Source organism: Streptomyces sp. NPDC050704, assembly GCF_040654355.1.
GTDB lineage: Bacteria > Actinomycetota > Actinomycetes > Streptomycetales > Streptomycetaceae > Streptomyces.
On sequence record NZ_JBFAHW010000025.1, the window covers coordinates 57672 to 115342 of the forward strand.

Sequence of the window (57671 nt, forward strand, 5' to 3'; positions counted from 1 at the left end):
CGTACGAACAGCATGGCGGTCGGGACCGTGCCGGAGAGGATTCCGGCGTCGTGTCCGGCACCCGTACCCAGAACGGGGACGTTGAGCCCGGCGTCCTTGCCGAGGATGCGGGCGAGTTCGTCGCGCAGGGCGTGCTCGAACTCGATGACCGGGGTGAAGGACTCGCGGACGACATCGAGTTGGATGCCGTGCGCGTCGGCGTACTCGCGGGCCGCCTTCTCGATGCCGGTGACGACCGTGTCGAGGCTCGCCTGGTCGGCGGCACGCGAATCGAGCCAGCCGCGGACGAGGGAGGGGATGGCGTTGACGCCGTTCGGCTCGACGGAGATCTTGCCGAAGGTGGCGACGGCACCCGCGAGCTGGGCCTCCCGCCGGGCCGCCAGGACCGTCTCCGCGTACGACAGCATGGGATCCCGGCGGTCCACGAGCCGAGTGGTTCCCGCGTGGTTGGCCTCGCCCCGGAAGTCGAACCGCCAGCGGCCGTGCGGCCAGATGGCACTGGCGAGGCCGACCTGGTCGCCGGAGAGGTCGAGGGCACGGCCCTGCTCCACATGCAGTTCGACGAAGGCGCCGATCCGGGCGAGGCGTTCCGGGTCGGGACCGATGGCCGCCGGGTCGTACCCGGCACGCTCCATCGCCTGCGGGAGGCTGATCCCGTCGCCGTCCGTGAGCCGATGGGCCTGCTCAACGGTCAGCTGCCCGACCGCGAGCCGCGACCCCACACAGGCCAGCCCGAAGCGGGCGCCCTCCTCGTCACCGAAGTTGACGATCGCGAGGGGTCTGGCGAACTCGACGCCACGCGCACGGAGTTCGTCCAGCGCGGCGAAGGACGACACGACACCGAGGGGCCCGTCGAAGGCGCCACCGTCCGGTACGGAGTCGAGATGGGACCCGGTGACCACGGCGTCCCCGGCAGCGGAATCCCCGAGCCACGCCCACTGGTTCCCGTTCCGGTCCAGCTCGTAGGTCAGCCCGCGGGCCTCGGCCTGCTCCTGGAACCAGGCCCGGCAGTCGGCATCGGCGGCCGTCCAGGCGAACCGCCGGTAACCACCGGAGTCAGGGTGCCGCCCGATGGGTTCGAGGTCCCGCCACATCTCACGAAAGGAGGGAGGGGCCTTCGGGCCCGGTCCGGCCACTTCCAGCCCGTCCGGCGTTTGAGGACGAGGCCGTCCAGGCCGATCGGGGGCCTGGGGGCGGAGCCCCCAGCGGGGCCCAGGGGCAGAGCCCCCTGTTTCGGGAAGGGGCGGGGTGGGGAAAGAACCCCGCCCCCCGCCACGCGCCCCGCTCACTCGCCCTCCCGCATCGGCACCCGCACGCCACGCTCGTCCGCCACCGACTCAGCGATGTCGTACCCGGCATCGACATGCCGGATGACCCCCATGCCGGGGTCATTGGTCAGCACGCGCCGGATCTTCTCGCCGGCGAGCGGCGTGCCGTCGGCCACGGTCACCTGACCGGCGTGGATGGAACGGCCCATACCCACACCCCCGCCGTGGTGGATCGACACCCAGGACGCCCCCGAGGCGACGTTGACCATGGCGTTGAGCAGCGGCCAGTCGGCGATCGCGTCCGAACCGTCGAGCATGGCCTCGGTCTCACGGTACGGAGAGGCGACGGAACCGGCGTCGAGGTGGTCGCGGCCGATGACCAGCGGAGCCGCCAGTTCGCCCGAGGCGACCATGTCGTTGAAGCGCTCGCCGGCCTTGTCGCGCTCGCCGTAGCCGAGCCAGCAGATACGGGCGGGCAGTCCCTGGAAGTGGACGCGCTCGCCGGCCAGCTTGATCCAGCGGTGCAGGGATTCGTTCTCCGGGAAGAGGTCGAGGATCGCCTTGTCGGTCTTGTGGATGTCGGAGGCCTCGCCGGACAGGGCGGCCCAGCGAAAGGGGCCCTTGCCCTCGCTGAACAGCGGCCGGATGTAGGCGGGCACGAAACCGGGGAAGGCGAACGCCCGGTCGTAACCGGCGAGTTGGGCCTCGCCGCGAATGGAGTTGCCGTAGTCGAAGACCTCGGCTCCGGCGTCCATGAAGCCGACCATGGCCTCCACGTGCCGGGCCATGGACTCACGCGCCCGGGTGGTGAAGCCGGCCGGGTCCTTGGCCGCGTACGAGGCCATGTCGTCGAAGTCGACGCCCGTGGGCAGGTAGGCCAGTGGGTCGTGGGCCGAGGTCTGGTCGGTCACGATGTCGACCGGGGCGCCCTCGGCGAGCATGCGGGGCAGCAGGTCGGCCGCGTTGCCGAGCAGCCCGATGGAGAGCGGCCTGCGGGCGTCGCGGGCCTCGACGGCGAGCTGGAGGGCGTGCTCCAGGGAGTCGGCCGCCACGTCCAGGTAGCGGTGCTCGATGCGGCGCTCGATCGCGCGCGGGTCGACGTCGATACAGATCGCGACGCCGTCGTTCATGGTGACGGCGAGCGGCTGGGCGCCGCCCATACCACCCAGCCCGGCGGTCAGCGTGATCGTCCCGGCCAGCGTCCCGCCGAACTTCTTCGCGGCGACGGCGGCGAACGTCTCGTAGGTGCCCTGGAGGATGCCCTGGGTGCCGATGTAGATCCACGACCCGGCCGTCATCTGCCCGTACATGGTGAGGCCGAGGGCCTCCAGGCGCCGGAACTCCTCCCAGTTCGCCCAGTCGCCGACCAGGTTGGAGTTGGCGATGAGCACGCGCGGCGCCCATTCGTGGGTCTGCATGACGCCGACCGGCCGGCCGGACTGGACGAGCATCGTCTCGTCCTGCTTCAGCGTCCGCAGCGTACGGACCATGGCGTCGAAGGAGCGCCAGTCACGGGCGGCCTTGCCGGTGCCGCCGTAGACGACGAGCTTGTCGGGGTGTTCGGCGACCTCGGGGTCGAGGTTGTTCTGCAGCATCCGCAGGGCGGCTTCCTGCTGCCATCCCAGGGCGCTCAGTTCCGTACCGCGCGGTGCTCGGACGGGGCGGGGTCCTGACATGGTCTGCCTCCTGGCGGGCTGGTGGGTACTCCGGCGATGCTGTCGATATTCACATCCTTACTTCCTGAATAGAACTAGTCAATACATTCATGGGTCGGCACGGGCGCGGCGCGGATGTTTGGCTGGATGTATGGCGGCATACACAGGCACAGGAGATGCGGACGCGACGGGCGAAACGCCTGACGGAGCACCGGCTCCGGACCGGGCACCCGGCGGGGGTCCCGACGGGGCACCGAACGGGACTCCCGACAGGAGACCGCAGGCGGCGACGGACGGGGGCGCGCGGCGGGACGAGGCCGTCCGCGCGGCCGTGGAACAGGGGCTCGTCGGCCCCACCACCCCCATCATCGGACTCCTCGACATCACCGGCATCCGGACCTCGGCGGCGGCCCTGCGGGCGGCCTTCGACGCGGTGACGGCACCCGGCACGCCCGTGCTGCACGCGTTCGCGGTGAAGGCGACCCCGCTCGTGCCGGTGCTGCGGCTGCTGCACCGGGAGGGCATCGGCGCGGAGGTGGCGAGCCCCGGCGAGCTGGCCCTCGCCCGCGCGGCCGGAGTGCCCCCGGCCCGTACGGTCCTCGACTCGCCCGCCAAGACCCCGGCGGAGCTACGGGAGGCGCTCGCGCTGGGCATCGCGGTCAACGCGGACAACCCGCAGGAGCTGGACCGCATCGACGCGCTGGTCAGGTCGGCATCGACCCGCTCACCGCTGGGGCTGCGGGTGAACCCGCAGGTCGGCGGGGGTTCGATCGGCGCACTGTCCACGGCGACGGCGACCTCGAAGTTCGGGGTCGCGCTACGGGACGAGGGGGCGCGCGAGTGGGTGGTGCGGGCATATCTGGACCGACCGTGGCTGACCCGGCTGCACGCGCACTCCGGTTCGCAGGGCATGCCGCTGGAGCTGATGGCGCGCGGGGTGGCGGAGACGTACGCCCTCGCCGAGGAGATCAACCAGCGGGCCGGGCGGCGGCAGATCGACACGATCGACATCGGCGGCGGGCTGCCGGTGAACTTCGGGTCGGATGTCCACACGCCCTCCTACACGGAGTACGCGCGGGTGCTGGCGTCGACCGTGCCGGGGCTGTTCGACGGGCGGTACGGGCTGGTCACGGAGTTCGGGCGGTCGCTGCTCGCCAAGCACGGGGTGGTGCTGGCGCGGGTCGAGTACGCGAAGTCGGCCGGTGGGCGGGCGATCGCGGTGACGCACGCGGGGGTGCAGGTGGCGGCTCGCACGGTGTACGCGCCCGGGGCCTGGCCGCTGCGGGTGGCCGCGTACGACACGAAGGGGCGGCCGAAGACGGGGCCCGACGTCGTGCAGGACGTGGCGGGTCCCGCCTGCTTCGCGGGTGACCTGCTGGCCGAGGGGCGGTCGATGCCGCTGCTCGAACAGGGCGACTACGCGGCCGCGTTGGACACGGGGGCGTACTACTTCGCGCACCACTACGGGTACAACTCGCTCGCCCGGCCCGGGATCTACGGGTTCGGGCCGGACGGCGCGGGCGGCACAGGTGACACAGGCGGGGTGCGGTTCGCCATGGTTCGTGCGCCGCAGACGCTCGACGAGATCGTGGCGGAGTCGGGAGGGGCGCATGCGGGAGCGTTGACCGGCACGTTCTGAAGTGCCGCGCCGGGGTCGAGCTTCGACGAAGCTCTGAAGAACCTCTGAGACGCGCCCGCGGACGCATCCCCGGCGCACCACCGGGAAGGACTCCCCCGGACGGATCACCGATCGGGGGAGGTTCTCTTGTCCACCACCGAAACCGCCGCGAACGCACCGACACCGGCCGAGGAACCCGGGCTCAAGCGGGTCCTCGGTCCCAGGCTGCTGATCCTCTTCGTGATCGGCGACATCCTCGGGACCGGCATCTACGCCACCACCGGCAGCGTCGCCGGGAAGGTCGGCGGGGCGTTGTGGCTGCCGTTCGTCATCGGCTTCGTCGTGGCGATCCTGACGGCGGCCTCGTACGTCGAGCTCGTCGGCAAGTATCCACAGGCGGCCGGAGCGGCTCTCTACGCGCAGAAGGCGTTCAAGGTCCCCTTCTTCACCTTCATCATCGCGTTCATGGTGATGTGCTCGGGCCTGTCGTCCGCGAGCGCGGCGGCCCGGGCCTTCAGCGGTGACTACCTGGCCGAGCTGACCGGCGACGCGCTGCCGCCGACGCTCATCGCGATCTGCTTCATCCTCGCCCTCGCGGCCCTGAACCTGCGGGGCGTGTCGGAGTCCGTGAAGACGAACGTGGTCCTGACCCTGGTCGAGCTGACGGGCCTGCTGATCATCCTCGGCATCGGCGCGTACGCCGTGGTGACGGGTGACGGGGAGCCGTCCCGGCTGGGCGAGTTCGAGGCGAGCGGCTCCGGATACGCCCTGATGACCGGGGTGTTGGGGGCGACCGCGCTGGGCTTCTTCGCCTTCGTGGGCTTCGAGGACTCGGTGAACATGGCCGAGGAGACGAAGGATCCCCAACGCACCTTCCCACGGGCGATCTTCATCGGCGTGGCCGTGACGGGCACGATCTACGTCCTGGTGGCGCTGGTCTCGTCCCTCCTCGTGGACTACAAGGTGCTGGAGGGTTCGAGCGGCCCGCTCCTGGAGGTCGTGAAGGCGGGCGGCGTCGACTTCCCGCACAAACTCTTCGCGCTCATCGCCCTGTTCGCCGTCACCAACTCCGCGCTGATCAACATCATGATGGCCTCGCGGCTCTGCTACGGCATGGCCAACGAACGCATCCTGCCCCGCGGCATGGGCCGCGTCCTGCGCCGCCGCCGCACGCCCGTGGTCGGCATCGTCTTCGTGACGATCCTCGCGATCGGCCTGGTCTCGACGGGCGAGATCGAAGGCCTGGGCGACACCACGGCGTTCCTCCTGCTCTGCGTCTTCGCCGTGGTCAACGTGGCGGTCCTGGTCCTGCGCCGCGACCCGGTCGACCACACCCACTTCCGCACCCCGACCGCACTGCCGGTCCTCGGCGCCATCACGGCCCTCATCCTCGCCAGCCCCCTCGCCGACCGCCCGGCGGACGTCTACATCCGCGCGGGCGTACTCCTGGCGATCGGAGTGGGCCTGTGGGCGGTGAACAAGCTGGTGCTCCGGGTCCGAAGCGAGGACTGAGACAGCCCGCGGTGGCCCGCCCCACTCATTCGTCTCATGTGCCTCACTCGTCTCATGAGACTCACTCGGCCACTCGACCCATTCGACCCACTCGGCAGCAGCCGCCGACGGCGCGAACCCCCACAGGAAACCCGCACCGGCTCGACACGCCCGAACGGGCGGTGCGGGTGGGAAAACACACCACCCACAACCCGCACCCGCCCCCCCCCTACACCAGCACACCACCCCGACGCCGCGCCCCACCAGGCGCGGCGTCGCCGGCCGCGATGCCCGTGGTGCGGTAGGCCTTGACCCGCTCACCCGCAGGGACCCCCGCACCCCGGCCGAGCCAGTCGACACGCACCCACACGAGCGAGTCGGCGGCCCGCTCCAGCCGCCCGACCCACGCCGCCTTGAGACGCAGTCCCACCCCGGCCCCGGCGAGCAGCATCCCCCCGGCCGCCGGTACGGCGAACGCACTGCCCAGCGCGCCCACGAAGGCGAGGAGCAGCCACCACCGGTGCCCGCGACGCCAGTTACGTACGGTCACCGCCCGGTCCTGAAGCAGGTCCTGCTTCCCGGCACGCGCGGACGCACCGACGAGCTCCGCGTACCGCTTGCGCCGCACCAGAACCACCACCGCCGCCACGATCAGGAACAGCGCGGCCCCCGTCATCACCCCGATCCGCCTGCCGGTCACCCCCGGCACCAGCACCCCGATCCCCGCCGCGAACACCCCGAGCCACCACAACGGTGCCGACCCGGCCCGTACGACGACGGCCACCCGAGCCAGTCCCTGCCCTCCGCGCGCCACGTTCCGCCTCCTCGCCGACGCATTCTTTTGGAGCAGCAGATTAGCGAGCGAAGCTGAGACAAGTCTGAGAGCCGACGAACCCTGTTACTCCCCTACGACTCCACTACTCCACTACTCCACTACTCCACGAAGAGGCTGCGCGCCGCCGCCCGCGCGTCGAACTCCTCCAACCGCGCCTGCGCGTCCGGCAGCCCGTCGCACATCGCCTCCAGCAGCACCCGCCCGAGCAGCATCGGCGCACAGGCCGTGTCGAAGGCGAGCCCGGTGCCGACGGCGGCCGGCAGCAGCAGGTCGGACGCCTTGGCGACCGGGGCGAACGCCGAGTCCGCGACCGTGACGACGGTCAGCCCGGCCTGTTTCGCGTACATCAGCGTGTCCACCACCTCGCGCGGGTGCCGGGGCAGCGCGAAGCAGAGCAGGGTGCTGGCCCCGGCCCGCACGGCCGCGTCGATCCGGTCGTGGATCATCGTGCCGCCCTCGTGCAGCAGCCGTACGTCCGGATGGACCTTCGCGGCGAAGTACGCGAAGCCGTACGCCTGGGCGGCGGCCGCGCGCAGCCCGAGCACGGGCAGCGGGCGCGAGGCGGCGAGCAGCCGTCCGGCCCGTTCCACCGGTCGCGGGTCCGCCAGGACGGAGGCGAGATGGCGCAGGTTCTCGATCTCGGCCTCGACGGCCTGCTGGTACTCGTTGTACGAGGCGGTGTCCGTGGCCGGCTCGGCGGGCGCGACCTCGCGCAGGTGCTTGCGCAGGGCCGGATAGCCGTCGAAGCCGAGGGCTACGGCGAAGCGGGTGACGGACGGCTGGCTGACGCCGGCGAGTTCGGCGAGCTCCACGCTCGACAGAAACGGCACGTCGGCGGCCCGCCGCACCATGCTGTGCGCGATGCGCCGCTGGGTGGGGGTCAGCCGGTGCCCCTCGAAGAGCGCCTGCAGACGTGCGGCAGCGCTGTCGGTCACCCTCGTGTTCCCGTCCACGCTCGCCTCTCCGTCCACACCCATGGTTCTGCCCACCCCCACAGTCCCGTCCACGTCTACGTTCATGGCCCCGTCCCCGCCTCGGTCCCCGTCCCCGTCCCCGTTCATGGTCCCGTCGACGTCCACCCCCATGATCCCGTCCATCCTCATGCCGTGCTCCCCCTCCAGATGTCCGTGAACCGGTCGAGCAGTGCGGCCGCCGCCGTGACGTCGTCCGTGAGCGGGCGGTCGGTCGGGTCCGCGTCGAGTACCGACTCGGCAAGTTCCAGCGCCCGGGCCACCGGGAGCTCAGGGTCCGGGCGCAGCTCGCGCTGGCGCAACGCCCGTACGGCGGCGACGAGTTCGCAGCCGGCGACGAGACGGTACGCGGCGCACGCGCGCAGCGTCTGACGTGCGGCGAGCGAGGCGAAGCTCGCCTGCTCCTCGACGCCCCGGGAGAGTACAGCGTGGCCGAGCGAGGCGGGTGCGGAGAAGGCCCGAAGATCGCCGAGGGCGGCGCCGGCGGCGTACTCCAGGATCATCACGCCCGAGGAGGCGGCCTCGTGGTCGGCGAGGAAGGGGCGCAGCCGGGTGTAGGCGGGTTCGTTCAGGGTCGAGAGCCGCGAGGTCGACAGGCGGGCCACCTGGGTGACGGCGAGCCTGAAGTGGTCGAGCGCGAGGGCGAGTTGGGCCTGGTAGAAGCCGCCGTGGTGGTACGCGGCCATGTCCTCGGGGCAGATCAGCGGGTTCTCGGCGGCCGCGTTGATCTCGACGGCGAGGACCTCCTCCAGGGCGTCGGCCGCGTCCTGTGCCGGCCCGTGGATCTGGGGCAGACACCGGAACCCGTACGGATCCTGGATCCGCCCGAGCGGCGGTGTCGGACGATCCGCCGCCCCGATCAGCTCCCGCATGCGCCGCGCCACCTCGGTCGACCCCCGGTGCGGCCGCGCGGCGTGCACGGGCGCCGCGTACGCCTCGTGCGACCCGTCCACCGCGAGCAACGACAGCGCGGCGACGACCTGGGTGGCCCCGATGAGCCCCCGCAACTCGTGCAGCGCGAGCGCGGCCTGCCCGAGCGTCAGGGCGTTGCTGCTGATGAGAGCCAGCGCGTCGTTGTTGTCGAGGGGCTGGGGCTCGGGCGCCCGCACGCCCGCCGACGAACCCGTACCCGTACCCGTACCCGTACCAACACCAACCGACGCGCCCGCACCCCGCCAGGGATGCTCCCCGGCCAGCGCCAGCCCCATCTGCGCCAGTGCCGCGATATCCCCCGTCCCCACCGAGCCGAACTCGTTCACGACGGGGTACGCCCCGGTCTCCAGCGCCTCGCACAGCGCCGTGACCACGGTCGGGCGCAGCCCGGCGCCACCGGCGAGGAGCTGGTTGGCCCGTACGGCGAGCATCGCGCGCACCTCCCGGGCGGGCAGTTCCGCGCCGATCGCACCGGCGTGGCTGCGCAGCAGTCGCAGGCCGTGGTCGGCGGCCGCCTCGGTCGGCACGTCCTCGTTCCGGTTGGCGCCGACCCCCGTCGAGCGGCCGTAGACACGCCCTGTGGCGGCCATCTGGCGGGCCGCGTCCCAGGATTCCTCGACGCGTTTCATCGCCTCGGTGCCCGGGACCGGCCGTGCGGCTCCGTCGGCGAGCCGCACGACGTCGGTGACGCCGATGCTGCACCCGTCGAGGACCACAAGACCCGGCGTGACGACAGCCGGTACGTCCACGACCCGAGACGACATCACGCGCAAACACCTCTCAATCTGGACATCCCTTCTCGCCTGCCGGTCATCCGTAACCAGTCGCCCACCCCGGAGCATTGACAACCTATTCAGACACCGAGAACTCTGCATGACGATATGCAGGACAGGCAAGGGACGCCTCATGATCCAGTTCGACTGGGAGCGGCACGTGAAAATGAGAGCGTGATCGTGGAGCGCGATCAGACCGTCGCGAACCCCAGCACCAGCGGTGCCACGGAGAAGAGCATGATGGCGGCCGGGGTGCTGCTTCCCTTCTTGTCGCCTGCACGGAGGTGCGTGATCACGGCGCCCAGGAAGTACAGGACGACACCGATCGCCGCCGCGATGCCCAGCGGCCGGTAGGCGATACCGGCGAGCAGCCCCAGAGCGCCGGCGATCTTGACCAGGCCGAGCGGCAGGAACCAGCTGTCGGGCACCCCGAGCACCTTGAGCCCCTCGGTGATCTTCGGGTCGCGGGTGATGTCGGGACGAGCGGAGAAGATCAGCACCAGGGACAGCACGACAGCGAGGACGGCATAGGCGATGAACACGGCAGAACTCCGGAGGGAGAAGGGGACCGTCGATCGGTCCAGGAATCAGGAGTCAGGAATAGGTCAGCGTGCGGCGCCTGTGAGGAGGGCCGGGAAGTTGATCCTGGCGGTCTGCAGTTTGGGGTCGTGGGGCTCGGGGACGCCGCCGTCGGTGATGTACAGCCGGTCGCCGCGGACCGCGGTGGCGGAGGGTGAGGCGAGTCCGTCCGCGCTGGTCAGGACGGGCTTGTAGGTGCCGTTGGGGTAGATGACCACGACCCGGTCCGGGCCGTTCTGCGAGGAGGAGCCGTTCTGCGCGGCGAAGACCACGTCGGAGTGGGGGGTCAGGAAGCTGAGGTCGTCGATGTTGGGCAGGCCGCCCGCGATCTGGCGGATGGAACCGGGCGTGCCGGCGGGGGTGACCGGGATCTGCAGCAGGGTTCCCTTGTTGAAGTTGGTGGCCCACAGGGCGCCGTTGTGGAACCTGAGCCCGTTGGCGCCGATCGGCAGGGCTTCGGTGGGCACCGGTGCGAGCGCGGTGTCGGTCAGCCACGGGGTCGCGGCTCCGCCCGCGACCGGGACGGACCAGATGGTGCCCTTGAGGCTGTCGGCGATGTAGAGGGTGCGTCCGGCCGCGTCGATGGCCAGTCCGTTGGGGCCGGAGTCTGCGGGCAGCGCGGCGATGCGCTGCGGGCTGCCGTCCGGAAGCAGCTTGTACACGCCGTTCCTGGCCGCGTTGCCCGGGGCCCACAACGCGTAGTAGACGGTGCCGTCGCTGCCTCGGGTGTTGCCGCTGATCGCCTCGCCCACCTGCCCGGTGACCAGCACCGTGCGCTCGCCGGACGGGGAGATACGCATCAGCTGCGGCCCGTGGGTGCGCTCGCACACCGCGCAACTGCCGAGCAGGGACAGGGTCACCGACCCGTTGGGGTTGACGGTGATGTTCTCGGGGATCTCGCCGGCGGCGTAGTCGAACTTCGCCACGGTCCGTACGTCGGTGACGACGGAACCGCGATAGGCGTGTCCCGAGGGGCCTGCCCCTGCGGACGCGGACGGCGCCGAGACCAGGACGGCAGCCGTCGCGGTGAGGGCCAGCGCGATACCGGCGTTTCTCTTCACAAGACGCCGTGCGCCCGACGCACTGTGCCGGGCCGTGTGCTGGTGCTGCTGCATGACTCTCCTCGGTACATCAACGGGTGACTGATCAAACGAGTGATTGGACAAGGGACTTTCGGCGGCATCGGAGATACCGGGTACGGCGGGAACATGCGGTCCGCATCGCCGCCCTTGGAACCGGAGCCGGAGCCGGACCGGGATGGCACCGGGCCGGAATGTCGGGTCTCGGGAAACGCGGGGTGCGGGACACGGCGTAGCGCGCTGACGCGGCCGACGCTACGAAGGAAGCGAGGAAAGCGGATCCGTCACCGTGTCCGTCAAGGTTCGGCCTGGTGTCGTCGAACTCGGGTTGCCGGCAGTGACTCCGGCGACAGCAGACCATTAAGCTTTCAAGCAAATGGACCTATACGGACGGCGCCATGAGCAGGCAGCCCTTGATGAAATCCTTGACACTGCTCGTCAGGGCGACGCGGAAGTCCTGACGCTGTGGGGTGAACCCGGCATCGGTAAGACTGCCCTGCTCGAATACGTGGCCGAGTCGGCCGCCGCGGACTTCACCGTCTTGAGATGTCGCGGTACTCGTCTTGAGTCGGGGCTGGCCTTCGCCGCGCTGCACGAATTGCTGTGGCCGGTGACGGACCGGATCAGCACCCTCTCCGAGCCGCAGGCCAACGCCCTGAACGGGGCGCTCGGCATCAGCGGCGACGGGGCGGACCCGTTCCTGATCAGCGTGGCGGTGCTGACGCTCGTCGGCGAGCTGGCCGGGGAACGGCCGGTGCTCATCATCGCCGACGACGCCCAGTGGCTGGACGAGCCGTCCGCACAGTGCCTGGCCTTCGTCGCCCGCCGACTGCGCGACGAGCCCGTGGCCATGCTCCTGACCGGCCACGACGAGCCCGTCGAGGGCCCCTGGGAGAAGCTGCCGGCCCTGGAGGTCCGAGAGCTGGGCGACGCGGACGCCCGGCTGCTGGCCCGTGCCGTCGCCCCGCACGCGGACGAGGCGGTGCTCCGCCGCACGGTCCGCGCGGCGGCCGGCAATCCCCTCGCCCTCCAGGAACTGCCCACCTCCCTGGCGGCCGACGACACCTCGGCGCACCCGCTCGCCGGGGAGCAGATCGCGGTGGGGCCCCGGCTGCGCCGTGCCTTCCGGGCCCGCATCGAGCAGCTGTCCGCGCCCGCCCGCACCGCGCTGCTGCTCGCCGCCGCCGAGGACCGCAGCGATCGCAGCACCGTGCGCCAGGCCGGTGCTGTGCTCGGCCTCGACTCGGCCGCCTGGGACCAGGCGCTGCACTCGGGCCTGCTCACCACCCGCGCGGACGGCCGGATCCGCTTTCGCCACCCGCTGATGGCGGCGGTGGTCTACGAGGAGGCGCTCCCCACGCACCGTCAGGCGGTTCACCATGCGCTCGCCTCCGTGCTGACCGGGGAGCACGCCGACGAGCTGCGCCCCTGGCACCTGGCCGCGGCGGTGGAAGCCGCGGGCCGACTGGACGAGGAGGTGGCCCGGCTGCTGGAGGACTCGGCCCACCGCTCCTGGGCGCGCGGCGGCTGCGGCACGGCCGCCCGTGCCCTGCGGCGGGCAGCGGCACTGTCCCCGGCCACCGACGACGCGGCCAGACGGCTGGCGCACGGCGCCCGGGCGGCCTGGGAGGCCGGCCACGTCGACGTGGCCCGGGACATGCTGGCGCGCGCCGAACGGATCTCCTCCGCCGCCACCGTCGCGGACCTCAGTCGGGGACTGCGCGGGCTGATCGAGTTCGCGCACGGCGATCTGGACACCGCCTGCCGCCAGCTGACCCGGGACATGGAACGGGTGACCGATCCCGGACAGGCGCTCCGGCTCGGCAGCATGGCGCTGCGGGCGGCCTGGGCGGCCAGCCACGACGCCCTGCAGCGCGAGGCGCTCCAACGGCTCGAACAGCGCCTCCCGCAAGGACTCCCGCCGGGCGACTTCCCCAACGCCGACCTGCTGCCGCTGCTGCGCCAGTGGTGGACGCAGGAACCGGACGGCGGCGGCGCCGGCGACCACGAGCGGCGCGACCAGGTGGTGGTCCCCGGCGCCGACATCCTCACCCGGCTCAGCGGCGGTTCCTGGCTCCTGATGCCGCCGGCACCGCTGGCGGTGGCCTGGGGCATCGAGTCCGCCCTGCACGAGGCGCTCCGCCGCGAGATCGACACGCTGCGGCACACCGACCAGGTCACCGCCCTGACCCAGGCACTGGCCCAGACCGTGGCGCTCGACATCGCGCACGGCTCCTGGACCTCGGCCCAGGCGAACGCCCTGGAAGGGCTCCAGGTGGCCGAGGGGACCGGCGACGACCACCTGGCGGCACAGTGCCGCGCCGGTATCGGATGGCTGGCAGCCGCGCGAGGCGAGGAGCGGACCGTCGCGGACTTCGCCGCCCGGTTCATCGAGGTCTGGGTGCCGCGTGGGGTATTCGTCTTCAGCTCCGGCGCGGAGTGGAACCTGGGCATGTCAGCGCTCTTCGCCGGCCGGGCCGAGGAGGCGCTGGACCGCCTGATCCGGCTGAGCGAGCACGGGCACCATGCGTCGAACGCCACCATCGCGGTGCTGGCCGCCCTGGACACCGCCGAGGCCGCGGTCCAGGCCGGGCAGCGGGCGACGGCCGAGGACCAGGCGCGGCTGCTGCGGCGGTGGGCCGAGCGGACCAACGCGCCCTGGGCGGTCTCCGCCACACACCTGGTCCAGGCCCTGCTGGCGTCGGGGGCGGATGCGGAGAAGCAGTTCCGGCTCGCGCTGGAGGTCCCCGGAGCCCAGGCGCGGCCCTTCAACTACGCCCGCACCCGCCTGCTGTACGGCGAGTGGCTGCGGCGGGCCGGCCGCCGTACCGCCGCCCGGACCCAGCTGACCGAAGCCGCCGAAACCTTCCGGCGACTGGACGCGGCGCCCCTGCTCGCCCGAACCCGGGCCGAACAGGAACTGACCGGTCAGCAACCGCGCCGCGACCCGGGACCGGCCCGGGACACCGCGGCCCTCCTCACGGCGCAGGAGCTGAGAGTCGCCCGGCTGGCCGCGCAGGGGCTCACCAACCGGGAGATCGGGGCACAGCTGCTGATCAGCCCCCGCACGGTGGCCCATCACCTGGCCAACGTGTTCCCCAAACTCGGCATCGCCTCGCGCGCCGACCTCGCACGCATCGACTTCGAGGACGGGCTGCGTCTGATCGGCTGACCGGCCGCGTTCGGGGACGGACCGGGCGGCCCGGTGTCGGCCGAGTAGGGCGCAGCCCAGCGCGGACAGGGGGGCTAACCCCCGTGCCAATCGGCGCTCGGCTGCCTACGGTAAGAACCATGACCGGTATGGAAGCCCGCGACGCCGAACTCAAGAAGGAACTCGACGCCACCTTGCACGCGCGCAAGGAACTGGGCGAGGAGTACGAGTCCGCGCTGGTCGACTCGTTCCTGGAAAAGGTCGAGCAGCGCCTGGACGGCGCGGTCGACCGCCGGGTGCGCCGCCAGCTCGCGGAACAGCAGATGGTGGTGGCCCGGGGCACGCGCTCCCCGCAGGGATCCTCCGATTCCTTCGGCGAACGTTTCGGCTTCGGGATCGTCTCGCTGGTCCTCGCCGTTCCCCTGTCCGCGATCGGCGGCGGAGTCGCCGACCTGCCCGGCCTTCTGGTGGCCTGGGCGGGCATCGTGGGGGTCAACGTGGTCCAGGCCGCGCGCAACACCCCGGACCTCTTCGGCAGGCGCAAACACAAGTCGGACTCGGACTGGGAAGAATGACGTTCCTTGACACAAAGGACACAAAGAAGGGCCCGACACCTCACGGTGCCGGGCCCTTCGTAAGCATTGCGCGGGAACCGCCGCACCCCCCGTTGCCGGGAGGGCGGGACGACGGCGGTCCCCGCGAGGGACGCGGGCCGGGTCAGGGCCTGGCTGGCGCGTCCTAGGCGTCCATGGAGGTCCGGGAGCCGCTCCGGAGGTCCTTGGCGCCGTTTTGGTGCCGGCCGGGGCGGGGAGCCGCTCCCGCCCTTGCCGACAACCACCAATGTGCCGGACCCGTGTTAAGCGTGTGCTGCGCGGACGTGACGCGCTCGTACCACTTCCACGAAGATCCTGGTTGATCACTCGCGCCGGAAGTTTCCCCCCGGCGCGAGCAGTTCACCGGAAGTTCCTACTGCAGCCCACCCTTGGCCAGGAAGGACAACAGGTCCTGCCGGCTGACAACCCCCGTGGGTTTGCCCTCGACGAGGACGATCGCCGCGTCGTGGGCGCCGAGCACGGACATCAGGTCGCCCACCGGCTCACCGGAGCCGACCTGCGGCAGCGGCGCCGACATGTGCTTCTCCAGCGGGTCGGAGAGCGAGGCCCGCTGGGTGAACAGCGCCTGGAGCAGCTCCCGTTCGACGACGGAGCCCACGACCTCGGCGGCCATCACGTCCGGGTGTCCCGCGCCGGGCTTCACGATCGGCATCTGCGAGACGCCGTACTCGCGCAGCACCTCGATGGCCTCGCCGACCGTCTCGTCCGGGTGCATGTGGACGAGCTGGGGGATGGAGCCGCCCGCCTTGTCACTGAGGACGTCACCGACACGGGCGCTGGGCCCGGTGTCCTCCAGGAAGCCGTAGTCGGCCATCCACTCGTCGTTGAAGATCTTGCTGAGGTACCCGCGCCCGCTGTCGGGCAGGAGCACGACCACGACGTCGTCCGGCCCGAGCCGCTCGGCGACCCGCAGTGCGGCCACGACGGCCATCCCGCAGGAGCCGCCGACCAGCAGCCCTTCCTCCTTCGCGAGCCGCCGGGTCATCTGGAAGGAGTCCTTGTCGGACACGGCGACGATCTCGTCGGCGACGGTCCGGTCGTAGGCGGTGGGCCAGAAGTCCTCGCCCACACCCTCCACGAGATACGGCCGCCCGGAGCCCCCGGAGTACACGGACCCCTCGGGGTCGGCGCCGACGACCTGGACCTTCCCGTCACTGGCGTCCTTCAGGTACCGGCCGGTCCCCGAGATGGTCCCGCCGGTGCCCACACCGGTCACGAAGTGGGTGATCCGCCCCTCCGTCTGCTCCCACAGCTCGGGGCCGGTGGAGTGATAGTGCGAGAGGGGGTTGTGGGGGTTGGAGTACTGGTCGGGCTTCCAGGCCCCCGGGGTCTCCCGCACCAGCCGGTCGGAGACGTTGTAGTACGAGTCGGGGTGCTCGGGGTCGACGGCCGTCGGGCAGACGACGACCTCGGCCCCGTACGCCCGCAGCACGTTGATCTTGTCGGTGCTCACCTTGTCGGGGCACACGAAGATGCACTTGTACCCCTTCTGCTGCGCGACGATCGCGAGGCCCACACCGGTGTTCCCACTGGTCGGCTCGACGATCGTGCCCCCTGGCTTGAGCGCGCCGCTCTCCTCCGCGGCCTCGATCATGCGCAGGGCGATGCGGTCCTTCACGGAGCCGCCGGGGTTGAAGTACTCGACCTTCGCGAGGACGGTCGCCTGGATGCCGGCGGTCACGCTGTTGAGCCTCACCAGCGGGGTGTTGCCGACGAGACTGATCATCGAGTCGTGGAATTGCACCGTTGTCTCCGGAGCTGAGAAAGAAGTGGTCGGGCTGATTCCGTCAGCGTAAGCCCCGTCCAGGTCGTTCACGCGCAGTTGAGATTGGGCTACGGCCTGTACGGGGCAAGCACTGGTTGTACGGCTACGAGGAGGTGGCGGCAGCGCATGACGAGCTTGTCGAGGGCGAGGGTGGCCCGGCGGATCGCCGCGGGCGCGGCGTACGGCGGCGGCGGGATCGGGCTGCTGGGCGCGGCGACCATCGGTGTGGTGCTGGCCGAGGTGCAGCTGGCGAAGCGGACGGTGGGCAACGGGCACAGTCCCCATCCGCCCAGCGCGGACGGACTGTACGGGCATGGGTACGCCGGCGCCGGGGAACCGCTGCGTCTGACGATGCTCGGCGACTCCACCGCCGCCGGGCAGGGTGTGCACCGGGCCCGGCAGACGCCGGGCGCCCTCCTCGCCTCCGGGCTCGCGGCGGTGGCCGAGCGTCCGGTGCGGTTGCGGAACGTGGCGTTGCCCGGCGCCCAGTCGGACGACCTGGACCGCCAGGTCGCGCTGGTTCTCGGGGACCCGGGCAGGGTCCCCGACGTATGCGTGATCATGGTCGGCGCGAATGACGTGACGCACCGGATGCCCGCGACGCGGTCGGTCCGTCATCTCTCCGCCGCGGTACGCCGACTGCGCACCGCGGGTACCGAGGTGGTCGTCGGGACCTGCCCCGACCTGGGCACCCTTGAGCCCGTCCAGCAGCCGCTGCGCTGGCTGGCCCGGCGGGCCTCGCGTCAGCTGGCGGCGGCCCAGACCATCGGTACGGTCGAGCAGGGCGGGCGGACGGTGTCCCTCGGTGACCTGCTCGGCCCCGAGTTCCTGGCGAACCCGCGCGAGCTCTTCGGCCCCGACAACTACCACCCCTCGGCGGAGGGGTACGCCACCGCCGCGATGGCGGTGCTGCCCACGGTCTGCGCCGCGCTCGGGCTCTGGCCGGCCGAGGAGGAGCGGCCGGACGTGTCCCGTCGCGAGGGGTTCCTGCCGGTGGCACGGGCCGCCGCGGAGGCCGCGTCGGAGCCGGGCACGGAGGTCACGGCCGCCATGCCCACGGGGCCTCGGGGCCCGTGGGCCCTCCTCAAGCGCCGCCGGCGCCGGCGGGTCCCGGCGACGGACCCGACGCCGGCGTCTGCGCCCGCGCCGTAGCAGTGGGGTGTGATGCCGGGTGCGGGTCCACTGTGGCTGGTCGCGCAGTTCCCCGCGCCCCTGAGGGGGCGGGGCTGCGCCCCTGCCCCCTCAGCCCGTCCGGCGTTTGAGGACGAGGCCGTTCAGGCCGAAAAGCGGGGGCCTGGGGGCGGAGCCCCCAGGGATGGGACGGGTAGGGGCGGCGGGGGCGAGGAAAGCGTGAGGCGGGCAGGCGCCGGGTACCCGCGGGACGCAATCCCGCGCCCGCCCTGGAGGTCACCCCATGCCGCCCGAGTTCGTACCCGTGTCCCACCGAACCACCGACGTCGACGGCGTCGAGGTCTTCTACCGGGAGGCGGGCGCCCCGGACGCCCCCGCCGTCCTGCTGCCACACGGCTACCCGTCCTCGTCGTTCCAGTACCGCACCCTGCTTCCCCTGCTCGGCGACCGCTGGCGGCTGATCGCCCCGGACTTCCCCGGCTTCGGCTACAGCGAGACACCCGCCCCCGACCGCTTCGACTACTCGTTCGCGGGCTACGCCCAGTTCCTGGAGCGGTTCACCGAGGTACTGGGCCTGCGCCGCTATGCGCTGTACCTCTTCGACTACGGCTCCCAGGCGGGCTTCCAGCTGGCCGTGAAGCACCCGGAGCAGGTCGTGGCCCTGATCATCCAGAACGGCGACGCGTACGAGGAGACGCTCGGGCCCAAGTACGCGGCACTGAAGGAGTACTGGGCCGACCCGACTCCCGCCCGCCGGGCCGCACTCGCCGAGGCGGTCACCGAGCGCGGGCTCCGCGAGGAGGTCATCGGCGAAGTGCCCGCGCACCTGGCCGAGTTGATCAGCCCCGATCTGTGGGAGCTGTCCTGGCCCGTCCTCGGCCGCTCCCCCAACCGCGAGATCATGGTGGACCTGTTCGCCGACATCAGGAACAGCGTGGCCCGGTTCCCGGAGTACCAGGCCTACCTGCGCGGGACCCAGCCGCCCACACTCATCGCCTGGGGCCCGCATGACGGCTACATGCCCGAGGAGTCGGCGCGCGCCTACCTCACCGACGTCCCGGACGCCGAGCTGCACATCATCGAGGACGCCGGTCACTGGGCACTGGAGACCCACCTGCACGAGATCACCGGGCTGATGAGGGAGTTCCTCGGCCGCGTGCACTCTTGAGGCCGGACAACGCCCACCCTTGAGGCCAGGAAAAAGCAAGCGCTTGGAAAGTGCGGCCCGAGTCACACACCCACACCCGTGACCCTGCCCATACGTACGGGTAACTTCCCACAGAGGTCCGACCACCACCCGTAACGCCAATGGAGCCGTCATGCCGGAAGCCGTAATCGTCTCGACCGCCCGCTCCCCGATCGGCCGCGCAGGCAAGGGCTCCCTCAAGGACCTGCGCCCCGACGACATCACCGCCACCATCATCCAGGCGGCACTGGCCAAGGTCCCGGAGCTCGACCCCAAGGACATCGACGACCTGATGCTCGGCTGCGGCCTCCCGGGCGGCGAGCAGGGCTACAACCTCGGCCGCATCGTCGCCGTGCAGATGGGCATGGACCACCTCCCGGGCTGCACCATCACCCGTTACTGCTCCTCGTCCCTCCAGACGACGCGCATGGCCCTGCACGCCATCAAGGCGGGCGAGGGCGACGTCTTCATCTCGGCCGGCGTCGAGATGGTGTCCCGCTTCGCGAAGGGCAGCTCCGACGGTCTTCCGGACACGCACAACCCGCTCTTCGCCGAGGCCGAGGCCCGCACCGCCGAGGTCGCCGCCAGCGAAGGCTCGTCCTGGCACGACCCGCGCGAGGACGGTCTCGTCCCCGACCCGTACATCTCGATGGGCCAGACCGCGGAGAACCTCGCCCGCATCAAGGGCGTCACCCGCCAGGACATGGACGAGTTCGGTGTCCGCTCGCAGAACCTCGCCGAGGAAGCCATCAAGAACGGCTTCTGGGAGCGCGAGATCACCCCGGTGACGACCCCCGACGGGACGGTAGTCAGCAAGGACGACGGCCCGCGCGCCGGCGTCACCATGGAGGGCGTCGCGGGCCTCAAGCCCGTCTTCCGCCCCGACGGCATGGTCACGGCGGGCAACTGCTGCCCGCTGAACGACGGCGCCGCCGCCCTCGTGATCATGTCCGACACGAAGGCCCGCGAGCTCGGTCTGACCCCGCTGGCCCGGATCGTCTCGACCGGCGTCACCGGCCTCTCCCCCGAGATCATGGGCCTCGGCCCGGTGGAGGCGTCGAAGCAGGCCCTGGGCCGCGCCGGACTGACCGTCGACGACATCGACCTCTTCGAGATCAACGAGGCGTTCGCCGCCCAGGTGATCCCCTCCTACCGCGACCTGAACATCCCGCTGGAGAAGCTGAACGTGAACGGCGGCGCCATCGCGGTCGGCCACCCCTTCGGCATGACCGGCGCCCGCATCACCGGCACGCTCATCAACGGCCTCCAGTTCCACGACAAGCAGTTCGGCCTGGAGACGATGTGCGTCGGCGGCGGCCAGGGCATGGCGATGGTCATCGAGCGCCTCAGCTGAAGTCTCCGACCTCGCCCCTCTACACCCGTACCAGTCACCACAGTTGAACCCAGCGTGACCGAATCGGCCCGGAGCCCGGTAACCACCGGGCCTCTGGGCCGATTCGTGATCCAATCTCCCCCAGGATGTGACCTATCTCCCTCTGAAGAGCGATTTACGCAGGTCAGAGCCGTTACGCAACCAAACCCCGGGCCCAAAGTCCTGTCCTATTCGTGACGTTACGCACTGACAGCTGGTTAGTCCGCCCTTCAAGCTGATGTAGGAAGTCGGGGGTCGACTTTGAACCGGGAGTACGTCAGTGAGCACCATGCCTCTTGCTCTGCTGCTCGCCACAGCCACCATGACCACGGCCGTGGGCGTCGCCGTTCTGCGCACCCTGCAGGCGCTGCGCCGACAGGTCGCGGCGCTGCACACCGAACTCGCCGCGAGCCGCGCCACGGCCGTGCGCGGCCTCGTGCCCGCCGCCCGCTCCACCGCGGACACCGACGAGATACGCGCTGCGGTGGCCGAGGCGCTCGCCGAGGAGCGGGAGCGGGAGCTCGCCGAGGCGCGTGCCTTCTGGGCCGCCCAGGAGGCACGTGACGCCTCTGACGCCCCCACGCTGCTCGGCCTGCCGGACAGCGAACTGTTCCTGCCGCGCCAGTCGGACTTCGCGGGCCTGGAACACCTGGAGCCGGTGACCGAGCCGCACTCCGACGCCGACGAGTTCGCCGCCGACTCCGCCGAACTGGCCGCGGCCCGCCGCCGCCACCCCTCGCACCCCGATTTCGTACCGGTCCAGTCACCCGTCGTGAACGACCACGAGCGCACGGTGTCCTGCCTGGAGGAACTGGCCGAGTCCCGCACGGAACTCACCGACGTACGCCCCGGACCGCTCGGCACCCTCGACGTCTACGTCTTCGCCGACGGCACCACGCTCTGCATGACCCCCGGCCACCGCGAAACCGCCGAACAACTGGCCGCGGCCCTCCGAGCAGGCGAAACCCCGACCCTCCTCGGCGGCTCCGGCGTCTCAGGCGCCTACGCCCTGACCTTCCAGTGCGGCAAGGAGAACGTCTACATCCTGGCGGACAGGGTCATAGCGTCCCTGTAGAAGCACCCCGCACACGAGCGCCCCATAAGGGGCGCGGGGAACTGCGCGATCAGCCACAACGCACCCGCAGCCGCCAACGAACGCTCAAACCCCCGCCCTCTTCTGCGCCTCCTCCACCAGCCGCACAGCCTCCACAACCTGATCCTCGGTCTTCAGTACGAGCGCCAGATCATGCACAGCCACAGTGATCTGATCCGCGGCCGCGAACATCCCCACGTCCGGCATCTCACGCGGCTCCACCGAGGGCTCCTCCAGACACTGGGCACGCAGCGCAAACTCCCTGGCCAGCGCCAGCGCCTCGGCGGCAGCACCCCGCTGCAGGCGACTCTGCGGCGCCGCCCGCAACCGATCGGCGAAATGGTCCACGGCCCGCGTCAAAGGCGTCGTATCAAGCACCCGCCGACCCTACGCGCCCCACCTGGACTGTTGCCAACAGGCCAACGCTCAGGCACGGTGACTTGAAGGACCGGCTTACATCCCATGCGTCCGGAGGCGCCGATGTCCCAAGTCTTCTCCGAGGAGACCCACCGCAATCTGCTCGCCCGCATCCCCCACTGCACCGGTCGTGAGATCTCCGACTGGCTGCGCACCGTCGACGAAGGCCCCTCGCTCTTCCGCTTCGAGGAGAAGGTCAGCTGGCTCCGCGCCGAGCACGACCTCGCGTACGGCCACGCCAAAGCCATCATTCACGAGTACGACCTGAGGAGGGCCGCGCGCAAACTGCTCTGAAGCGCGCACCAGGGACAGCACATCGCCAGACGACGAAGGGCCCGCGAACCAGAGTTCGCGGACCCTTCAGGCACTACGGGGCCGACTAGTCGTTACCGCTGAAGATGGCGACCAGGCGGAGCATCTCCAGGTAGATCCACACGAGGCTCATGGTCAGGCCGAACGCGGCCAGCCAGGACTCCTCGCGCGGCGCGCCGTAGGCGATACCGTCCTCGATCTGCTTGAAGTCGAGGGTCAGGAAGAACGCACCCAGGACGATCGCGAGGATGCCGACGATCGCGCCGAGCGGGCCCATGCTGCGCAGCCCGCCGTCATCGGCGACACCGAAGACGACCAGCAGCAGGTTGACCGCCATGACCAGGACGAAGGCGATCGCGATGGCCATGCCGATGCGTGCGTACCGTGCGGTGACACGGATCCAGCCCGCCTTGTAGATGAGCAGGGTGGCGCCGGAGACCGCCATGGTGCCGAGCACGGCCTGGAAGGGCGCGCCGGACCACCTGCTGTTGAACATCTCGCTGATCACACCGAGGAAGACGCCCTCGAAGGCCGCGTACGCCAGGATCAGCGCGGGCGAGGCCTTGCGCTTGAAGGACTGGACCAGCGCGAAGACCATCGCGATGAGCGCGGAGCCGATGGCCAGGCCGAAGCTGGTCGACGTGACCGGCAGCAGGACCCAGGCGAGGACGGCACCGACGGTGACCGTGCCGAGTGTCAGGGCCGAGCGCGCGACGACGTCGTCCATCGTCATGCGGCCGGCGGCGGGCGGGGCCTGCGGCGGTGCTCCGTGCTGCAGGTCCTGCGGGGCGTACGGGTTCTGAGCGTAAGGATTCTGCGCGTACGGGTTGCCGCCCTGCGGGGCGTTCGGGGTGCCCTGTGCGTACGGGTTCCCCTGCGTTCCGACAGCGGGGCTCCCGGCCTGCGGCGCCGCGTTGAACCCCGCGTAGCCGTTGTCGCGGCTGAAGCCCCGTCGCGAGAAGACCGGGTTGCTGCTCCTCATTTCACTCCTCCATGGCCACCCTGCGTGGCCTTGGCTCAAGAGTAATGGGTAGGCAAAAGAATGCCTCTAGTGCCTGGGGAGGATCTTTCCTCTCTTGTGACCGGGAACGCCAGCTTCCAACCCGGCATTCCCAGCACCGTTACAACGCCGGTACCGCCCGCTCCGGTTCCCCCGTCCGTGCGGCCGTTTCCGGTCGATCAGTCGAACGGGAAGCCCGTGTACCCCTCGGCGAGGTCCTGCTCGGCCGAGCGTGCCGCGGCGATCCGCGCCAGGCGGGCGAGCTGGATGCGGTCCTCGAAGGGCGTGGCGTCGGGCGAGCGGTGCAGCAGCGTCGTCATGTCGTACGAGAACCGCTCGGCCTGCCACACCCGCCGCAGGCAGGTCTCGGAGTAGGCGTCGAGCCACTCGGCGGACCCGGTCTCCTTCTCCTGGACCAGCGCCCGCGCGAAGGTCACGACGTCCCCGACGGCGAGGTTCAGCCCCTTGGCTCCCGTGGGCGGCACGATGTGAGCGGCGTCCCCGGCGAGGAAGAGCCGCCCGTGCCGCATCGGCTCGTGGACGTAACTCCGCATAGGAGTGACGGACTTCTGAGTGATCGGCCCCCTCCGCAGCCGCCAGTCGTCATCGGTCTCGAAGCGCCGCTCCAGCTCGTCCCAGATCTCCTCGTCGCCCCACGCCTCCGCGTCCGTACCCTCGGGCACCTGGAGGTAGAGCCGCGAGACGGACGGCGAGCGCATGGACAGCAGGGCGAAGCCGCGGTCGTGGCGGGCGTAGACGAGCTCGTCGTGCGAGGGCGGCACGTCGGCGAGGATGCCGAGCCAGCCGAAGGGGTACGTCCGCTCGAAGACCTTGGTGAGCTCCTCTGGAATCGCCCCCCGTGCCACACCCCAGAACCCGTCGCACCCGACGACGTACTCACACTCCAGTTCGTCCTCCTGCCCCGCATGCCGGAAGCGCACCCGCGGACTGTCACTGTCCACGCCCTCGACGGCCAGCGCCTCCGCCTCGAAGAGCAGCGGGCCGCCCTCCTTGAGCTGGAGCGCGATGAGGTCCTTGCACACCTCGGTCTGCGCGTAGACCATCACGGACCGGCCACCGGTGAGCCCGGGGAAGTCGATCCGATGCCGCCGCCGGTCGAACCGCAGCTCGATGCCGTCGTGCCGCAGTCCCTCGCGGTCCATGCGTTCGCCCGCTCCCGCGGCCCGCAGGACGTCCACGGTCCCCTGCTCAAGAATCCCGGCCCGCTGCCGCTGCTCCACATAGGCGCGGTCGCGGCTCTCCAGCACGACGGAGTCGATCCCCGCGTTGTGCAGCAACCGCGCCAGCAGCAGCCCGGCCGGCCCGGCCCCGATGATCCCGACGGTGGTACGCATCGGCACGCCCCTTAACGCTCTCACGTTCGCACAGTGAAATTTTATTCACCATTCTCCACCCGAGTCTCCGCCGAGGCGAACCCACTGTCAACGGTCGAGCGACGCCCCCTGCCGGGCACTTCACTTGATGGCGGGCGACTTCACCTGTTCGACCGTTTCATGCGCATACGTACGCCATGAAGCGAAGGGAGGGGCCACGCGCTCCCGGGGTGCACCTGCCCCAGGAAAGCAGTACGGCACCTCCCCGCCGTTTTGGCAGGTAAGGCGCCATAAAGGAGGAGGTGCCCGGAACCGGACTTGAACCGGTACGCCCGCGAGGGGCAGCGAGGTTTAAGCTCGCCGTGTCTGCATTCCACCATCCGGGCAGGCCATGGGCTCCGCGTCCCGTGTTCCGAGCCTATCGGGACACATCCCCCGAACAGCGGAAGGGCGGACCGATGTTGTCTTATTTTATTGACGTCTGAGGGTGCATCAGCCCACGGTACGCGCCATACGCACTTGCCAACTGCCCTCCGGGCCCAGTTGGACGGCGTATAGGGAATGACGTGATTTCACCGCCCGAACGAGCGTCAGCTGACGAACCGTCGCCGATCCCCCCTCAGGGGCGGGCCTCATACCCAGGTATGACACGGGCGTGCGCAGTCCGACCCGAGAGTGTCTTCAGAACCGGAACAACGGGTGACTACAGGGCGCCGATCGGCGTCGACGATGGAACAACAAAGCCGTCCCCACTCGTCGTCCCGACAAGGAGCCCTCTCCGTGACCACCACACCCTTCGCCGCCCGGACCACCACGGTGGCCGCCCGCGCCACGGAACTGTCGAAGGTCTACGGGCAGGGCGAGACCCAGGTGATCGCCCTCGACCGGGTCTCCGTCGACTTCCGGCAGGCCGAGTTCACCGCGATCATGGGCCCCTCCGGGTCCGGCAAGTCCACGCTGATGCACTGTGTGGCGGGCCTGGACACCTTCTCCTCCGGCTCGGTCCGGATCGGCGACACCGAACTCGGCTCCCTCAAGGACAAGCAGCTCACCAAGCTGCGCCGGGACAAGATCGGCTTCATCTTCCAGGCGTTCAACCTCCTGCCGACCCTCACGGCCCTGGAGAACATCACCCTTCCGATGGACATCGCGGGCCGCAAGCCGGACAAGGAGTGGCTGAACAAGGTGATCGGCATGGTGGGCCTGGCCGACCGGCTCTCCCACCGTCCCACCGAGCTCTCCGGCGGCCAGCAGCAGCGCGTCGCCGTGGCCCGTGCGCTGGCGTCCCGCCCGGACATCATCTTCGGCGACGAGCCCACCGGAAACCTGGACTCGCGCTCGGGTGCCGAGGTGCTGGGCTTCCTCCGCAACTCCGTACGGGAGATGGGGCAGACCGTCGTCATGGTCACCCACGACCCGGTGGCCGCGGCGTACGCGGACCGCGTGATCTTCCTGGCCGACGGGCGGATCGTCGACGAGATGCTCTCGCCGACCGCCGACGGCGTCCTCGACCGGATGAAGGACTTCGACGCCAAGGGCCGTACGAGCTAGCCGACAACACGCCCTCGCACCCCGCCGCGTCTCGTCCCGCCTCCTCCTCCACCAGGACAGAAACCCATGTTCCGTACCGCCCTGCGCAACGTCCTCGCGCACAAGGCCAGGCTGTTGATGACCGTGCTCGCCGTCATGCTCGGCGTCGCCTTCGTCTCCGGCACCCTGGTCTTCACCGACACCTTCGGCAACGCCTACAAGAACAAGTCGGCGAAGAGCTTCGACCACGTCTCGGTCGCCATACAGCCCGAAGGCGGCTCCTCCTACGGGTCCGGTGACGACGGCGAGGCCAAGACGCCGCCGCGGCTGACCGACGCCCTCCTGAAGAAGACCGAGAACCTGCCTGGCGCCGACTCGGCGATCGGCGGCGTCATGGACTTCACCGCACTCGCCGACAAGGACGGCAAGCTCGTCGGCGGCGACTGGGGCACCTCCGGCGCCAACTACTACCCCGGCAAGGACGGCAAGGACCCCCGCTACGACTTCACCGAGGGCGCGGCACCCAAGTCCGCCGGTGACATCGCGCTCGACTCCAGGACCGCCGGACGCACCGGCTACAAGGTCGGCGACACTGTCCGCTACTCCACCGACGGACCGGTGAGGCAGGCGAAAATCAGCGGCGTCTTCGACACCGAGTCCGGCAGCGTCCTCGCGGGCGGCAGCCTGGTGGTGTTCGACAACGACACCGCCATGAAGGTCCTCGGCAAGAGCCAGTACGACGAGATCGACGTGAAGGCCGCCGCGGGCACCTCCGAGACGGCCCTGAAGAGCTCGGTCGAGAAGATCCTGCCGAAGGAGACGGTCGCCCTCTCCGGTGCCCAGCTCTCCGCCGACCAGGAGGCGATGATCGAGGAGCAGACCAGTGCGATGAGCCAGGTCCTGCTCATCTTCGCGGGAATCGCCCTGTTCGTCGGTATCTTCATCATCGCCAACACCTTCACCATGCTGGTCGCCCAGCGCACCAAGGAGCTGGCGCTGATGCGCGCCATCGGCGCCTCGCGCCGCCAGGTGACGCGCTCCGTGCTCATCGAGGCGTTCCTCGTGGGCCTGGCGGCCGCGGTGACCGGCTTCGCGCTCGGCATCGGCGTGGCCATGGGCCTGGAGTCCCTGATGAACTCCGCGGGCGCCTCCCTGCCCGACGGGCCGCTCGTCATCGCCCCGACCACGATCGTCGTCGCGCTGGTCATCGGCGTGGTCGTGACCATGCTGGCCGCCTGGCTGCCGGGCCGCCGCGCCGCGAAGATCCCGCCGGTCGCCGCGATGAACAGCGTCCACGCGACGCCGACCACGCGCGGTCTCGTCGTCCGCAACACCATCGGCTCGATCATCGTCGCCCTCGGCACGGTCATGCTGTTCATGGACGACAACTACGTGAAGGCCGGCGGCGCCGGAGTGATCCTGGTCGGTGTCATCGTCCTCACGCCGCTCCTGTCGCGCCCGTTCATCGCCGCGTCGGCCCCGCTCCTGAAGCCGTTCGGCGTCACGGGCAAGCTGTCCCGGCTCAACGCGGTGCGCAACCCGCGCCGCACGGCCTCCACCGCCTCGGCCCTGATGATCGGCCTGACCCTCATCACGGCGATGACGGTGGTCGCGACCTCCATGGGCAGCGCCATCAACAAGATGGCCGCGGACTCCCTGAAGGCCGACTACACCGTCTCCATGGCGAACTACCAGCCGCTGGCCCCCGAGGTCCGCGAGAAGCTGGACAAGCTCCCCGACGTCGAGGCGAGCAGCCCGTTGCGCCCGGCCTACGGCGAGCTCGGCGACTCGTACACCGAGGTCTCCGGCGTCGACGAGAAGGCCTTCGGCAAGCTGGTGAGCCTCGACTTCACCAGCGGCTCCCTCGCGAACCTGACCGGCGCCTCCACGCTGGTCGACAAGGAGACCGCGGACAAGGAGGGCCTGAAGACGGGTGACACCGTCCCGGTGAAGTTCGACGACGGCAAGACAGCCCGGCTGAAGGTCGTCGGCGTCTACGAGCAGAACGAGATGATCAACGGTCTGTTCGCGCCGCTCGCCGTGGTCGACCCGCACCTGTCGAAGGTCACCGATCAGCAGGTCATGGTGAAGATGAAGGACGGTGTCTCCGACCGGGCCGAGGACGCCATCGTCAAGGCCCTGGGCGACAACCCCGCCATCAAGATCCAGGACAAGAACGCGATCAACAACGAGATCGCCGGCGCGATCAACCTGATGCTGAACATGCTCTACGGCCTCCTGGCGATGGCCATCCTGATCGCCGTCCTCGGTGTCATCAACACCCTGGCCATGTCGGTCTTCGAGCGGAAGCACGAGATCGGCATGATGCGGGCCATCGGTCTCGACCGCGCGAAGGTCAAGCAGATGGTGCGCCTGGAGGCGATCATCATCTCCCTGTTCGGTGCGGTGCTCGGCATCGGTCTCGGCCTCTTCATGGGCTGGGTGGCGGGCGACAGCATCTCCGGCACGGTGAAGACGTACACCATGGAGATCCCGTTCGGCCGAATCGCCGTCTTCCTCTGCATCGCGGGCCTGGTCGGCGTCCTCGCGGCGATGTGGCCGGCGCGCAGCGCGGCGAAGCTGAACCCGCTCATGGCGATCAAGAGCGAGTAGTTCCTGGCGGTGCGCACAGGAGTTGGGGCCCCGGACGAGCGTCGTCCGGGGCCCCACTCACGTACGGCCTACCGCCAGGAGCGGGCGCGCAGCGGCATCCCCGAGGTGCCGGTGTCCGGGGTCTTCACCGCCAGCACCTGGTTGACCCCGATGCGGTTGCGCTCGAAGGCGAGCGCCGAGGCGGCCATGTAGAGGAGCCAGACGCGGGCCCGGCCGGGGCTGGTGAACCGGATCGCGGCCGGCCAGTCCGCCTGCAGGTTGGCGACCCAGCGGCGCAGCGTGAGCGCGTAGTGCTCGCGGATCGACTCGACGTCACGCACCTCGAACCCGGCGCTTTCGAGCTGGGTCACGGTCCCGCCGATCGGCGCGAGCTCGCCGTCCGGGAAGACGTACGCGTCGATGAACTCGTCGACCTCGTACCTCGTCTCGTCGCGCCAAGGACGGCGGCCGATCTGATGGTTGAGCAGCCGTCCGCCCGGCTTCAGGAGGCCGAACAGGTCCCGCGCGTAGTCCAGGTAGCGGTCGCTGCCGACGTGTTCGGCCATGCCGATGGAGGAGATCGCGTCGTACGGGCCGTCGGTGACGTCCCGGTAGTCCTGGACGCGGATCTCGACCCGGTCGGTGAGTCCTTCGCCTGCGACACGCTTACGGGCGTACGCGGCCTGTTCCTGGGAAAGCGTGACGCCGACGACGCTCACGCCGTGCTCGCGGGCCGCGTGGATGGCCATCGAGCCCCAGCCGCAGCCGACGTCGAGCAGCCGCATGCCCGGCTTCAGGTCCAGCTTGCGGGCGATGAGTTCGAGCTTGTCGCGCTGGGCGTCCTCCAGGGCCCCTTCCGGAGACTCCCAGTAGGCGCACGAGTAGACCATCGACGGTCCGAGGACCAGCTCGTAGAAGTCGTTGCCGACGTCGTAGTGATGGCTGATCGCGCGTCTGTCGCTGCGCTTGGTGTGCAGGTGGGTGCGTCTGCGGACCTCCTCGCGGGGCGGGGCGGGCGGCAGCGGGGGCCCGGCCATCTTCACGAGTCCGCGCACCGCGGCCCGTACGTCGGGATCGCGCAGGGCCTCGCCGAGGGTCCTGGCGTCCTCACCGCGCTCCCACACCAGCGCGGCCATCGCCTCCAGGGCGGCGTAGAGGTCGCCGTCCACCGTCAGGTCTCCGGCGACCCAGGCCCGGGCCATCCCCAGTTCGCCCGGTTTCCACAGCAGCCGGCGCAGGGCACGGCGATTTCGTACGACGAGTGCGGGGGCGTCGGGCGGGCCCGACTCCGAACCGTCCCAGGCGCGGATCCGCACCGGGATCGGTGACCCCTGCAACTGCTCCAACAGCGCCTTCAGCCTCAGCGCCGCGTCCGGCATGACGCACACCTCCGTGACGACGGGTCCACAAACTCCAACACCACGTAAACACCAGAGTGCCCGGAACACAGTCCCGCTAAAGCGTCATGTCTCAGCAAAAAGGGTCCTCGCCCCCGCCGGGCGGGGAAAAACGCCGAAGGGGCCGCCCGCACCACGGATGGCGGGAGGCCCCTTCGGGGTAGAGCGGTGACCGGAGGTCAGGAGGCCTTGGCCTTCTCCTCGGTCTTGGCGGCAGCCGGAGCCGGAGCGGGCTCGGCCTTGACGGCGGCCGCCGGCGCGGGCTTGGCGGCCTCGTAGAACTCCTCGCGCGGAGTCTCCATCGCACCGAGCGAGACGACCTCACGCTTCAGGAACACCGCGAGCGTCCAGTCCGCGAAGACCCGGATCTTCCGGTTCCAGGTCGGCATGGCCATACCGTGGTAGCCGCGGTGCATGTACCAGGCGAGCCGGCCCTTGAGCTTGATCTTCACCTTGCCCATGACGATCATCGCGACGCCCTTGTGCAGGCCGAGCCCCGCGACGGCACCCTTGTTGGCGTGCGCGTACTCCTTCTGCGGGAAGCCCCGCATGCCGGAGATCACGTTGTCACCGAGGACCCGCGCCTGCCGCAGCGCGTGCTGCGCGTTCGGCGGGCACCAGGCGTTCTCGTTGCCGGCCTTGCGGGCGGCGACGTCCGGCACCTGGGCGTTGTCGCCGGCGGCCCAGATGTAGTCCGTGCCCTGCACCTGGAGGGTGGTCTGGGTGTCCACGTGACCGCGCGGGCCGAGCGGCAGACCGAAGCGCGAGAGGACGGGGTTCGGCTTGACGCCGGCCGTCCACACGATGGTGTTGGAGTCGACCTCAAGGCCGTTCTTCAGCACCACGTGACCGTCGACGCAGGAGTCCATGGAGGTGGAGAGGTAGACCTCGACCCCACGGCCCTCCAGGTGCTCCTTGCCGTACTGGCCGAGCTTGGGGCCGACCTCGGGGAGGATCTTGTCCGCGGCGTCGACGAGGATGAACCGCATGTCCTCGCGAGACACGTTGTTGTAGTACTTGGCGGCATCGCGAGCCATGTCCTCGACCTCGCCGATGGTCTCCGCACCCGCGAAGCCACCGCCCACGAAGACGAAGGTCAACGCCTTGCGGCGGACGTCCTCGTCATGCGTGGAGTCGGCCTTGTCGAGCTGCTCCAGCACGTGGTTGCGCAGGCCGATGGCCTCCTCGATGCCCTTCATACCGATGCCCTGTTCGGCGAGGCCGGGGATCGGGAAGGTGCGGGAGACCGCGCCCATGGCGATGACGAGGTAGTCGAAAGGAAGCTCGTACGCCTCACCCACGAGGGGGGCGATCGTGGCGACCTTGCGGTCCTGGTCGATGGTGGTGACCCGGCCGGTGAGCACCTCCGCCTTGGGGAGCACGCGTCGCAGTGGGACGACGACATGCCGCGGGGAGATGCTGCCGGCGGCGGCTTCGGGGAGGAAGGGCTGGTAGGTCATGTACGACCGGGGGTCGACGACCGTGACGGTCGCCTCGCCGTAGCGCATCTTCTTGAGGATGCGCCGAGCTGCGTACAGGCCTACGTACCCACCGCCTACTACGAGGATCCTGGGACGCTCCGTGGTGCTCATGCCATCGAGTATCCACCCGCCCCAGGGGGGTCGCTCGTGCGCCCCTTCACAAGCTTGGTCGCCCCCTCTGCTACACTGCGCGGCTCGCGTGATCCAGGTCATGGCGCGACGAGGGAACCAGCAGGCAGCGGGAGCCGTTGTCAATGCCGCGTGAGCTGCCACTCCGGGCCCTGGACCCCCGTGGACCACCCTCTCGTTTCATACGACCGCAACCTCGGCGGAACACCCTGTTGATCATGCTCCGAACCCGTACGGGGCCCCGGGAAGGGCCGCCAGGGCCAAAACCTCACCCAACAGGGCCGATTCTCTTGTGAAGAACTTCACGAAGTTTTCCGACGGGGTCTCACGGAGGGGGTTTTCGGGCCCCTTCAGATGCGCTCATACGTTGTCCAACCTGCTCAGCAGAGGCTCCAAGGCTCCGCCAGGCGAGCTACGCCACCGACCACGCGATGCCGTCGAGGATGTCGTGCTCGCTCACCACGACCTCGCTCGCGCCGATCCGCTCCATGATCGAGAGCAGTACGAGGGCGCCGGCGCCGATGACGTCGACGCGGCCCGGGTGCATGGAGGGGATCGCGGCGCGTTCGGCGTGCGTGGCGGAGAGGAGCGACTCCGTGATCTCGCGGACACGGTCGTAGGAGACCCGGGAGTGGTGGATCGCCGCCGAGTCGTACTCCGGCAGGCCCAGGGCGATCGCCGAGATCGTCGTGACGGACCCCGCGAGGCCGACCAGCGTGTGCGCCTCACGCAGTGGAACGGCCTGCTCGGCGAGGTCCAGGGCCGCCTCGATGTCGGCGCGGATCGCCCGGATCTGCTCCGGGGCCGGCGGGTCGGTGACCACGCCGTCCCGTACGAGGTGCCGTTCCGTCATCCGTACGCAGCCGATGTCGACCGAGCGGGCGCCGCGCACGCGGTCGTCGCCGACCACGAACTCGGTCGAACCGCCGCCGATGTCCACGACGAGGTAGGGCTTGGCCAGGTCGTCGCGTCCGGTCAGTTCCCTGGTGGCGCCCGTGAACGAGAACTCCGCCTCCTGGTCGCCGGAGATCACCTCGGGTTCGACGCCCAGGATGTCCAGGACTCCCCGTACGAAGTCCTCCCGGTTCTCGGCGTCGCGGGAGGCGGAGGTGGCGACGAAGCGGGTGCGCTCCGCGCCGTGCTCCTTGATGATCGCCGCGTACTCGCGGCAGGCGGCGAAGGTCCGCTCCAGCGCCTCGGGCGCCAGCCGTCCCGTCCGGTCGACACCCTGCCCGAGCCGGACGATCGTCATCCGCCGGTCCAGGTCGACGAGCTCACCCGTCGCCGGGTCGGCGTCCGCGACGAGGAGTCGGATCGAGTTCGTACCGCAGTCGATGGCGGCGACGCGAGTCATGGGGTGTGGGCTCCTGTCGTGTTCGTCGCCGACACCACGCACGTCCCCTTGCGCCACCATTCCGGCAGCATCGCGATCGCCTCGTCGCCGAGCGGGTTCACACCGGGCCCCGCCGCCAGGGAGTGCGCCACCAGCACATGCAGGCACTTGACCCGGTCCGGCATACCCCCCGCGCTCGGAAACCCTTCGAGGACCTCGATGGAGTCGCGGCGCGCGATGTAGTCCTCGTGGGCGGCCCGGTACGCGGCGGCCAGCCCGGCATCCGTCGCGAGCCGGTCCGTCATCTCCTTCATGACCCCGTTCGCCTCCAGCGTGCCGATGGCGGAGGCGGCCCGAGGACACGTCAGGTAGTACGTCGTCGGGAACGGAGTCCCGTCCGGCAGCCGGGGCGCCGTCTCGACGACGTCCGGCTGCCCGCACGGACAGCGGTGAGCGATCGCGCGCAGCCCGCGCGGCGGCCGCCCGAGCTGCTGCTTGAAGGCCTCGACGTCCTCGTCGGTGGGCTCGGTGCGCGGAGTGGGCGGCGGGGGCGTTTGCATGCCTGTGCGTAAGTCTCTCTAGTCAGTTCAAATCAGCGGTTCAAGTCAGCGGGTCAAGTTGGTTCACCGGTCGGAGGCGTCGGCCTTGTCGACGCCGTCCCAGACGTTGGCGTACCAGGCACGGTCGGCCGCCGTCTGATCCGTACGCGTCTGCTTCGCCGCGTCGGGGTCGATCACGATGTAGCCGGTCTCGCCCGGCATCACATAGTGCAGCCGCTCCCGGATGCGCTGCTCGGCGTACGCGTCGTCCTGCCACCGCGCCTTGGAGTCGCGCAGCTGCTCGACCCGCTCGCGGGCCTGCTCCCGCTCCCGCTGGAGGTCGGCGATCTCGGCGCGCTGGGAGACGTACTGCCTTATGGGGTACGCGAGCGCGACGACGAGCGTGCAGAGGACCAGGGCGAGGAGCGCGGCCCGGCCGGTCAGCCGCGAGCGGCGGGCCTGGCGCTTGGTCTGCGAGCGGTAGACACGCTCGGCGGTCTGCTCACCGAGCAGCCGCAGCCTGGTCGCGGTGGAGAACCGGTCACGGTCCTTCACGGCCATCTGTCCCGCCTCCCCGATACAAACCCGTCTGCAACGGTCTGCGAGCCCGTCACGTGCGTACGTCCCCGCACACGGTACGGGACCGGGTACGGGGACGTACGTACGACGGGGCTGCGACCCTTTCCAAGCAGTCGGCTCAGTCCTTGCGGTCGGCTCAGCCCTTGTAGCGCGGGAAGGCACTGCGGCCCGCGTACACCGCGGCGTCGTCGAGGATCTCCTCGATGCGCAGCAGCTGGTTGTACTTGGCGACGCGGTCCGAGCGGGCCGGGGCGCCGGTCTTGATCTGGCCGCAGTTCACCGCGACGGCGAGGTCGGCGATGGTGACGTCCTCGGTCTCGCCGGAGCGGTGGGACATCATGCACTTGAAGCCGTTGCGCTGGGCCATCTCGACGGCGTCCAGCGTCTCGGTCAGCGAGCCGATCTGGTTCACCTTGACGAGCAGGGCGTTCGCGGAGCCCTCCTCGATGCCGCGGGCGAGGCGCTCCGGGTTGGTGACGAAGAGGTCGTCGCCGACGATCTGGACCTTGTCGCCGAGCTTCTCGGTGATGACGTTCCAGCCGGCCCAGTCGTCCTCGTACAGCGGGTCCTCGATGGAGACGAGCGGGTACGAGGCCACGAGCTCCTCGTAGTACTCGGTCATCTCGGCGGCCGAGCGCTCCTTGCCCTCGAACTGGTACTTGCCGTCCTTGTAGAACTCGGAGGCGGCGACGTCGAGGGCGAGGGCGATCTGCTGGCCGGGAACGTAACCGGCCTCCTTGATCGCTTCGAGGATGAGGTCGAGCGCGGCGCGGTTCGACTCCAGGTTCGGCGCGAAGCCGCCCTCGTCGCCGAGGCCGGTGGACAGGCCCTTGGTCTTCAGCACCTTCTTGAGGGTGTGGTAGACCTCGGCGCCCCAGCGCAGCGCCTCGGAGAAGGACTCCGCGCCGATCGGGGCGATCATGAACTCCTGGATGTCGACGTTGGAGTCGGCGTGCGACCCACCGTTGAGGATGTTCATCATCGGGACCGGCAGCAGGTGCGCGTTCGGGCCGCCCAGGTAGCGGAACAGCGGCAGGTCGCTGGCCTCGGAGGCGGCGTGCGCGACGGCGAGGGAGACGCCGAGGATGGCGTTGGCGCCCAGCGAGCCCTTGTTGTCCGTGGCGTCCAGGTCGATCATCGCCTGGTCGATCAGCCGCTGCTCGGTGGCGTCGTAGCCGACGAGCTCCGGGCCGATCTGCTCGATGACGGCGAGGACGGCCTTCTCGACACCCTTGCCGAGGTAGCGGTTGGCGTCTCCGTCACGGAGCTCAACAGCCTCGAAGGCACCGGTGGAGGCGCCGGACGGAACGGCGGCACGACCCGTGCTGCCGTCGTCGAGGCCGACCTCGACCTCGACCGTGGGGTTGCCTCGGGAGTCCAGGATTTCCCGGGCTACGACGACGTCGATGGACGGCACGAGCATCTCCTTATGGGATGTGACGCGGGATACGCCGGGCCGCGGGGGCCCGGTTGTTTACAGAGCGGTGATGACTCCGCGACATGAGCCTAACCGCCCCGGGGGGATTGGCCGGCCTCCCGGCCACCCCGTGGACGGAACTGAGGGTAAACATTGTTCCTTCTGGGAACAAAAAGCCCCGCTCCGGTGCGTACGGGGGAACACGCACCGGAGCGGGGAGCCCGTTGGGGGACGGGGGGTGGCCCTCACGTGGCCTCCACTATGGAGACCACGGATGGGGATGGGCCGTGGTTCAGCTGTGAGCCTGTTGTCAGTTCTGCCGGCTCTGTCAGCTGAGGTGCAGCTGCTGGCCCGGGAAGATGAAGTCGGCGTCGTCGACGATGTCGTCGTTCAGCTTGAACAGCTTCTGCCAGCCGCCCTTGACGTTCTCCTTGGCGGCGATCTCGCTGAGGGTGTCGCCCTTGACGACCTTGTACTCGCCGTCGCCCTTCTTGACCTTCTTGCCGGTCGGGGTCTTGACGGTCTTCTGCTTCGCGGCCGGACGCTCCTGGGAGCGCGAGGAACGCTCCTCCGAGGACTGCGTGTTCTGCTGCGGCTGCGACTGCGTGGAGCTCTGACCGGAGCCCGAGTTCGAGGAACCGGAGCCGGAGGAGGCCGCGCCACCGTTGTACGAGGCGCCGGACAGGCCCACGCCACAGCTCGGCCAGGCACCCTTGCCCTGGCCCGCGAGGACCTTCTCGGCGATGGCTATCTGCTGGGACTTGGAGGCCTGGTTGGCCGTGGAGGCGTACTGCGTGCCGCCGTACGCGGCCCAGGTGGAGGCTGAGAACTGCAGGCCGCCGTAGTAGCCGTTGCCGGTATTGATGGACCAGTTGCCGCCGGACTCGCACTGGGCGACGGTGTCCCACTCGGAGGCGGTGGCGGCGGAGGCTCCCGTGGCGCCCATCAGCGGGACGGCCACAGCGGCGGTGGTGACACCGGCGAGCGTGGCGATACGGGTGGCCTTGGACGGGCGGCGGTGCTTGCCCTTGCCGGAAAGCAGCATGAAGTGATCCCCTCACCGACGCCTGCGAGGTGAGCTGTCGGGTTCGGGCCGAGTGAGTTGCCCGGCCGCGTGACGTTGTCACGCGGCTTAACCCCAAGCCGTACCTGGCCTCAACGACCGGGTCCGGCACTTACCTTGGGTCCCCCGCTCCTGCCTACGGCGCTTTACGCGACGACTGTTCCCGTACGGCCGTTGGCAGGATTCGGCGTGCGACCGTCGGGGCTCACCAGTGGCGAGCGGTCACGACCGTAGACACGCGATCCGCCGAATTTCAAAGACGATCAGGGTCCTTGAGATCCATCTCTCATTTTCACCAAACGGGACATTCGCCGCGAACTACCGCTGCTTTTCGCCCGATTCGGCGGCTTGGTCGCCGATGACCCGTCCGTCACTCGCTGTCGAGTTCGAGGCTCTGACCGGGAACGATGAGATCCGGATCGGCGCCGACGGACGCCTTGTTCGCGGCGTAGAGCTCGCGCCATCCGCCGTTGACCCCAAGGGAGTCGGCGATCTCCCAGAGACTGTCTCCGGCACGGACGATGTACGAGCCGTCGGCGGCTTCACGCGAGGCGCTGTCATCGCGCGAGGCATGCCGGCCGGACGAGTCGTCCGTACGGGATCCGGTGGCGTTCTCGTCGGCGCTGCCGCCGCGGTGACGGCCGGAGGTCGCGCCGTCGTCCGCGCCGCTGTCGGCCCCCGTGTCCGTGCCGGTCGAAGCGTCGCCGTTCTGGGCCGACTTGTCCGAGTCGTCACTCTTCGCCGTGCCTGTCGCGTCGGTCGTGCCCGTCGCGTCGCCTGTGGAAGAGCTGTCCGAAGACTGTGAGTCGCCACTGGTGTCGCTGTCGGGTGCACTCGTGGCGTCGCCACCGGTGGACGAGTCGGACTTGTCCGGCTCACCCGATCCAGCCGAGTCGCCTGACTTCGTGTCATTTCCGCCGGTTTCACCCGATGTCGTGCCCGAGTCGGTCGACGGGGAGGCGGAGTCGTCCAGGACACCCGTGTCGACATCGGCCGACTCGGAGTCCTGCGACAGGCCCGCGACGAGACTGCAGGTCGCCCAGGCGCTCGTACCCTTGCCCGCGAGGACCTTCTCGGCGACGGCTATCTGCTGCGAACGGCTGGCCTGGTCGGCACTCGGCGCGTAGTCCAGGCCGCCGAACTGCTCCCAGGTCTCCTGGGTCATCTGGAGTCCGCCGTAGTACCCGTTGCCGGAGTTGGCGCTCCACGAGCCGCCGCTCTCGCAGTCCGCGACCGCGTCCCAGGTCGTACCGCTGGCGGCGCTCGCGCCGGTCGCGCCGAGCAGGGGGATGGCGATGGCCGATCCGGTCACACCCGCCGCGACGAGAAGAGCCGGAGCCTGACGGGGGCGACGGTGACGACCGTTCCCGGAGAGCATGCGGTTGCCTTTCGCGTGACAGCAAGGGATTCGACACAGCGGGGAACCGGGCGCAGCAGGGGACTGCGCACAACGGAGAACCGCGCTTGTGACTCCTGCGGCTGATGGGACCGGCCGCATTGGTGGGGAAGGTATAGGCATTCGAACTCTTGTCACAAGTCGATGCAGGGGAGATCACGTGAAAGTCACAAAGTTGAGGGACCGTCAGTTCTGACCTGCGGTGACGCGCACTGACCGGCCGTAGCGAAACGCCCCCGCAACGTGCGCGGCCCGCGCGTGACGTGTGTTTCACGTCACCCCAAATCGGCCGAATTCACCGCGAGTTGCGGGTCTCGGCAGGGCTCCCCGGTACCGTCACCCCGTGAACGCCCCACAGATCGAACCGGAACTCTTCACCTGGGAGTTCGCCACCGACCCGTACCCCGCCTACGCGTGGCTCCGCGAGCATGCGCCCGTGCACCGCACCACGCTCCCCAGCGGCGTCGAGGCGTGGCTCGTGACCCGGTACGCGGACGCCAAGCAGGCACTCGCCGACCCGCGACTCTCCAAGAATCCCGTGCACCACTCCAAGGACGCCCACGGCAAGAGCAAGACGGGCATCCCCGGTGAGCGCGGCGCCAACCTCATGACCCATCTGCTCAACATCGACCCGCCGGACCACACCCGGCTGCGCCGGCTCGTCTCGAAGGCGTTCACACCCCGTCGCGTGGCCGAGTTCGCGCCCCGCGTCCAGGAACTGACCGACCAGCTCATCGACCGCTTCGCGCACACCGGAAGCGCCGACCTCATCCACGAGTTCGCGTTCCCCCTCCCCATCTACGCCATCTGCGACCTGCTCGGCGTCCCCAGCGAGGACCAGGACGACTTCCGGGACTGGGCGGGGATGATGATCCGGCACGGCGGCGGGCCGCGCGGCGGAGTCGCCCGGTCCGTGAAGAAGATGCGGGGCTACCTCGCCGAACTGATCCACCGCAAACGGGAGGCGCTCCCGGACCACCCCGGCCCCGGCGAGGACCTCATCTCCGGGCTCATCCGCGCCTCCGACCACGGCGAGCACCTCACCGAGAACGAAGCCGCGGCCATGTGCTTCGTACTGCTCTTCGCCGGTTTCGAGACGACCATCAATCTCATCGGCAACGGCACGTACGCACTGCTCCGCAATCCGAAGCAGCGGGCGCAGCTGCAGAGTTCGATCGAGCGGGGCGAACACGAACTGCTCGACACCGGTATCGAAGAGCTTCTCCGTTACGACGGCCCGGTCGAGCTGGCCACCTGGCGCTACGCGACCGAGCCTCTCCAGGTCGGCGGACAGGGCATCGCCTCCGGTGACCCCGTCCTCGTGGTGCTCGCCGCCGCCGACCGTGATCCCGCCCGTTTCGACGAGCCGGACACCCTCGACCTGTCCCGCCGGGACAACCAGCACCTCGGCTACGGACACGGCATCCACTACTGCCTCGGCGCCCCGCTCGCCCGTCTCGAAGGCCGCACCGCGCTGGCCACCCTGCTGCGCCGACTGCCCGATCTCCAACTCGCCGCCGATCCCGCGGACCTGCGCTGGCGGGGCGGCCTGATCATGCGCGGGCTGCGGAACCTCCCGGTGGAGTTCACGGCCACCTGACAGGTGAGGGCGAGCTGATCAGAGGTCGCCTCATGTCGCCTCATCTTGATCATCGCCCGAGGCGGGATGCTTCCCGCTGCCGCAGCGCCGCCCGCGCCCGACTGACCCAACTGGCTAGCTCTCGCTCGCCCTTATCGCGTCCCGGTACGCCCGCGCCGCCGCCCGCAGCGCCGCTTCCGGGTCCACGCCCTCCGCCTCGGCGCGTACGGCCATCGCCAGCAGTTCGTAACCGACGCCCTCGCCCTGCGGCGGCGGTACCTCAAGGCCCGCCGTGCGCGCCCGGGATGCCAGCTTGGCGGCGAGCGCGAGGCCGGGCTGGCCGAGGGGGACGCCTTCCGTCACGGACGTCCGCTGCTTCTCCACGGCCTTGGTTCGCAGCCAGTGCTCCTTGACCTCCTCGGGCGTCGAGGCGGTCTCGTCCCCGAAGACGTGCGGGTGGCGGTGGATCAGCTTGGTGACGATGCCGCCGGCCACGTCGTCGATCGAGAAGGGCTCGTCTTCATCCTCTTCGGCGATCCGGGCGTGGAAGACGACCTGGAGCAGCACGTCGCCGAGTTCCTCGCGCAGCTCGTGCCGGTCGCCCTCCTCGATCGCCTCGACCAGTTCGTACGCCTCCTCGATGCCGTACTTCGCCAGGCCCTTGTGGGTCTGCTGGGACGACCAGGGGCATTCGGCGCGGATGCGGTCCATGACCTGGACGAGGTCGAGGAGGCGGGCGCCTGGGAGGTCGTACGACGCCGGGAGCAGTTCGAGGTCGGGCATCTGTACGCGGCCGGAGCCGGCCAGCCGGGCCAGGCCGTCGGTGAGGCGCGGCTCGCCCTCGCCGGTGGCGACGACGGTCACCGTGCGGCCGCCGGCGCAGGCGTCGACCAGCTCCTCGGCGCTCGGTGCGCTCTCGTCGACCGGGACGCCCGCCTCGCGCAGGTACGGCAGCTGGGGGTGGGTGCCGTCCGCGCACAGGACTCGGTCGGCGGCGTGCAGTGCCTGCCAGGCGGGCCAGGACAGGAGTCCGGGCGCGACTCGGTGGCTGGTGGTGAGCAGGACGATGCGCCCCGGGCTGGATGCGTTCACACACCGAACGTAACCCACGCCACTGACACCAAGGTCACGCACCCGACGAGGTCACGCGCCGAACGAGGTCGCCGTGATCACCACAGCCACCGCAGCCACCGCGGCCACCGCGGTCACCCGCCGTCCGGAGGGGAGGCGAGTGCTACGCCGTCTCCTGGCTCCCGGCCGGCGTGACCTCGCGCAGCCACGGGAGTTTCGTGTCGACGCGGCTGCTCTTCTCGACGTCCCAGCTGCCGTAGCGGGGGTTCAGGTCGACGCCCATCTTCTTGGAGGCGTCGGACAGCGCCTTCCAGAAGGCGGGCTGGTCGGTGGCCGTGCCGAGCGCGGCGGCCAGCTTCTGGGCCTCGATCTGGATGCGGAGGTTGTCGTCGAGGCGTTCGGGCGCGATGCCGTACTGCTGCAGCCAGGCCACCTCCAGCGACTTCGCGTCGCCCGCCTGCTCCTCCAGGCCGGCCCGGGTGCGCTGGACCTCCTTGCGGGAGACGGTGACGCCCGCGTCCTGCGCGGCCCGGTGCAGCACGCGGTCCAGGACCATGCTGTGCAGGGTGTCGCGGGTGAGGCCGCCGGACTTGGAGATGGCCTGCTCGTACTGCGCTTCGCCGGTGGTGGCGGCCCGCTGGGCGGTCCGCACCTCGTTCACCCGGTTCTCCAGCTGGGAGACCGTGATGCGGTCGCCGTCGACGACGGCCGCGGCACCTGGATGCGCGTCGTTCCCGCAGGCGGTGAGGAGAGGGGCCGCGGTGACGATCGCGGCGGAGAGGAGGAGCGCGGTGCGACGGCGGCGGTGCAAGGAGGACCTCCTGTGGGAGCTTGTGCGGCGATGCACAAAGTCTTGCGGTGATCGATGGTAGGCAGGGGACCGGCTCTCGGCCACCCATTCGACCCAACGATTCGCCAAGAGTTCCGTACTGCCCCGACGCGACTAGCCCCGCACTTGGCCCAGCCACGCCAGGGTGCGGCGGATCTCGTCGACCAGTGGGTGGCCGGGGCCGCGCAGCCGTTCGGCGTCGTACTGGAGCCGGGCCAGCGTGTCGTGGGCGGCGGCGCGGTCGCCGAGGGCGAGCAGCAGGTGGCCGATGCGGCGGCGGACCTCGAAGGAGAGCTCGGCGTCCTGGGCGACGTACTGGTTCTCGTAGTACGGCAGCAGTGCGCGGTACTCGGCGAGCGCGGCCGCGGTTTCGCCGAGCGATTCCAGGCACTGGGCGGCCTCGTAGCGGAAGCGCAGGGACTGCGGGTCGGCGTGGCCGGCCTCGGCGGCGCGCTCGTCGGCGAGGCGGCGCAGCTCGGGCAGGGCGCGGCGGTACTGGCCGTCGTCCATCAGCGTGGCCGCGTATTGCTTGCGCAGGGTGCGGACGACGGGTGAGTGCTCGCCGTGCTGGGCGGCGGCGGCCGGCAGGATCGCGCCGAGGATGTCGACGGCCTGTGTGATGCGGCCCTCGCCGAGGAGGCGCTTGACCTCGTCGACGGCGCCCGCGACATCGGGTTTCTCGTCGACGGGGGCGGCCTGCGGCTGCGATGCGGGGGTGCGGGCCCGGTCGGGCCAGGGGGCGTGCGGGCGCAGGAAGGGGCGCGCCGGGTCGAGGGGGCCGCCGGACGGGATGCCGCGCGCGGGCAGCAGCGGGAGCAGTTCCTCGTACGTCTCCTGTGCGGAGGCCGGGCGGTGCTGCGGGTCCTTGGAGAGCAGGCGCAGTACGAGGGCCTCCAGCGCGTCCGGGACTTCGGGGCGCAGGCGGCGGACCGGGACGGGTGCCTCGTAGAGGTGGCGGTGCAGTACGCCGAGGGCGGTCGAGCCCGCGAACGGCACGTCACCGCTGAGGAGTTCGTGCATCAGCACCCCGAGCGCGTACAGGTCGGTGTACGGGCCGACCGCGCCACCCATGGCCTGCTCGGGCGCCATGTAGGCGGGGCTGCCGATGGGTGAGCCGGTGTGGGTGAGGCGTGTGGTGTCGGAGTCCATCACCGAGGCGACGCCCAGGTCCAGGACGGTGACCGTGCCGTCCTGCTTGACCATCACGTTCCGCGGTTTGAGGTCGCGGTGGACGATCGGCACGGCGTGCACCGCGGACAGTACGGCGCACAGCTGGGCGGCGACCGCGACGGTCCACTGCCAGGGGTACGGGTCGTGTTCGGCGAGGTGGTCGGAGAGGTCGGCCCCGTCGATGTACTGCATGACGAGGAACAGTTCCTCGCCCTCGCTGCCCGCGTCGTGGACGGTGACCAGGCCGGGGTGGTCGACCTGGGCGGTGACGCGGCACTCGCGGACGAAGCGGCGGCGCAGTTCGTCGGCCTCCTGGCCGGCGACCTTGTCGGGGCGCAGCAGCTTGACGGCGACGCGCCGGTCCAGGCGCTTGTCGTACGCCGTCCACACCTGGCCCATGCCGCCCTGTCCGATGAGCGTGGACAGTTCGTAGCGGTCGGTGATCACGCGTCCCGGCGCCGCGGTCATCTGCCGTCCTCGCTCTTGCCGTTCGCACCGTTATCACCGTTCTTGCGCAGATAGTCGCTCAGCTCGTCGAGCTCGGCGCGTACCTGGTCGATGCGGGCCGGCCCGGGGCGCTGCGGCTGCGCGGGCGGCTGCGGAACGGGGTTGTGGGGCACGGGAGTCTGGGGCATCGGAGCCTGCGGCGGCTGCGGCTGCTGCATGTGCGGGAGCGTGGCCGCGTACGGGGCGGCGGGCTGCGGATAGCCGTATCCGGTCTGGGTCACCCCGGGCGGTGCGTAGACCGGGAACGGGGGCCGCGGCTGGTGGTGCCGGACGTCCACGATCAGGAAGTACGTGGCGCTGCACGCGCCGAGCAGCATCACACAGCCCAGTGCGACATCGGTTCTGGGGTCGGCCTCCGGCAGTGAGCCGATCACGGCAAAACAGGTGATCGACAGGGGCAGGCTCAGCCAGGCCAGCGCCCAGTCCAGCCCCCTGCCGCGCAGCACGGCCACGCGGAACAGCGGAACGCAGGCGAGTATGCCGCACGTCAGGAAACCGACGGCGGCGAACAGCACACGGAGGCTGATGACGGTAGCCGTGCTGCTGGGAGGCGGCGCCGCGCCGTGGCCGTACATGACTGCTCCTGGTGGCCGGATGTGGACGGACGTACGAGATCGGAGTCCGAGCGTATAGGCCGACAAGGACAACAGGTCCCGGGTTGTACCGAACCGTTGTCGTGCTGGTCACCGGCGCTGTACCGGAGGGGCTCAGTCCGGTGCGACCGTGCCGTCCGTCAGGCCGTCGTACATGCCGCGCACCAGCTGCTCGCCGAGGCGCCCGGCGAGCCGCAGCGCCTCCTCGAACTCGGCGAGCGCGCGGAACCGTTCGCCGTATCCGCGCTGCTGCTCCAGCGGCAGCCGGGGCAGCTGGAGGCGCCGTACGTCGAGCCGGGTCGCGGTGGACGCGTAGCTGCTGGCCTGGCGGTTGTTGGCGGTGCCGCGCAGGAAACCGGCGAGGAACCACGGGTCGAGCGCGGCCGGGTCGGGGCGCAGCAGCGCGAGGTTGCGGCCGAGGGCGGCGCCGGCGGTCGCGTCGTCGACCACGCGCGCGATGGAGCCGCCGCCCAGTACGGGGACGACGACATCGCCGGGCTCGGTGAGGACGGGTTCCTCGTCGCTCTCGGGCAGCGTGCCGGAGGGGGCGGTTCCGGCGAGGACGTCGTGGTCGGTGAGGACGGGCACGCGCGCGTGGCCGCCGTTTCCGCCCGTACGCAGCAACAGTGCGCCCCCGCGCGCGAGTTCGCCGATCGTGGTGAGCGGCCAGCGGACGGGCTGCCGTGGATCGACGGCGGGCGGGGTGAGGTCGCCCGTCAGGCGGAGGCTCTCGCCGAGGCTGTCGCGGACGCTCGCGAGCCGCTCGGCACCGCCGGCGGCCGCGGCGGGCGGCAGATGGCGGGCGGGGGCCAGGTCGACGTCGTCGTCGAGGAGTTCGATGACCGGCACCGAGCGGCTGAGACCGGGCTGTGCCCGCGCGGTCCCGGTGCGGTCGAAGGGGCGCCAGGAGTCGAGGACCGCGGTGCGCACGGCCTGCCAGTCGAGGCCGCCGCGGCTGTCCGCGGTGAACGCGCCGGTGTCGGCGAGCAGCACCTCGGGCTGCGTGGGATGGGCCGTGGCGGCGGGCTTGCGCAGCACCCACAGGTGCAGGGGGAGGTTGTACGGGGGTGCCGCGCCCGGCGGGAGGGCGATCACGGCACGCAGGGCGCCGCGGCGCAGCAGGTCGGCGCGGATGCGGCGGCCCGAGCGGCGGGAGGCGGCGGCGGGCGGCATCAGGAGGACGGCGATACCGCCTTCCCTGAGGCGGGCCAACGCGTGCTGGACCCAGGCCAGTTCGGACTCGGTGCGGGCCGGGAAGCCGTACTCCCAGCGGCCGTCGTAGGCGAGCTCGTCGTAGCCCCAGTTGCGTTCGTTGAACGGCGGGTGGCACAGCACGGCGTCGGCCCTGAGGCTGTCGTACGTGTCGGCGCGCAGGCTGTCGGCGGCGGCGGTGCGCACGGTGGCCTTCGCGTGGAGGGCCAGGCGCAGGGCCGTGAGGGCGGCCGGTTCGGGGGCGCTGTCCTGGCCGTAGAGGTGCTGGTCCTTCGTGGCCTTCGTGTCCTGCGCGGCGGCCACGGCGCGCAGCAGGGCGCCGGTGCCGCACGCCGGGTCGAGAACGGTCTGCGCCGGTCCTGCGAGGTCGGCCATGAGGGCGGCCAGGCCGGTCGGGGTGAGCGTGTACTGGCGCGGGTTGGCGTCGAGATGCCGGCCGAGCAGGAACTCGTACGTCTGCCGGGCGCCCAGTTCGGCCGCCAGCTCGGCGGCGCCGCGCAACAGGGGGACGGACGGGAGCAGTTGGGCGGTGGTCGGTGAGTCCACGGCCCGCTTGCGGACCAGGCCGAAGCGCGGGGTGATGACCTGGTCGAGGGAGGTGGGCAGCAGTTCGGCCAGCCGGGTGTCGGAGCCGGCGCTCAACTCCAGCCAGACCGGGGGGCGGTCGTGGATGAGCAGAAGCGCGCAGCCGACGTGGACGAGGGCGGTGACCGGGCCCTCCGGGTGACCGGCGGCCTGCTGCCAGACGCGCTCGCGCAGGGGGACCTCGGCCAGCTTGCCCTGGGCGCGCAGCCACTCCTCGACCTCGGTGAGCGCGAAGGAGGGGCTGGTCTCGGTGCCGCCGACGGGTCTGGGGAAGTCGGCGTGGCGGCGGCGCCAGTTGCTGACGGCGGCGCGGCCGACTCCGGCGAGCCGGGCGATGCCGGCCGCGGTGACCTCTGAGACCTCTGACGCGTTGTCCTGCACCCGCCGGGCTCCCCTCGTCTTGGTGTGTGACGCCGAGCATACCGACGCACGCAAGACTCATCCGTTCACGCCGTGTACACACTCATCCTCGTGAATCGTGTTGACTCGGTTCACAGCCTCTGTTCTGATTGACCCATCGGGTGAGCGGCCGCCGAAGAAGAGGTGGCCGCCTCCTTGGGGGAGGGGTCTGTCATGGGAGCAAAGGGCAGGATCGCGATGGGGGTCGTCGTGAGCGTCGTCGTCATCGGCGCGGTGTCGGCGAACGCGGGCGACAACGGGGACGGCGGTTCCGGTGGTTCCGGCGGCAGCGGCAAGGGCTCCGCCGCTGCCGCCGAGCGCGACTCCGGCAAGAAGACGGACACCAACGCGGACACCAAGACGGACACCAAGTCGGACAAGGCCGAGCCGAAAGCCGCGTTCGAGGGCGACGGCGACTTCGAGGTCGGCACGGACGTCAAGCCCGGGACCTACCGGACCACGGGCAACACCGACGGCCTCTGCTACTGGGAACGCGCCAAGGACGCCTCGGGCGAACTGGACTCGCTCCTCGCCAACGACAACGTCAGCGGCACCAGCTACGTGACGATCCTGGCGACCGACAAGCTCTTCAAGTCGAGCGGCTGCCAGGACTGGGAGGCCGTCGCGGCGAAGGCGTCCGGCACACCGGCCACGCGGATCAAGGGCAACGGCGGGATGCACAGAGTCGGCTCCGACCTCGCTCCGGGCACCTACAGGTCCACCGGCAACACCGACGACCTCTGCTACTGGGAGCGCACCAAGGACGCCTCGCACTCCTTGGACTCGGTCATCGCGAACCACAACGTGAGCGGCACGGCCGTCGTCACCGTCGCGGCCGGCGACGCGTACTTCAAGACCTCGGGCTGCCAGGACTGGAAGAGGACGGGCTGACGCCCGCCCGTCTTCCCCACTCCTCACCCCCTCCCCCACCCCTCACCTCGGGCCCATCCCCACTCGCACTCCGGGCCCTCACTCCGCTCGTCTCCACCTCGGCACTCCGAACTCCAAGGATCTGTCATGCGTCGTACCGCACTTGCCGCCCTCTGCCTCGCCGCCGCGGCCACCGTCTCGCTCACCGGCTGTCTGCCCGGCGAGGACAAGGCCGACAGCGAACCGAAGGGCCCGTTCGCCGGCCTGACCGGCGGCGAGATCGCCGACCGGGCCGTGAAAGCCACCTCCAACGCCTCGTCGCTGCGCATGAAGGGCGACATCCAGGAGGACGGCAGCCGGATCAGCCTGGACATGAAGCTCGACAAGAAGGGCGAGTGCGCCGGAACGATGAGCGAGAACGGCCAGGGCAAGGCCGACCTCCTCAAGACCGGCGACACCCTGTACATGAAGTACGACGAGAAGTTCCTGCGTGCCCAGGGCAAGGCCGAGGGCGATTCCGAGGCCGACACCGACGGAGTGGTGGAGGTGCTGGCCGGCAAGTGGACCAAGATGGCCGCGACCGGCGCGGACGCCAAGGAGCTGGCGGGCTTCTGCGACCTCGACTCCGTGGTCTCCGAGTTCCAGGAGGGCAGCACCGCCGCGACGAGAGGCAGGACGACCACGGTCGACGGCACCCCGGCGATCGTCCTGCGCGAAAAGGACGGCAAGGACGTGTACACGCTGTACGTCGCCACCGAGGGCAAGCCCTACCTGCTGAAGGTCGTCAGCGACTCCGCCAAGGACCCGGGCACCGTCACCTTCAGCGACTTCGACAAGCCGGTCCCGACCGAGGCGCCCAGGGGCAAGGTCATCGACTTGGACGCGATGGGCGGCTGACGGGGCCTGCCCCACAGGGCCGTCCAGGGGCCCGCCTCACTGAGCCCGCCCAGGGCCCGCCTCACAGGGCCTGCTCGACAAGAGCAGGCCTCAAAGGGCGTGCCGCACCCACACGTTGGGCTCGACGTACACCGCGTATCCGCGTCGCGGTTCGCAGTGCACCGGCACCAGCGCTCCGGACACCTCGACCTGACCCTCCGCGTCGAACGGCAGCCCCGTCCACCCCCGCCACTCGTCGAGCGACGCCACCACGGTCATCGACGCCGGCGCCACCGCCTCGATGCTCGCGCCCGCCCGGACGTGGACCCGCAGCCACGGGTCGTACGGCAGCCCGTCGTCGCGCGTCCGGAACGCGTACTCCTCCATCGCCGTACGCGGCTCCAGGTGCTTGGCGCTCGGGCGCACCGGAGCGACCACCTCGTCGAAGCCGTGCGCGCGGGCGTTGTCGCGCATCGCCGAGAGCATCCGGCCGGACAGGCCGCCGCCCTGGGCGTGCGGGGCGACCACGATCGAGATCGCGCTCACCGTGTCGGGCCGGGTGCCGCGGTGCAGGTCGGCGAACGCCCACACCAGCACCTCGTCCCAGCCCCGCACCGGCAACTCGCCCCGGCCCTCGGCCCTGAGCGCGAACGGCACGCTGTAGGCGTGGGCGACCACCTCCGCATGCTCGTCCTCGGCGAACAGCACGTACTCCGAAAGCTCGGTGGCGATCCGGTCGTAGTACGCGTCACCGGCGAGGTCGTGACGTATGAACTCGGGCCAGGTGTCGGCCATCCCGACCACCTGGTCGTACATCTCGGGACGCTCGGCGAGGCTCGACACCTTCAACTCCATGCCGCACACCGTAGGCGGCGACCCGGCCACGCGGAACCGTCTTTCAGCCCGCGTGGAACCTGTTCGGCGCCTGCGTCGGGTTGCCGCCCGAGGGGAGCCGCTGTTCCGGACAGCCGGACAGCACCCGCTTCATCGCGGCCTTCTCCGCCTCGGTGACCCACAGCCCGTACTTCTTCTTCACGGCCACCTGCCGGGCCACGTACGTACAGCGGTACGCCTTGTGGGGCGGGAGCCAGGTCGCCGTGTCTCCGTCGCCCTTGCTGCGGTTGCGTCCTGCGTCGACGGCGAGGAGGTTCAGCGGATCGTTGGCCAGCGCTATGCGCTTACTGGCCTCCCACTGCTGGGCGCCCTTCTGCCAGGCGTCCGACAGCGCGATGATGTGGTCTATGTCGACCTCGCTGCGACCGCCTCGTACGAAGGTCACGTCCTTGTTGGTGTACGGGTCCGGGTCGAGCGTCCCGGACCGCACCTCGCAGTCGCCGTCACTGAACTTCACCCCCTTCAAGTCCCGTTTGAGTATGTCGTCGCGGGTGTCGCAGCCGTTCGAATCGGTGTCGGCCCAGGGGCTGCCGAACTTGTCCCGGTCGTAGCCCGTCTTGGGTGCCCTGCCCTTGACGGTCAGTGAGTCGACCGCGGTGAGGGCTGCGCCGCCCGTGCCCGCCGTCTCCCCGGGTCGGGCCGAAGGTCCGGCCGAACCCGTCGTCTCAGCGGTGCAGCCGGTCACGGCGAGCAGCAGGACCGCGCCGCCGGCGACCCTGGTCCAGAGCGTCACGGCACTCCCTCCCCTTGCCTACCCATGTCCGCCCTGAGCGGGCGGTGTTCCTGGTTCTCACCGTACTGGCCAGGGGGGAGGGGCCATTACAGACTTCAAGGGCCTTCGGGGGACTTCACCGGGCAAGTGGTGCACACCGGCATGCGTGGGCGGTGGCGCACTCGGCGTGAGTTCGGCGTGGGGGTGAACGGGTTCGTCACACCTTCCCGATCCCCAAGGTCGTCTCCGACGGCAGCAGCCCCGATCCGAGAATCGCGACCCAGAACTCGCCCAGCAGGTCGGCGAGTCGGCCCGTGGCCGCCGGCCCCAGCGCCTGCCAGGGCGCGGCGGCCAGTTCGTCGGTGTGGTGCTCCACCTCCCGGCGGAGGGCGCGGCCCGCGTCCGTCGCGGTGCCGTCCTGGTGCAGCAGGCCTCGCCCGACGAGCCGTTCACCCGCCGCCGCCCACTCCTGCGCACTCCAGCCGCGACTCGCGAACCGCTCCACGGAAGCGGCACCTGTCGCCGCGAACGACACGAGGGACTCGACAGGGTCGAGGCCCGCGACGAGCAGCGCGGCCAGGTGGCCGTCACCGCGGTGCTCGCGCAGGATCGTCGCCGCGTGCCACACCTGCTGGTGCGGGGTTTCCGGCCAGGGCAACTCGGCGTTGGCGGCAGCCAAGGGGCGGCCCGCCGTGTTCACGGACTCGGCGGCACGGCGGGCCAGGGCGGCCGCTTCGGCGAGTTCGGGACTGGCGACGCGGTCGCCGAATATCGCTCGGTAGGCCCGGCCGATCCCCCGCTCCCGCGCCTCGACCACGGCTTCGGGACTCGTGATCCCCCACGCCGGCTCCATGTGCTCGGCGACCATGCGCGGGCTGAAGCTGTAGAAGGCGGATGCCACGCGCTCACTCCCGACGGCACCCAACGGGGCGGCCCGCAACGGGAAGTAGCTCGGCCAGCGCTCCTCGATGCCGAACCCGAGCGCGGCCACCTCCTCGAAGACCTCCGGCGCGTAGTAGAGGACCGCGTGCAGGGGTTCGAGCAGATGCCACAGCTGACGCACCCTGCCCAGCTCGACCCCACCGGCCCGCACCGCCTCGTCGACGTTTCCAGACATGACGTACCCCCTCGTCTCCGCGTCCGTTCCCACCCGCCCGCAAACTTGACACTGCCTAGATTGCCCGTCCGCGCCGAACTTGTCAATGTCTAGATTCCGCGTACGCTGCTGACCATGACGAGGAGCACCCACACGCCTCCGGCGGAGCCGCCCACCGAACGGCCTGCCGGACCACCTGCTGAGTCGGCCGAGCCCGACCGCCGCCGCACGTACCACCACGGCGACCTGCGCCGCGCGATCCTGGCCGCCGCCCTCGACGTCATCTCCGCCGAAGGCCCCTCCGCGCTGAGCCTGCGCGACCTGGCCCGCCGCGCGGGCGTCTCGCACGCGGCACCGGCCCACCACTTCAAGGACCGCACGGGACTGCTCACGGCGATCGCGGCAGAGGGTTACGAGCTACTGGCGGCCACGCTCACGGAGGCGGCGGATCTGCGGGACGCGGGCGTGCGCTACGTACGCTTCGCGCGCGAGCACCCGGCGCACTTCCAGGTGATGTTCACGCCGGAGCTGCTCCGCGGGAACGACCTGGAACTGACGACGGCCAGAACCCTCGCGGGCGAACGCCTGCGCGCCGCCGTCTCCGCCGTCCCGCCCGAGGGCCGCGGCACCGACGCCCGCCTCGCCGGCGTGGCCGCCTGGTCCCTGGCCCACGGCTTCGCCACGCTCCTGCTGAGCCACAACCTGGACGGGCCGGTGGGCGACCAGGACCCCGAGGAGGTGTTCCGCGCGCTGACCGGCATGCTCTTCCGGTCCGACTGACCCGGCAAGCCAGTGACGGCAACCCAGCAAGTCGCCGCCCCACCGGAAAACCCGCCCCTACGACCGCTGCCCCTACGACCCCAGAATCGAAGCCAGGAACTCCCCCGTCCACCCCAGCAACTCACGCCCCACCAACGGCTTCCCGCCCACCTTCGCCGTCTTCGGCCGGGGTACCAGCAGCTGGTGGGCGGCCGGCTTGATGACGGTCCCCGGGTACAGCCGCTTCAGTCGCAGTTCCTGGGACTCCCTCAACTCCGCCGGTGCGAAGCGGATGTTGTTGCCCTGGAGGACGATCTCGCCGACACCGCACGCCCGCGCGAGCATCCGCAGCCCCGCCACCAGCAGCAGGTTCTCCACCGGCTCGGGCAACTTGCCGTAGCGGTCGACGAGTTCCTCGCGTACGGCCTTGACGTCCGCCTCCGTGTTGGCGGAGGCGATGGACCGGTACGCCTGGAGGCGGAGCCGCTCGCCGGGCGCGTAGTCGTGCGGGACGTGCGCGTCGACCGGCAGCTCGATCTTGACCTCCAGCGGCGGCTCCTCCTCCACACCGCCCTCCAGGGAGGCGCGGTAGTCGGCGACCGCCTCGCCCACCATGCGTACGTACAGGTCGAAGCCCACGCCCGCGATGTGACCGGACTGCTCGCCGCCGAGGAGATTGCCCGCGCCGCGGATCTCCAGGTCCTTCATCGCCACGTACATGCCCGCGCCCATCTCGGTGTGCTGGGCGATGGTCGCGAGGCGCTCGTGGGCCGTCTCGGTCAGGGGCTTCTCCGGCGGGTACAGGAAGTAGGCGTAACCCCGCTCCCTGCTCCGGCCCACCCGGCCGCGCAGCTGGTGCAGTTGCGACAGGCCGAAGTTGTCGCCGCGCTCCACGATCAGCGTGTTCGCGTTGGCGATGTCGATGCCCGACTCCACGATCGTCGTCGACACGAGCACGTCGAACTTCTTCTCCCAGAAGTCGACGACCACCTGTTCCAGGGCCTGTTCGGACATCTGGCCGTGGGCCGTCGCGATCCGCGCCTCGGGGACGATCTCGCGCAGCCGGGACGTCGCGCGGTCGATCGACTCGACCCGGTTGTGGATGTAGAAGACCTGGCCCTCGCGGAGCAGCTCGCGGCGGATCGCCGCGCCGATCTGCTTCTCCTCGTACGGGCCGACGAAGGTCAGGACCGGGTGCCGCTCCTCGGGGGGTGTGGTGATCGTCGACATCTCGCGGATGCCTGTCACCGCCATCTCCAGCGTTCGCGGGATCGGGGTCGCCGACATCGTCAGTACGTCCACGTTGGCCCGCAGCTTCTTCAGCTGCTCCTTGTGCTCGACGCCGAACCGCTGTTCCTCGTCGACGATGACCAGGCCCAGGTCCTTGAACTTGGTCTCCGACGAGAAGAGCCGGTGCGTGCCGATGACGACGTCCACCGAGCCCTCGCGCAGCCCTTCCAGGACCGCCTTCGCCTCGGTGTCGGACTGGAAGCGCGACAAGGCCCGTACGTTCACCGGGAACTGGGAGTAGCGCTCGCCGAACGTGCCGAAGTGCTGCTGCACCAGCAGGGTGGTCGGTACGAGTACGGCGACCTGCTTGCCGTCCTGCACCGCCTTGAAGGCCGCCCTGACCGCGATCTCCGTCTTGCCGTAGCCCACGTCGCCGCAGACCAGCCGGTCCATGGGGACGGTCTTCTCCATGTCCTCCTTGACCTCGGCGATGGTGGTCAGCTGGTCGGGCGTCTCCACGTACGGGAAGGCGTCCTCCAGCTCGCGCTGCCAGGGCGTGTCGGAGCCGAAGGCGTGCCCCGGGGCCGCCATCCGGGCCGAGTACAGCTTGATCAGGTCGGCGGCGATCTCCTTGACCGCCTTCTTGGCGCGCGCCTTGGTCTTGGTCCAGTCGGCGCCGCCCAGGCGGTGCAGCGTGGGGGCCTCGCCGCCCACGTACTTGGTGATCTGCTCCAGCTGGTCGGTGGGGATGTAGAGGCGGTCGCCGGGCTGGCCGCGCTTGGCCGGCGCGTACTCCACGACCAGGTACTCGCGGGTCGCGCCCTGGACCGTGCGCTGGACCATCTCGATGTAGCGGCCGACGCCGTGCTGCTCGTGGACGATGTAGTCGCCCGTCTCCAGGGTCAGCGGGTCGATGGTCTTGCGGCGCCGGGCGGGCATCCGCACGCCGTCCTTGCCTGCGGCCTTCTGCCCGGAGAGGTCGGTCTCGGTGAGGACGGCCAGCTTCAGGGCCGTATCGACGAATCCGTAGTCGATCGAGCCGCAGGCCACGTGGACGACGGACGGGGCGATGGTGCCGAGCTCCGACTCCAAGCGGGCCGCGATGCCCTCGGTGCCGAGCACCTCGACCGTGCGGGCCGCCGGGCCGTGGGCCTCGGTGACGAACACCGTGCGCCAGCCCTCCGCGAGCCAGCCCTTGGTGTCGGCGAGGGCCTTGGCGGTGTCACCGCGGTACGTCTCCGGGGCGTGCATCCCGAGCTTCAGCGTGTCCGCGTCCAAGTCCTCGTCGGCCGCGAAGGGGGACACCGACCACCACATCATGTCGAGCTCGCGGGCCCGGTCCCGTACGTCCGCGATGCCCCACAGGGACGCCGCGTCGACGTCGATCGGCGCCTCGCCTCCACCTGCCGTCGCGGCCCAGGACGCCTGCAGGAACTCCTGGCTCGTCGCCACCAGGTCCGAGGCGCGCGTCCGCACCCGCTCCGGGTCGCAGACGACGGCCATCGAGCCCTTGGGCAGTACGTCGATGAGCAGTTCCATGTCGTCGACGAGGACGGGTGCGAGGGACTCCATGCCCTCCACCGCGATGCCCTCGGCGATCTTGCCGAGCAGCTCGCCCAGCTCGGGGTGCTCCTCCGCCAGCCGGGCCGCCCGCTCCCGTACGTCGTCGGTCAGCAGCAGTTCACGGCAGGGCGGGGCCCAGAGCCCGTGCTCGGCGACTTCGAGGGAGCGCTGGTCGGCGACCTTGAAGTAGCGGATCTCCTCGACGTCGTCGCCCCAGAACTCCACCCGGAGGGGGTGTTCCTCGGTGGGCGGGAAGACGTCCAGGATGCCGCCGCGGACGGCGAACTCGCCGCGCTTCTCGACCAGCTCGACCCGTGCGTACGCCGCCGCCGACAGGGCTTCGACGATCTGCCCGAGGTCGGTCGTCTCGCCGCTCCTCAGGGCGACCGGTTCCAGGTCGCCGAGGCCCTTGACCTGGGGCTGGAGCACGGAACGCACGGGGGCGACGACGACCTGGACCGGGCCGGTCTCCGGGTCGTCGGGACGCGGGTGCGCGAGCCGGCGCAGGACGGCGAGCCGCCGGCCCACGGTGTCGCTGCGCGGGGAGAGCCGCTCGTGGGGCAGCGTCTCCCAGGACGGGTACTCCACGATTCCGTCGGGCGGCAGCAGGGTCCTCAGCGCCGCGGCCAGGTCCTCGGCCTCCCGTCCGGTGGCCGTCACGGCCAGCACCGTACGGCCCGCCTCCCGGGCCAGCGCCGCCACCGCGAACGGCCTGGCCGCGGGCGGGCCCACCAGGTCGACGTGCATACGGCTGCCGTCACCGGCGGCCTTCACCGCTTCGGTGAGTGCGGCGTCCTTGACGACGGCGTCGAGCAGACCGTGCAGGCTCATGAAGAGGTTTCCGTCCGAGAATCAGAGCAGTGGGCAACGCGAAGGGCCCGACACGTCGTACGGGCCGGGGGTCTCCAGCGTACGACGACGCGGCGCGGGCCGGGCGGTCGTGGGTCATCCGGCGCCGGGGTGGGCGTCCCTGGGGGCTCCGCCCCCAGACCCCCGCAGTTGACTCAGCCGGTGTTCGCCAGTGCCGGGGGCTGACTGATGTTCGTTTTGGCTGTGGCCTGCTGGCGGTAGCGGCCGGGGGGTACTCCGCGGGCGCGGACGAAGGCCCGTGAGAACGCCGCCTGGGAGGTGTAGCCGGCGGTGCGGGCGATGTCGTCGATCGCGATGCTGGTCGTGCGCAGCCGTTGTGCTGCTACTTCCATGCGCCATGACGTCAGGTATGCGGCCGGTGTGGTGCCCACCAGCTGGGTGAATCGGCGGGCGAGTGTGGCGCGGGAGAGCCCGGCCTCCCGGGCCAGTGAGCCGACGGTCCAGTCGAGGTGGGGGCGGGCGTGGACGACGGCCAGGACGTTGGCGATGTCGGGGTCGCGCAGGGCGGTGAGCCAGGAGGCCTGGGGGTCGGAGCAGCCGAGGATCCACACGCGCATGACGTGGATGAGGAGCACGTCCACGAGGCGGTCGGCAGCCAGGCTGGATCCGAGCCCGGCACGGTCGAGCTCGCGTGAGAGCAGACGGACCACGTCGTGCAGTTCGTCGTGTCCGGGGCTGTCGGCGGACGCGACGAGAACCGGGGGCAGAAGTCCGGTCAGCGGGTGCGCGAGTTCGGGATCGAAGTCGAAGGAGCCGCTGAGGAATCGGGTGCATCCGCCGGTGCCTTCGATGACCACTTCACCCGGGGCGCACGCATCGAGGCGGCGTACGGGTGCGGAGGGGTCGCTGGCCAGGGCGTGGTAGCGGTGCCGTGGCAGGACCACGACGTCGCCGGCGACGAGCTGACGGGGATCCTCATCCTCGATCAGCAGCCAGCAGGCACCGCTGACGATGGCGTGGAACGTCGTCCCGCCGTCGAGCCCGGGAGGTGTTCCAAGCCCCCACGGGGCGTGGGCGCTGCCCCAGGCCAGCAGCGTTCCGCCGGCCCGGCTGGTCGACAAGACATCTGCAAGTGCATCCATGAGGTCATACTAACTCTGCGCCGCCGATTGAGACATATAGTCAAAGTATTGCGTCAAAGTGTCATTGAAAGGCGCATGACGGAGACGTAAAGTCATTCGCGTGACAGTTCAAATGATAGCCCTGGCCAAGATCAACGACCCTGCGGGTCTGCAGGAGTACAGGGAAAACGTCGGTGCCGTGCTGGAGAAGTACGGCGCGCGGCGCAGCTTCGCCGCTCCGGTCAGCAAGGTCCTCGAGGGCGGCCCGGTGGACGCCGTCGCCCTGCTCACCTTCCCGGACGCCGACGCCGTCGACCGGTTCTACAACTCGGAGGAGTACCTTCGAACGGCGTGAGAGAGCCGACGGATGCAACGTCGGGGCCTTTGCCGCCCCGCCTGTGCCAGGTGGTACGGGCTGACGTCGCGCCGTTCGGCAGTCCGGGCCGTGCGGCGGGTCGGGCGCCTCGTCATCCACGACCATGATCGTTCGACCACCCGGCGGCGGGGAAGGACGACGAAGCCCTTCACGTCCGGCGGGCGACGCACCGTTTTGATCGTGCTGTCGAGGTAGGTCTTGGCCCAGGTCACGAGCTTTCCGGCGTACGCGGAATCGGCCCGGACGATGGAGATCTCGGGGTGCGTGAGCGCGAGACGGAACAGCAGCTCCTTGGCCGCGTCACGGTCACTCGTGTTGGCGGCGGTGACCATGACCAGCAGTGATGTTCTGTGAGTCGACGATCGCGGACGCCGCGCGGGGTGTCATCCCGCCGGCGCGGCGGAACTGGTCGCGGATGACGCCGATGACCCCGGCGGCGGCGAGCAGCGTCGCGGTGACCGCCCACGCGGTGTCCGACGCCGGGGCGTCCAGAAGCCTCGGCAGCTCCGGGACGGTCGGCAAGGACACCAGGGTCTGCATCAGCGAGATCACGATTCCGACGAAGGCCAGCACCGCAACCACAGCGTTCGGCCGGGCCCGGAGGACCTCGCGACGGCCACGCCCGAGCGTCCGGCCCTTCACCCCAACATTCCCCCAACATCGAACAGAACGAGGAACCATGCCCAAGGCATACGTCTTCACCGAGTACGGCGGTCCCGAGACGCAGACCTTCGTCGACCTTCCCAGGCCCGTTCCGGGACCGGGTCAGCTTCTGGTCGCGGTGCACGCGGCCGGGGTGAACCCGGTCGACTGGAAGGTGCGCGCCGGCTACCTGCGGGAGGTCCTTCCTCTGGCGCTTCCGGCAACCCTTGGCACGGAGGTCTCCGGTGTCGTGGAGGAGATCGGCGACGGGGTCGAGGGGTTCAGCATCGGAGACGAGGTCTTCGGGGCCCTGCCGTTGGCCGGCGGCTACGCCGAATACGCGCTGCTGCCGACCCAGGCCGCGGCCCACAAGCCGGCCGCCGTGTCGTTCACGGACGCCGCGACCCTGTCGGTGTCGGCGGCCACCGCCCACGAGGGCATAGGCCGGCTGAACCTCAAGCCCGGCGCCACCCTGCTGGTGAACGGAGCCGGCGGTGGTATCGGTGTTGCCGCCGTGCAGATCGCCCGCGACCTGGGCGCCACCGTGATCGGCACCGCCGGCCCGGGCAAGGCGGAGTTCCTGTCCTCCCTCGGGGCCACCCATGTCGCCTACGGCGAAGGCGTGGCCGACCGGGTCGCCGCCGTCGCCCCGAACGGCGTGGACGCCATCTTCGATCTGGTCGGCGGCGACGCCCTGTACGCCGTCGCCCATCTCGCCGCGGACAAGTCCCGGATCATCACCGC

46 protein-coding genes, 1 tRNA gene, 2 pseudogenes and 1 riboswitch (2 of these 50 cut by a window edge) are annotated in these 57671 nt (G+C 70.4%); of the genes and pseudogenes, 17 read left to right on the top strand and 32 right to left on the bottom strand.

Going from position 1 to position 57671, the window contains the following annotated elements; all coding sequences use genetic code 11:
- Positions 1 to 1094, bottom strand: the 5' portion of a protein-coding gene (locus AB0I18_RS17255) for an allantoate amidohydrolase (RefSeq protein ID WP_363106313.1). The gene continues 109 nt to the left of window position 1, outside the view; only the first 1094 of its 1203 coding nucleotides appear in the window; its start codon is at positions 1092 to 1094; the stop codon falls past the left edge of the window.
- A 191-nt stretch (positions 1095 to 1285) separates the two neighbouring features.
- On the bottom strand, positions 1286 to 2944 hold the full coding sequence (gene hutU, locus AB0I18_RS17260) for a urocanate hydratase (RefSeq protein WP_363106314.1): 1659 nt from the start codon (positions 2942 to 2944) through the stop codon (positions 1286 to 1288).
- Between the two features lie 130 nt (positions 2945 to 3074).
- Between hutU and AB0I18_RS17265 the strand changes: the two genes are divergently transcribed.
- Positions 3075 to 4562: a diaminopimelate decarboxylase gene (locus tag AB0I18_RS17265; RefSeq protein ID WP_363106315.1), complete on the top strand. Its 1488-nt coding sequence runs from the start codon at positions 3075 to 3077 to the stop codon at positions 4560 to 4562.
- A gap of 126 nt (positions 4563 to 4688) precedes the next feature.
- The gene (locus AB0I18_RS17270; RefSeq protein ID WP_363106316.1) at positions 4689 to 6053 is read left to right on the top strand and encodes an APC family permease; all 1365 of its coding nucleotides are present in this window, start codon (positions 4689 to 4691) and stop codon (positions 6051 to 6053) included.
- Positions 6054 to 6261: 208 nt separating this feature from the next.
- Here AB0I18_RS17270 and AB0I18_RS17275 read toward each other — a convergent pair whose 3' ends face one another.
- The 5 genes from AB0I18_RS17275 to AB0I18_RS17295 form a co-directional block, all read right to left on the bottom strand.
- The gene (locus AB0I18_RS17275) at positions 6262 to 6846 is read right to left on the bottom strand and encodes a hypothetical protein (RefSeq protein WP_363106317.1); all 585 of its coding nucleotides are present in this window, start codon (positions 6844 to 6846) and stop codon (positions 6262 to 6264) included.
- Between the two features lie 119 nt (positions 6847 to 6965).
- Positions 6966 to 7844: a MurR/RpiR family transcriptional regulator gene (locus AB0I18_RS17280; protein ID WP_363106362.1), complete on the bottom strand. Its 879-nt coding sequence runs from the start codon at positions 7842 to 7844 to the stop codon at positions 6966 to 6968.
- 122 nt (positions 7845 to 7966) lie between these two features.
- Positions 7967 to 9535 (bottom strand): aromatic amino acid ammonia-lyase, encoded by a 1569-nt coding sequence (locus AB0I18_RS17285; RefSeq protein ID WP_363106363.1) that lies wholly within the window; start codon positions 9533 to 9535, stop codon positions 7967 to 7969.
- Positions 9536 to 9735: 200 nt separating this feature from the next.
- Positions 9736 to 10086: a DoxX family protein gene (locus tag AB0I18_RS17290; protein ID WP_363106318.1), complete on the bottom strand. Its 351-nt coding sequence runs from the start codon at positions 10084 to 10086 to the stop codon at positions 9736 to 9738.
- Positions 10087 to 10149: 63 nt separating this feature from the next.
- Positions 10150 to 11238, bottom strand: coding sequence for a hypothetical protein (locus AB0I18_RS17295; protein ID WP_363106319.1), 1089 nt, complete (start codon positions 11236 to 11238; stop codon positions 10150 to 10152).
- Positions 11239 to 11578: 340 nt separating this feature from the next.
- On the opposite strand from AB0I18_RS17295, the gene AB0I18_RS17300 reads away from it, so the two are divergent.
- Positions 11579 to 14374 (top strand): AAA family ATPase, encoded by a 2796-nt coding sequence (locus tag AB0I18_RS17300; protein ID WP_363106320.1) that lies wholly within the window; start codon positions 11579 to 11581, stop codon positions 14372 to 14374.
- Between the two features lie 128 nt (positions 14375 to 14502).
- Positions 14503 to 14928, top strand: a complete 426-nt coding sequence (locus AB0I18_RS17305) for a hypothetical protein (protein ID WP_363106364.1) — start codon at positions 14503 to 14505, stop codon at positions 14926 to 14928.
- Between the two features lie 391 nt (positions 14929 to 15319).
- Here AB0I18_RS17305 and AB0I18_RS17310 read toward each other — a convergent pair whose 3' ends face one another.
- Positions 15320 to 16711, bottom strand: coding sequence for a cystathionine beta-synthase (locus AB0I18_RS17310; protein WP_363106321.1), 1392 nt, complete (start codon positions 16709 to 16711; stop codon positions 15320 to 15322).
- A gap of 147 nt (positions 16712 to 16858) precedes the next feature.
- On the opposite strand from AB0I18_RS17310, the gene AB0I18_RS17315 reads away from it, so the two are divergent.
- The 4 genes from AB0I18_RS17315 (at position 16859) to AB0I18_RS17330 (ending at position 21496) form a co-directional block, all read left to right on the top strand.
- Complete coding sequence (locus tag AB0I18_RS17315; RefSeq protein ID WP_363106322.1) at positions 16859 to 17884, top strand: SGNH/GDSL hydrolase family protein; 1026 nt, start codon at positions 16859 to 16861, stop codon at positions 17882 to 17884.
- A gap of 262 nt (positions 17885 to 18146) precedes the next feature.
- Positions 18147 to 19031 carry an alpha/beta hydrolase gene (locus AB0I18_RS17320; RefSeq protein WP_363106323.1) on the top strand — a complete coding sequence of 295 codons (885 nt, stop codon included), beginning with the start codon at positions 18147 to 18149 and terminating at the stop codon, positions 19029 to 19031.
- A 151-nt stretch (positions 19032 to 19182) separates the two neighbouring features.
- The gene (locus tag AB0I18_RS17325) at positions 19183 to 20403 is read left to right on the top strand and encodes an acetyl-CoA C-acetyltransferase (protein WP_363106324.1); all 1221 of its coding nucleotides are present in this window, start codon (positions 19183 to 19185) and stop codon (positions 20401 to 20403) included.
- A 307-nt stretch (positions 20404 to 20710) separates the two neighbouring features.
- Positions 20711 to 21496 (top strand): hypothetical protein, encoded by a 786-nt coding sequence (locus AB0I18_RS17330; RefSeq protein WP_363106365.1) that lies wholly within the window; start codon positions 20711 to 20713, stop codon positions 21494 to 21496.
- An 84-nt stretch (positions 21497 to 21580) separates the two neighbouring features.
- Here the strand turns inward: AB0I18_RS17330 and AB0I18_RS17335 are convergent, their stop codons facing one another.
- Entirely contained in the window at positions 21581 to 21892 is a 312-nt protein-coding gene (locus tag AB0I18_RS17335; protein ID WP_363106325.1) for a hypothetical protein, read from the bottom strand.
- 102 nt (positions 21893 to 21994) lie between these two features.
- On the opposite strand from AB0I18_RS17335, the gene AB0I18_RS17340 reads away from it, so the two are divergent.
- A complete protein-coding gene (locus AB0I18_RS17340) occupies positions 21995 to 22225 on the top strand; it encodes a DUF4287 domain-containing protein (protein WP_363106326.1) in 231 nt (76 codons plus the stop codon).
- Between the two features lie 85 nt (positions 22226 to 22310).
- Here AB0I18_RS17340 and AB0I18_RS17345 read toward each other — a convergent pair whose 3' ends face one another.
- From AB0I18_RS17345 to AB0I18_RS17355, 3 genes are all read right to left on the bottom strand, one after another.
- A complete protein-coding gene (locus AB0I18_RS17345; protein ID WP_363106327.1) occupies positions 22311 to 23225 on the bottom strand; it encodes a Bax inhibitor-1/YccA family protein in 915 nt (304 codons plus the stop codon).
- A gap of 197 nt (positions 23226 to 23422) precedes the next feature.
- On the bottom strand, positions 23423 to 24598 hold the full coding sequence (locus AB0I18_RS17350; protein ID WP_363106328.1) for a 4-hydroxybenzoate 3-monooxygenase: 1176 nt from the start codon (positions 24596 to 24598) through the stop codon (positions 23423 to 23425).
- A gap of 282 nt (positions 24599 to 24880) precedes the next feature.
- Positions 24881 to 24963 (bottom strand) — tRNA-Leu (locus AB0I18_RS17355).
- 394 nt (positions 24964 to 25357) lie between these two features.
- On the opposite strand from AB0I18_RS17355, the gene AB0I18_RS17360 reads away from it, so the two are divergent.
- Positions 25358 to 26128 (top strand): ABC transporter ATP-binding protein, encoded by a 771-nt coding sequence (locus AB0I18_RS17360; protein ID WP_363106329.1) that lies wholly within the window; start codon positions 25358 to 25360, stop codon positions 26126 to 26128.
- A gap of 66 nt (positions 26129 to 26194) precedes the next feature.
- Positions 26195 to 28720: an FtsX-like permease family protein gene (locus AB0I18_RS17365; protein WP_363106330.1), complete on the top strand. Its 2526-nt coding sequence runs from the start codon at positions 26195 to 26197 to the stop codon at positions 28718 to 28720.
- 68 nt (positions 28721 to 28788) lie between these two features.
- Here AB0I18_RS17365 and AB0I18_RS17370 read toward each other — a convergent pair whose 3' ends face one another.
- The 8 genes from AB0I18_RS17370 to AB0I18_RS17405 all read right to left on the bottom strand — a co-directional run bounded on the left by AB0I18_RS17370 (position 28789) and on the right by AB0I18_RS17405 (position 38015).
- On the bottom strand, positions 28789 to 30078 hold the full coding sequence (locus AB0I18_RS17370; protein ID WP_363106331.1) for a class I SAM-dependent methyltransferase: 1290 nt from the start codon (positions 30076 to 30078) through the stop codon (positions 28789 to 28791).
- A gap of 197 nt (positions 30079 to 30275) precedes the next feature.
- Positions 30276 to 31688, bottom strand: a complete 1413-nt coding sequence (locus AB0I18_RS17375; RefSeq protein WP_363106332.1) for an NAD(P)/FAD-dependent oxidoreductase — start codon at positions 31686 to 31688, stop codon at positions 30276 to 30278.
- A gap of 430 nt (positions 31689 to 32118) precedes the next feature.
- A complete protein-coding gene (locus AB0I18_RS17380) occupies positions 32119 to 33060 on the bottom strand; it encodes a Ppx/GppA phosphatase family protein (RefSeq protein ID WP_363106333.1) in 942 nt (313 codons plus the stop codon).
- Positions 33057 to 33599, bottom strand: a complete 543-nt coding sequence (locus AB0I18_RS17385; RefSeq protein ID WP_363106334.1) for a DUF501 domain-containing protein — start codon at positions 33597 to 33599, stop codon at positions 33057 to 33059. The genes AB0I18_RS17380 and AB0I18_RS17385 overlap by 4 nt, the downstream gene beginning before the upstream one ends.
- A 63-nt stretch (positions 33600 to 33662) precedes the next feature.
- A complete protein-coding gene (locus AB0I18_RS17390; protein ID WP_363106335.1) occupies positions 33663 to 34139 on the bottom strand; it encodes a septum formation initiator family protein in 477 nt (158 codons plus the stop codon).
- Positions 34140 to 34293: 154 nt separating this feature from the next.
- Positions 34294 to 35580, bottom strand: a complete 1287-nt coding sequence (eno, locus tag AB0I18_RS17395) for a phosphopyruvate hydratase (RefSeq protein WP_363106336.1) — start codon at positions 35578 to 35580, stop codon at positions 34294 to 34296.
- Between the two features lie 322 nt (positions 35581 to 35902).
- Positions 35903 to 36619: a transglycosylase family protein gene (locus AB0I18_RS17400; protein WP_363106337.1), complete on the bottom strand. Its 717-nt coding sequence runs from the start codon at positions 36617 to 36619 to the stop codon at positions 35903 to 35905.
- Between the two features lie 4 nt (positions 36620 to 36623).
- A riboswitch (cyclic di-AMP (ydaO/yuaA leader) is annotated at positions 36624 to 36791 on the bottom strand.
- Positions 36792 to 37007: 216 nt separating this feature from the next.
- Positions 37008 to 38015: a transglycosylase family protein gene (locus AB0I18_RS17405; protein WP_363106338.1), complete on the bottom strand. Its 1008-nt coding sequence runs from the start codon at positions 38013 to 38015 to the stop codon at positions 37008 to 37010.
- 361 nt (positions 38016 to 38376) lie between these two features.
- On the opposite strand from AB0I18_RS17405, the gene AB0I18_RS17410 reads away from it, so the two are divergent.
- Positions 38377 to 39633, top strand: a complete 1257-nt coding sequence (locus tag AB0I18_RS17410) for a cytochrome P450 (RefSeq protein ID WP_363106339.1) — start codon at positions 38377 to 38379, stop codon at positions 39631 to 39633.
- Positions 39634 to 39747: 114 nt separating this feature from the next.
- On the opposite strand, the gene AB0I18_RS17415 is transcribed toward AB0I18_RS17410, so the two are convergent.
- The 5 genes from AB0I18_RS17415 to AB0I18_RS17435 form a co-directional block, all read right to left on the bottom strand.
- Positions 39748 to 40704 carry a nucleoside triphosphate pyrophosphohydrolase gene (locus AB0I18_RS17415; RefSeq protein WP_363106340.1) on the bottom strand — a complete coding sequence of 319 codons (957 nt, stop codon included), beginning with the start codon at positions 40702 to 40704 and terminating at the stop codon, positions 39748 to 39750.
- 142 nt (positions 40705 to 40846) lie between these two features.
- Positions 40847 to 41494 (bottom strand): SurA N-terminal domain-containing protein, encoded by a 648-nt coding sequence (locus AB0I18_RS17420; RefSeq protein ID WP_363106341.1) that lies wholly within the window; start codon positions 41492 to 41494, stop codon positions 40847 to 40849.
- 132 nt (positions 41495 to 41626) lie between these two features.
- Positions 41627 to 43150, bottom strand: coding sequence for a serine/threonine-protein kinase (locus tag AB0I18_RS17425; protein ID WP_363106342.1), 1524 nt, complete (start codon positions 43148 to 43150; stop codon positions 41627 to 41629).
- A complete protein-coding gene (locus AB0I18_RS17430) occupies positions 43147 to 43764 on the bottom strand; it encodes a hypothetical protein (protein ID WP_363106343.1) in 618 nt (205 codons plus the stop codon). Before AB0I18_RS17430 ends, AB0I18_RS17425 begins: the two co-directional genes overlap by 4 nt.
- A gap of 132 nt (positions 43765 to 43896) precedes the next feature.
- Positions 43897 to 45960 (bottom strand): N-6 DNA methylase, encoded by a 2064-nt coding sequence (locus AB0I18_RS17435; protein ID WP_363106344.1) that lies wholly within the window; start codon positions 45958 to 45960, stop codon positions 43897 to 43899.
- A 192-nt stretch (positions 45961 to 46152) separates the two neighbouring features.
- Between AB0I18_RS17435 and AB0I18_RS17440 the strand changes: the two genes are divergently transcribed.
- Entirely contained in the window at positions 46153 to 46869 is a 717-nt protein-coding gene (locus tag AB0I18_RS17440; protein WP_363106345.1) for a hypothetical protein, read from the top strand.
- A gap of 126 nt (positions 46870 to 46995) precedes the next feature.
- Positions 46996 to 47745, top strand: a complete 750-nt coding sequence (locus AB0I18_RS17445; protein ID WP_363106346.1) for a hypothetical protein — start codon at positions 46996 to 46998, stop codon at positions 47743 to 47745.
- Between the two features lie 90 nt (positions 47746 to 47835).
- Here the strand turns inward: AB0I18_RS17445 and AB0I18_RS17450 are convergent, their stop codons facing one another.
- The 3 genes from AB0I18_RS17450 to AB0I18_RS17460 all read right to left on the bottom strand — a co-directional run bounded on the left by AB0I18_RS17450 (position 47836) and on the right by AB0I18_RS17460 (position 50447).
- A complete protein-coding gene (locus AB0I18_RS17450; protein ID WP_363106347.1) occupies positions 47836 to 48579 on the bottom strand; it encodes an N-acetyltransferase in 744 nt (247 codons plus the stop codon).
- 43 nt (positions 48580 to 48622) lie between these two features.
- A complete protein-coding gene (locus AB0I18_RS17455) occupies positions 48623 to 49351 on the bottom strand; it encodes an HNH endonuclease family protein (RefSeq protein WP_363106348.1) in 729 nt (242 codons plus the stop codon).
- 196 nt (positions 49352 to 49547) lie between these two features.
- Entirely contained in the window at positions 49548 to 50447 is a 900-nt protein-coding gene (locus AB0I18_RS17460) for a hypothetical protein (protein ID WP_363106349.1), read from the bottom strand.
- A gap of 114 nt (positions 50448 to 50561) precedes the next feature.
- Between AB0I18_RS17460 and AB0I18_RS17465 the strand changes: the two genes are divergently transcribed.
- Positions 50562 to 51206, top strand: coding sequence for a TetR/AcrR family transcriptional regulator (locus AB0I18_RS17465; protein WP_363106350.1), 645 nt, complete (start codon positions 50562 to 50564; stop codon positions 51204 to 51206).
- A gap of 72 nt (positions 51207 to 51278) precedes the next feature.
- Here the strand turns inward: AB0I18_RS17465 and mfd are convergent, their stop codons facing one another.
- Positions 51279 to 54809 (bottom strand): transcription-repair coupling factor, encoded by a 3531-nt coding sequence (mfd, locus tag AB0I18_RS17470; RefSeq protein WP_363106351.1) that lies wholly within the window; start codon positions 54807 to 54809, stop codon positions 51279 to 51281.
- Between the two features lie 173 nt (positions 54810 to 54982).
- Positions 54983 to 55930 carry an AraC family transcriptional regulator gene (locus AB0I18_RS17475; RefSeq protein WP_363106352.1) on the bottom strand — a complete coding sequence of 316 codons (948 nt, stop codon included), beginning with the start codon at positions 55928 to 55930 and terminating at the stop codon, positions 54983 to 54985.
- Positions 55931 to 56030: 100 nt separating this feature from the next.
- Between AB0I18_RS17475 and AB0I18_RS17480 the strand changes: the two genes are divergently transcribed.
- A complete protein-coding gene (locus AB0I18_RS17480; protein ID WP_363106353.1) occupies positions 56031 to 56264 on the top strand; it encodes a DUF1330 domain-containing protein in 234 nt (77 codons plus the stop codon).
- Between the two features lie 113 nt (positions 56265 to 56377).
- On the opposite strand, the pseudogene AB0I18_RS17485 reads toward AB0I18_RS17480, so the two are convergent.
- Together AB0I18_RS17485 and AB0I18_RS17490 are read right to left on the bottom strand one after the other, a co-directional pair.
- Positions 56378 to 56726: pseudogene (locus tag AB0I18_RS17485) on the bottom strand (transposase); the annotation flags it as partial.
- Positions 56718 to 56927, bottom strand: a pseudogene (locus tag AB0I18_RS17490) (hypothetical protein); the annotation flags it as partial. The pseudogenes AB0I18_RS17490 and AB0I18_RS17485, both read right to left, overlap by 9 nt.
- A gap of 37 nt (positions 56928 to 56964) precedes the next feature.
- Between AB0I18_RS17490 and AB0I18_RS17495 the strand changes: the two are divergent.
- A protein-coding gene (locus tag AB0I18_RS17495; RefSeq protein WP_363106354.1) for an NADP-dependent oxidoreductase crosses the window boundary here: on the top strand, positions 56965 to 57671 show its 5' portion. It continues 211 nt past the right edge of the window; 707 of the gene's 918 nt are visible here — the first part of the coding sequence; it begins with the start codon at positions 56965 to 56967; the stop codon falls past the right edge of the window.

What these genes read in the sequence shown, in the direction of transcription:
- AB0I18_RS17390 (WP_363106335.1), bottom strand. Translation starts at nt 34,139, where the DNA reads ATGGCCGTGAAGGACCGTGACCGGTTCTCCACCGCGACCAGGCTGCGG.
- AB0I18_RS17320 (WP_363106323.1), top strand. Translation starts at nt 18,147, where the DNA reads ATGCCGCCCGAGTTCGTACCCGTGTCCCACCGAACCACCGACGTCGAC.
- AB0I18_RS17365 (WP_363106330.1), top strand. Translation starts at nt 26,195, where the DNA reads ATGTTCCGTACCGCCCTGCGCAACGTCCTCGCGCACAAGGCCAGGCTG.
- AB0I18_RS17350 (WP_363106328.1), bottom strand. Translation starts at nt 24,598, where the DNA reads ATGCGTACCACCGTCGGGATCATCGGGGCCGGGCCGGCCGGGCTGCTG.
- AB0I18_RS17445 (WP_363106346.1), top strand. Translation starts at nt 46,996, where the DNA reads ATGCGTCGTACCGCACTTGCCGCCCTCTGCCTCGCCGCCGCGGCCACC.
- AB0I18_RS17440 (WP_363106345.1), top strand. Translation starts at nt 46,153, where the DNA reads ATGGGAGCAAAGGGCAGGATCGCGATGGGGGTCGTCGTGAGCGTCGTC.
- eno (WP_363106336.1), bottom strand. Translation starts at nt 35,580, where the DNA reads ATGCTCGTGCCGTCCATCGACGTCGTCGTAGCCCGGGAAATCCTGGAC.
- AB0I18_RS17370 (WP_363106331.1), bottom strand. Translation starts at nt 30,078, where the DNA reads ATGCCGGACGCGGCGCTGAGGCTGAAGGCGCTGTTGGAGCAGTTGCAG.
- AB0I18_RS17300 (WP_363106320.1), top strand. Translation starts at nt 11,579, where the DNA reads ATGGACCTATACGGACGGCGCCATGAGCAGGCAGCCCTTGATGAAATC.
- AB0I18_RS17475 (WP_363106352.1), bottom strand. Translation starts at nt 55,930, where the DNA reads ATGGATGCACTTGCAGATGTCTTGTCGACCAGCCGGGCCGGCGGAACG.
- AB0I18_RS17465 (WP_363106350.1), top strand. Translation starts at nt 50,562, where the DNA reads ATGACGAGGAGCACCCACACGCCTCCGGCGGAGCCGCCCACCGAACGG.
- AB0I18_RS17330 (WP_363106365.1), top strand. Translation starts at nt 20,711, where the DNA reads ATGCCTCTTGCTCTGCTGCTCGCCACAGCCACCATGACCACGGCCGTG.
- AB0I18_RS17380 (WP_363106333.1), bottom strand. Translation starts at nt 33,060, where the DNA reads ATGACTCGCGTCGCCGCCATCGACTGCGGTACGAACTCGATCCGACTC.
- AB0I18_RS17430 (WP_363106343.1), bottom strand. Translation starts at nt 43,764, where the DNA reads ATGTACGGCCACGGCGCGGCGCCGCCTCCCAGCAGCACGGCTACCGTC.
- AB0I18_RS17450 (WP_363106347.1), bottom strand. Translation starts at nt 48,579, where the DNA reads ATGGAGTTGAAGGTGTCGAGCCTCGCCGAGCGTCCCGAGATGTACGAC.
- AB0I18_RS17405 (WP_363106338.1), bottom strand. Translation starts at nt 38,015, where the DNA reads ATGCTCTCCGGGAACGGTCGTCACCGTCGCCCCCGTCAGGCTCCGGCT.
- mfd (WP_363106351.1), bottom strand. Translation starts at nt 54,809, where the DNA reads ATGAGCCTGCACGGTCTGCTCGACGCCGTCGTCAAGGACGCCGCACTC.
- AB0I18_RS17375 (WP_363106332.1), bottom strand. Translation starts at nt 31,688, where the DNA reads ATGAGCACCACGGAGCGTCCCAGGATCCTCGTAGTAGGCGGTGGGTAC.
- AB0I18_RS17305 (WP_363106364.1), top strand. Translation starts at nt 14,503, where the DNA reads ATGGAAGCCCGCGACGCCGAACTCAAGAAGGAACTCGACGCCACCTTG.
- AB0I18_RS17385 (WP_363106334.1), bottom strand. Translation starts at nt 33,599, where the DNA reads ATGCAAACGCCCCCGCCGCCCACTCCGCGCACCGAGCCCACCGACGAG.
- AB0I18_RS17400 (WP_363106337.1), bottom strand. Translation starts at nt 36,619, where the DNA reads ATGCTGCTTTCCGGCAAGGGCAAGCACCGCCGCCCGTCCAAGGCCACC.
- AB0I18_RS17280 (WP_363106362.1), bottom strand. Translation starts at nt 7,844, where the DNA reads ATGGGTGTGGACGGAGAGGCGAGCGTGGACGGGAACACGAGGGTGACC.
- AB0I18_RS17265 (WP_363106315.1), top strand. Translation starts at nt 3,075, where the DNA reads ATGGCGGCATACACAGGCACAGGAGATGCGGACGCGACGGGCGAAACG.
- AB0I18_RS17345 (WP_363106327.1), bottom strand. Translation starts at nt 23,225, where the DNA reads ATGAGGAGCAGCAACCCGGTCTTCTCGCGACGGGGCTTCAGCCGCGAC.
- hutU (WP_363106314.1), bottom strand. Translation starts at nt 2,944, where the DNA reads ATGTCAGGACCCCGCCCCGTCCGAGCACCGCGCGGTACGGAACTGAGC.
- AB0I18_RS17285 (WP_363106363.1), bottom strand. Translation starts at nt 9,535, where the DNA reads ATGTCGTCTCGGGTCGTGGACGTACCGGCTGTCGTCACGCCGGGTCTT.
- AB0I18_RS17325 (WP_363106324.1), top strand. Translation starts at nt 19,183, where the DNA reads ATGCCGGAAGCCGTAATCGTCTCGACCGCCCGCTCCCCGATCGGCCGC.
- AB0I18_RS17340 (WP_363106326.1), top strand. Translation starts at nt 21,995, where the DNA reads ATGTCCCAAGTCTTCTCCGAGGAGACCCACCGCAATCTGCTCGCCCGC.
- AB0I18_RS17460 (WP_363106349.1), bottom strand. Translation starts at nt 50,447, where the DNA reads ATGTCTGGAAACGTCGACGAGGCGGTGCGGGCCGGTGGGGTCGAGCTG.
- AB0I18_RS17425 (WP_363106342.1), bottom strand. Translation starts at nt 43,150, where the DNA reads ATGACCGCGGCGCCGGGACGCGTGATCACCGACCGCTACGAACTGTCC.
- AB0I18_RS17295 (WP_363106319.1), bottom strand. Translation starts at nt 11,238, where the DNA reads ATGCAGCAGCACCAGCACACGGCCCGGCACAGTGCGTCGGGCGCACGG.
- AB0I18_RS17315 (WP_363106322.1), top strand. Translation starts at nt 16,859, where the DNA reads ATGACGAGCTTGTCGAGGGCGAGGGTGGCCCGGCGGATCGCCGCGGGC.